The organism is Streptomyces sp. NPDC029169, from assembly GCF_055563935.1.
On sequence record NZ_JBVHXA010000007.1, the window covers coordinates 113710 to 169763 of the forward strand.

The 56054-nt window shown below is 69.1% G+C and carries 55 protein-coding genes and 2 pseudogenes (2 of these 57 only partly in view); 28 read left to right on the top strand and 29 right to left on the bottom strand.

Annotated features, from left to right (window positions below):
* On the bottom strand, positions 1-1117 hold the 5' portion of the coding sequence (gene dnaA, locus ACZ4VI_RS15560; RefSeq protein ID WP_467999741.1) for a chromosomal replication initiator protein DnaA. Its footprint begins 677 nt before the window's first position; the window shows 1117 of its 1794 coding nt (coding positions 1-1117); it begins with the start codon at positions 1115-1117; the stop codon falls past the left edge of the window.
* Positions 1118-1498: 381 nt separating this feature from the next.
* Here dnaA and rpmH point away from each other — a divergent pair, with 381 nt between their 5' ends.
* From rpmH to ACZ4VI_RS15605, 9 genes are all read left to right on the top strand, one after another.
* On the top strand, positions 1499-1636 hold the full coding sequence (rpmH, locus tag ACZ4VI_RS15565) for a 50S ribosomal protein L34 (RefSeq protein ID WP_060891143.1): 138 nt from the start codon (positions 1499-1501) through the stop codon (positions 1634-1636).
* Positions 1637-1657: 21 nt separating this feature from the next.
* Positions 1658-2029 (top strand): ribonuclease P protein component, encoded by a 372-nt coding sequence (rnpA, locus tag ACZ4VI_RS15570; RefSeq protein ID WP_467999742.1) that lies wholly within the window; start codon positions 1658-1660, stop codon positions 2027-2029.
* Positions 2026-2352: a membrane protein insertion efficiency factor YidD gene (gene yidD / locus ACZ4VI_RS15575; protein ID WP_352187225.1), complete on the top strand. Its 327-nt coding sequence runs from the start codon at positions 2026-2028 to the stop codon at positions 2350-2352. The genes rnpA and yidD overlap by 4 nt, the downstream gene beginning before the upstream one ends.
* 3 nt (positions 2353-2355) lie before the next feature.
* Positions 2356-3654 carry a membrane protein insertase YidC gene (yidC, locus tag ACZ4VI_RS15580; protein WP_467999743.1) on the top strand — a complete coding sequence of 433 codons (1299 nt, stop codon included), beginning with the start codon at positions 2356-2358 and terminating at the stop codon, positions 3652-3654.
* A 13-nt stretch (positions 3655-3667) separates the two neighbouring features.
* Positions 3668-4180: a Jag family protein gene (locus ACZ4VI_RS15585; RefSeq protein ID WP_467999744.1), complete on the top strand. Its 513-nt coding sequence runs from the start codon at positions 3668-3670 to the stop codon at positions 4178-4180.
* A 115-nt stretch (positions 4181-4295) separates the two neighbouring features.
* Entirely contained in the window at positions 4296-5012 is a 717-nt protein-coding gene (rsmG, locus tag ACZ4VI_RS15590; protein ID WP_467999745.1) for a 16S rRNA (guanine(527)-N(7))-methyltransferase RsmG, read from the top strand.
* Between the two features lie 289 nt (positions 5013-5301).
* Positions 5302-6378, top strand: a complete 1077-nt coding sequence (locus tag ACZ4VI_RS15595; protein ID WP_467999978.1) for a ParA family protein — start codon at positions 5302-5304, stop codon at positions 6376-6378.
* On the top strand, positions 6375-7481 hold the full coding sequence (locus ACZ4VI_RS15600) for a ParB/RepB/Spo0J family partition protein (RefSeq protein WP_467999746.1): 1107 nt from the start codon (positions 6375-6377) through the stop codon (positions 7479-7481). The genes ACZ4VI_RS15595 and ACZ4VI_RS15600 overlap by 4 nt, the downstream gene beginning before the upstream one ends.
* Before the next feature lie 165 nt (positions 7482-7646).
* A complete protein-coding gene (locus tag ACZ4VI_RS15605; protein WP_467999747.1) occupies positions 7647-8264 on the top strand; it encodes a GNAT family N-acetyltransferase in 618 nt (205 codons plus the stop codon).
* A 93-nt stretch (positions 8265-8357) separates the two neighbouring features.
* Here ACZ4VI_RS15605 and trxA read toward each other — a convergent pair whose 3' ends face one another.
* The 7 genes from trxA to ACZ4VI_RS15640 all read right to left on the bottom strand — a co-directional run bounded on the left by trxA (position 8358) and on the right by ACZ4VI_RS15640 (position 17840).
* Positions 8358-8693, bottom strand: a complete 336-nt coding sequence (gene trxA / locus ACZ4VI_RS15610; RefSeq protein ID WP_352187218.1) for a thioredoxin — start codon at positions 8691-8693, stop codon at positions 8358-8360.
* 47 nt (positions 8694-8740) lie between these two features.
* Positions 8741-9706, bottom strand: coding sequence for a thioredoxin-disulfide reductase (trxB, locus tag ACZ4VI_RS15615; protein WP_467999748.1), 966 nt, complete (start codon positions 9704-9706; stop codon positions 8741-8743).
* 126 nt (positions 9707-9832) lie between these two features.
* Positions 9833-10747, bottom strand: coding sequence for a hypothetical protein (locus ACZ4VI_RS15620; RefSeq protein WP_467999749.1), 915 nt, complete (start codon positions 10745-10747; stop codon positions 9833-9835).
* Positions 10744-11448 carry an RNA polymerase sigma factor SigM gene (gene sigM, locus ACZ4VI_RS15625; RefSeq protein ID WP_467999750.1) on the bottom strand — a complete coding sequence of 235 codons (705 nt, stop codon included), beginning with the start codon at positions 11446-11448 and terminating at the stop codon, positions 10744-10746. Before sigM ends, ACZ4VI_RS15620 begins: the two co-directional genes overlap by 4 nt.
* A gap of 26 nt (positions 11449-11474) precedes the next feature.
* Positions 11475-13184 (bottom strand): protein kinase family protein, encoded by a 1710-nt coding sequence (locus tag ACZ4VI_RS15630; protein WP_467999751.1) that lies wholly within the window; start codon positions 13182-13184, stop codon positions 11475-11477.
* Positions 13185-13301: 117 nt separating this feature from the next.
* Complete coding sequence (gene murJ / locus ACZ4VI_RS15635; protein WP_467999752.1) at positions 13302-15506, bottom strand: murein biosynthesis integral membrane protein MurJ; 2205 nt, start codon at positions 15504-15506, stop codon at positions 13302-13304.
* A 45-nt stretch (positions 15507-15551) separates the two neighbouring features.
* On the bottom strand, positions 15552-17840 hold the full coding sequence (locus ACZ4VI_RS15640; RefSeq protein ID WP_467999753.1) for a DUF6049 family protein: 2289 nt from the start codon (positions 17838-17840) through the stop codon (positions 15552-15554).
* 182 nt (positions 17841-18022) lie between these two features.
* Between ACZ4VI_RS15640 and ACZ4VI_RS15645 the strand changes: the two genes are divergently transcribed.
* The gene (locus tag ACZ4VI_RS15645) at positions 18023-19465 is read left to right on the top strand and encodes a CCA tRNA nucleotidyltransferase (protein WP_467999754.1); all 1443 of its coding nucleotides are present in this window, start codon (positions 18023-18025) and stop codon (positions 19463-19465) included.
* A gap of 74 nt (positions 19466-19539) precedes the next feature.
* Here the strand turns inward: ACZ4VI_RS15645 and ACZ4VI_RS15650 are convergent, their stop codons facing one another.
* The 3 genes from ACZ4VI_RS15650 to ACZ4VI_RS15660 all read right to left on the bottom strand — a co-directional run bounded on the left by ACZ4VI_RS15650 (position 19540) and on the right by ACZ4VI_RS15660 (position 22698).
* Complete coding sequence (locus ACZ4VI_RS15650) at positions 19540-20799, bottom strand: MFS transporter (RefSeq protein WP_467999755.1); 1260 nt, start codon at positions 20797-20799, stop codon at positions 19540-19542.
* A gap of 78 nt (positions 20800-20877) precedes the next feature.
* Positions 20878-21960, bottom strand: a complete 1083-nt coding sequence (locus ACZ4VI_RS15655; RefSeq protein WP_137994552.1) for an inositol-3-phosphate synthase — start codon at positions 21958-21960, stop codon at positions 20878-20880.
* Positions 21961-22008: 48 nt separating this feature from the next.
* Positions 22009-22698, bottom strand: a complete 690-nt coding sequence (locus ACZ4VI_RS15660; RefSeq protein WP_467999756.1) for a PadR family transcriptional regulator — start codon at positions 22696-22698, stop codon at positions 22009-22011.
* Positions 22699-23228: 530 nt separating this feature from the next.
* Between ACZ4VI_RS15660 and ACZ4VI_RS15665 the strand changes: the two genes are divergently transcribed.
* From ACZ4VI_RS15665 to ACZ4VI_RS15675, 3 genes are all read left to right on the top strand, one after another.
* Positions 23229-23408, top strand: a complete 180-nt coding sequence (locus tag ACZ4VI_RS15665) for a hypothetical protein (protein WP_467999993.1) — start codon at positions 23229-23231, stop codon at positions 23406-23408.
* A complete protein-coding gene (locus ACZ4VI_RS15670; protein ID WP_467999979.1) occupies positions 23405-25765 on the top strand; it encodes a transglycosylase domain-containing protein in 2361 nt (786 codons plus the stop codon). Before ACZ4VI_RS15665 ends, ACZ4VI_RS15670 begins: the two co-directional genes overlap by 4 nt.
* 126 nt (positions 25766-25891) lie before the next feature.
* Positions 25892-27412: a glycosyltransferase family 87 protein gene (locus ACZ4VI_RS15675; protein ID WP_467999757.1), complete on the top strand. Its 1521-nt coding sequence runs from the start codon at positions 25892-25894 to the stop codon at positions 27410-27412.
* Between the two features lie 6 nt (positions 27413-27418).
* On the opposite strand, the gene ACZ4VI_RS15680 is transcribed toward ACZ4VI_RS15675, so the two are convergent.
* The 3 genes from ACZ4VI_RS15680 to ACZ4VI_RS15690 all read right to left on the bottom strand — a co-directional run bounded on the left by ACZ4VI_RS15680 (position 27419) and on the right by ACZ4VI_RS15690 (position 30096).
* On the bottom strand, positions 27419-28450 hold the full coding sequence (locus tag ACZ4VI_RS15680) for an alanine racemase (RefSeq protein WP_467999758.1): 1032 nt from the start codon (positions 28448-28450) through the stop codon (positions 27419-27421).
* A gap of 97 nt (positions 28451-28547) precedes the next feature.
* A complete protein-coding gene (locus tag ACZ4VI_RS15685; protein ID WP_467999759.1) occupies positions 28548-29666 on the bottom strand; it encodes a lipid II:glycine glycyltransferase FemX in 1119 nt (372 codons plus the stop codon).
* Between the two features lie 130 nt (positions 29667-29796).
* Entirely contained in the window at positions 29797-30096 is a 300-nt protein-coding gene (locus ACZ4VI_RS15690) for a hypothetical protein (RefSeq protein ID WP_467999760.1), read from the bottom strand.
* Positions 30097-30380: 284 nt separating this feature from the next.
* Here ACZ4VI_RS15690 and rpsF point away from each other — a divergent pair, with 284 nt between their 5' ends.
* The 4 genes from rpsF (at position 30381) to rplI (ending at position 32090) form a co-directional block, all read left to right on the top strand.
* Positions 30381-30671 (top strand): 30S ribosomal protein S6, encoded by a 291-nt coding sequence (rpsF, locus tag ACZ4VI_RS15695; protein ID WP_004950685.1) that lies wholly within the window; start codon positions 30381-30383, stop codon positions 30669-30671.
* 74 nt (positions 30672-30745) lie between these two features.
* Complete coding sequence (locus tag ACZ4VI_RS15700; RefSeq protein ID WP_467999761.1) at positions 30746-31330, top strand: single-stranded DNA-binding protein; 585 nt, start codon at positions 30746-30748, stop codon at positions 31328-31330.
* Between the two features lie 58 nt (positions 31331-31388).
* Positions 31389-31625: a 30S ribosomal protein S18 gene (rpsR, locus tag ACZ4VI_RS15705; protein ID WP_005315025.1), complete on the top strand. Its 237-nt coding sequence runs from the start codon at positions 31389-31391 to the stop codon at positions 31623-31625.
* An 18-nt stretch (positions 31626-31643) separates the two neighbouring features.
* Positions 31644-32090 carry a 50S ribosomal protein L9 gene (gene rplI, locus ACZ4VI_RS15710; protein ID WP_315894947.1) on the top strand — a complete coding sequence of 149 codons (447 nt, stop codon included), beginning with the start codon at positions 31644-31646 and terminating at the stop codon, positions 32088-32090.
* 106 nt (positions 32091-32196) lie between these two features.
* On the opposite strand, the gene ACZ4VI_RS15715 is transcribed toward rplI, so the two are convergent.
* Positions 32197-33534, bottom strand: a complete 1338-nt coding sequence (locus ACZ4VI_RS15715; protein WP_467999762.1) for an MATE family efflux transporter — start codon at positions 33532-33534, stop codon at positions 32197-32199.
* Positions 33535-33959: 425 nt separating this feature from the next.
* Between ACZ4VI_RS15715 and dnaB the strand changes: the two genes are divergently transcribed.
* On the top strand, positions 33960-35444 hold the full coding sequence (dnaB, locus tag ACZ4VI_RS15720; RefSeq protein WP_467999763.1) for a replicative DNA helicase: 1485 nt from the start codon (positions 33960-33962) through the stop codon (positions 35442-35444).
* A gap of 15 nt (positions 35445-35459) precedes the next feature.
* Here the strand turns inward: dnaB and ACZ4VI_RS15725 are convergent.
* Together ACZ4VI_RS15725 and ACZ4VI_RS15730 are read right to left on the bottom strand one after the other, a co-directional pair.
* Positions 35460-35546, bottom strand: a pseudogene (locus ACZ4VI_RS15725) (AraC family transcriptional regulator); the annotation flags it as partial.
* Between the two features lie 50 nt (positions 35547-35596).
* Positions 35597-36160 carry a dihydrofolate reductase family protein gene (locus ACZ4VI_RS15730; RefSeq protein ID WP_266358395.1) on the bottom strand — a complete coding sequence of 188 codons (564 nt, stop codon included), beginning with the start codon at positions 36158-36160 and terminating at the stop codon, positions 35597-35599.
* 236 nt (positions 36161-36396) lie between these two features.
* On the opposite strand from ACZ4VI_RS15730, the gene ACZ4VI_RS15735 reads away from it, so the two are divergent.
* The 3 genes from ACZ4VI_RS15735 (at position 36397) to ACZ4VI_RS15745 (ending at position 40052) form a co-directional block, all read left to right on the top strand.
* Complete coding sequence (locus ACZ4VI_RS15735; RefSeq protein ID WP_467999764.1) at positions 36397-37602, top strand: NAD(P)/FAD-dependent oxidoreductase; 1206 nt, start codon at positions 36397-36399, stop codon at positions 37600-37602.
* A 71-nt stretch (positions 37603-37673) separates the two neighbouring features.
* Entirely contained in the window at positions 37674-38570 is an 897-nt protein-coding gene (locus tag ACZ4VI_RS15740) for an RNA polymerase sigma-70 factor (RefSeq protein ID WP_467999765.1), read from the top strand.
* 99 nt (positions 38571-38669) lie between these two features.
* Positions 38670-40052, top strand: a complete 1383-nt coding sequence (locus ACZ4VI_RS15745; RefSeq protein ID WP_467999766.1) for a serine hydrolase domain-containing protein — start codon at positions 38670-38672, stop codon at positions 40050-40052.
* Positions 40053-40121: 69 nt separating this feature from the next.
* On the opposite strand, the pseudogene ACZ4VI_RS15750 reads toward ACZ4VI_RS15745, so the two are convergent.
* From ACZ4VI_RS15750 to ACZ4VI_RS15760, 3 genes and pseudogenes are all read right to left on the bottom strand, one after another.
* A pseudogene (locus tag ACZ4VI_RS15750) lies at positions 40122-40217 on the bottom strand (MarR family transcriptional regulator); the annotation flags it as partial.
* A gap of 76 nt (positions 40218-40293) precedes the next feature.
* Positions 40294-41157, bottom strand: coding sequence for a GNAT family N-acetyltransferase (locus tag ACZ4VI_RS15755; protein WP_467999767.1), 864 nt, complete (start codon positions 41155-41157; stop codon positions 40294-40296).
* Positions 41158-41162: 5 nt separating this feature from the next.
* Positions 41163-41690 carry a DUF2269 domain-containing protein gene (locus ACZ4VI_RS15760; RefSeq protein WP_467999768.1) on the bottom strand — a complete coding sequence of 176 codons (528 nt, stop codon included), beginning with the start codon at positions 41688-41690 and terminating at the stop codon, positions 41163-41165.
* Positions 41691-41766: 76 nt separating this feature from the next.
* Between ACZ4VI_RS15760 and ACZ4VI_RS15765 the strand changes: the two genes are divergently transcribed.
* Positions 41767-42420 carry an HAD family hydrolase gene (locus ACZ4VI_RS15765; RefSeq protein WP_467999769.1) on the top strand — a complete coding sequence of 218 codons (654 nt, stop codon included), beginning with the start codon at positions 41767-41769 and terminating at the stop codon, positions 42418-42420.
* Between the two features lie 107 nt (positions 42421-42527).
* Positions 42528-43682 (top strand): globin domain-containing protein, encoded by a 1155-nt coding sequence (locus ACZ4VI_RS15770; RefSeq protein ID WP_467999770.1) that lies wholly within the window; start codon positions 42528-42530, stop codon positions 43680-43682.
* A gap of 26 nt (positions 43683-43708) precedes the next feature.
* Here the strand turns inward: ACZ4VI_RS15770 and ACZ4VI_RS15775 are convergent, their stop codons facing one another.
* The 5 genes from ACZ4VI_RS15775 to ACZ4VI_RS15795 form a co-directional block, all read right to left on the bottom strand.
* Positions 43709-44188, bottom strand: coding sequence for an NUDIX domain-containing protein (locus ACZ4VI_RS15775; RefSeq protein WP_467999771.1), 480 nt, complete (start codon positions 44186-44188; stop codon positions 43709-43711).
* Positions 44189-44223: 35 nt separating this feature from the next.
* On the bottom strand, positions 44224-45120 hold the full coding sequence (locus ACZ4VI_RS15780) for a LysR family transcriptional regulator (protein WP_467999772.1): 897 nt from the start codon (positions 45118-45120) through the stop codon (positions 44224-44226).
* A gap of 225 nt (positions 45121-45345) precedes the next feature.
* A complete protein-coding gene (locus tag ACZ4VI_RS15785; RefSeq protein WP_467999773.1) occupies positions 45346-46536 on the bottom strand; it encodes a cystathionine gamma-lyase in 1191 nt (396 codons plus the stop codon).
* A complete protein-coding gene (locus ACZ4VI_RS15790; RefSeq protein WP_467999774.1) occupies positions 46533-46697 on the bottom strand; it encodes a hypothetical protein in 165 nt (54 codons plus the stop codon). The genes ACZ4VI_RS15785 and ACZ4VI_RS15790 overlap by 4 nt, the downstream gene beginning before the upstream one ends.
* A gap of 9 nt (positions 46698-46706) precedes the next feature.
* The gene (locus ACZ4VI_RS15795) at positions 46707-47084 is read right to left on the bottom strand and encodes a phage holin family protein (RefSeq protein WP_467999775.1); all 378 of its coding nucleotides are present in this window, start codon (positions 47082-47084) and stop codon (positions 46707-46709) included.
* 51 nt (positions 47085-47135) lie between these two features.
* Here ACZ4VI_RS15795 and ACZ4VI_RS15800 point away from each other — a divergent pair, with 51 nt between their 5' ends.
* From ACZ4VI_RS15800 to ACZ4VI_RS15815, 4 genes are all read left to right on the top strand, one after another.
* Positions 47136-47453 (top strand): cupin domain-containing protein, encoded by a 318-nt coding sequence (locus ACZ4VI_RS15800; protein ID WP_467999776.1) that lies wholly within the window; start codon positions 47136-47138, stop codon positions 47451-47453.
* Between the two features lie 132 nt (positions 47454-47585).
* Complete coding sequence (locus ACZ4VI_RS15805; protein ID WP_467999777.1) at positions 47586-47804, top strand: DUF5326 family protein; 219 nt, start codon at positions 47586-47588, stop codon at positions 47802-47804.
* A 322-nt stretch (positions 47805-48126) separates the two neighbouring features.
* A complete protein-coding gene (locus tag ACZ4VI_RS15810; protein ID WP_467999980.1) occupies positions 48127-48864 on the top strand; it encodes an IclR family transcriptional regulator in 738 nt (245 codons plus the stop codon).
* 137 nt (positions 48865-49001) lie between these two features.
* Positions 49002-49436 (top strand): SsgA family sporulation/cell division regulator, encoded by a 435-nt coding sequence (locus ACZ4VI_RS15815; RefSeq protein ID WP_467999778.1) that lies wholly within the window; start codon positions 49002-49004, stop codon positions 49434-49436.
* Between the two features lie 33 nt (positions 49437-49469).
* Here the strand turns inward: ACZ4VI_RS15815 and ACZ4VI_RS15820 are convergent, their stop codons facing one another.
* Positions 49470-50837, bottom strand: a complete 1368-nt coding sequence (locus ACZ4VI_RS15820) for a YibE/F family protein (RefSeq protein WP_467999779.1) — start codon at positions 50835-50837, stop codon at positions 49470-49472.
* A 211-nt stretch (positions 50838-51048) separates the two neighbouring features.
* Between ACZ4VI_RS15820 and thiC the strand changes: the two genes are divergently transcribed.
* Positions 51049-52830: a phosphomethylpyrimidine synthase ThiC gene (gene thiC / locus ACZ4VI_RS15825; protein ID WP_467999780.1), complete on the top strand. Its 1782-nt coding sequence runs from the start codon at positions 51049-51051 to the stop codon at positions 52828-52830.
* Positions 52831-52935: 105 nt separating this feature from the next.
* On the opposite strand, the gene ACZ4VI_RS15830 is transcribed toward thiC, so the two are convergent.
* The 3 genes from ACZ4VI_RS15830 to ACZ4VI_RS15840 form a co-directional block, all read right to left on the bottom strand.
* Positions 52936-53766 carry a hypothetical protein gene (locus ACZ4VI_RS15830; protein ID WP_467999781.1) on the bottom strand — a complete coding sequence of 277 codons (831 nt, stop codon included), beginning with the start codon at positions 53764-53766 and terminating at the stop codon, positions 52936-52938.
* A gap of 159 nt (positions 53767-53925) precedes the next feature.
* Entirely contained in the window at positions 53926-55260 is a 1335-nt protein-coding gene (locus ACZ4VI_RS15835; RefSeq protein ID WP_467999782.1) for a metallophosphoesterase, read from the bottom strand.
* A 238-nt stretch (positions 55261-55498) separates the two neighbouring features.
* A protein-coding gene (locus ACZ4VI_RS15840; RefSeq protein WP_361600124.1) for a LacI family DNA-binding transcriptional regulator crosses the window boundary here: on the bottom strand, positions 55499-56054 show its 3' portion. 551 nt of this gene lie beyond the right edge of the window; only the last 556 of its 1107 coding nucleotides appear in the window; its start codon lies off the right edge, out of view; the stop codon is at positions 55499-55501.

Consider the following 56054-nt stretch of genomic DNA (forward strand, 5'->3'; position numbering starts at 1 on the left):
GCGTCGACTCCTTGCTCGCGAGGAACTGGATGTCGTCGACGAGGAGGATGTCCACGTCGCGGTAGCGCTTGCGGAAGGTGTCGCCCTTGCCGTCGCGGATCGAGTTGATGAACTCGTTGGTGAACTCCTCCGAGCTCACGTACCGCACGCGCGTGCCGGGGTAGAGGCTGCGCGCGTAGTGCCCGATGGCGTGGAGCAGGTGGGTCTTGCCGAGGCCCGACTCGCCGTAGATGAAGAGCGGGTTGTAGGCCTTCGCCGGTGCTTCGGCGACCGCGACGGCGGCGGCGTGGGCGAACCGGTTCGAGGAGCCGATGACGAAGGTGTCGAAGAGGTACTTGGGGTTCAGGCGTGCGTGCTGCTCGCCGGGTGCTCCGGAGCCGGACCCCTGTCCGGAGACCGCGCCGGTGTGTCCTCCCCCGGGACCCTGCACCGGACCGCCGTGCCCACCGGGACCGCCGGGGCGCGGGCCGTGGCCGGCGCCGGGCCGTGGCACGTCGGGCAGCTCGGCCCGCTCAGGCCGCTGCGGCTGGTCGTAGGCGGACGGCCTCTCGTCGTACCGCGGCTGCTGGGGCTGCTGCTGCCGCGGACCCGTGTACGGATCGCGTTCCTGGAACGAACCGAGCCGGGGCTGCTGCCAGGAGAGGTCTTCCTGGGTGCGCGGCCAGGAGCCCGGGTCGGGGCGCTGCTGCTGGTATTCCGGGTAGGCGGGGCGTGCGGTGGGCAGGCCGTCGTCCGGCAGGGGCCGGTGGCCGTAGCCGTCGTACTTCTCGTACGTGTCCGCCGGCGGCCGCTCGTCGTAGCGGGGCGGCTGCTGGGCGGAGGGTGCGAGGGGGGTGGGCTCGCCGACGGAGTCGTCGACGGTGATCGCGATCCGGATGGGGCGGCCGCACTCGCGGCTGAGGGTCTCGCTGATGAGCGGGGCGAGGCGTCCTTCGAGGACGCGCTTGCCCCATTCGTTGGGGACGGCGAGGAGCGCGGTGTCGGCGACGAGTGCGAGAGGCTGGCAGCGTTCGATCCACTGCTTGTCCTTGGGCTCGATGCCCTGTTGGCCTTCGCCGAGGAGTTGCTCGAGCACGCGTGGCCACACTGCGGCAAGATCGGCAGGTACGTCAGCCACAGGGCACGCTTCCTCGCAGGTCCCACGAATGTGTGGTTCTCGGGACGGTGGGTCGATGTCCGTCAGGACAGGTAAGGACAGAACGGAAAAAGATTGCGGAGTCCAGCCACGGTAGTCGCGGCGGCTGACCAGGTTCAAGTTGTTGTCCACAGCCTGTGCACAATGGACCCCGGTGATCGGTCGGTTTGACCGGATGGCGTAGCCGCGCGTACCGTAACCAGGTCGAGTTGTCGATGGCTGCTGCCGCCTGCCTCCGATGGGCAAAGATCACGGTCTGTGATCGTGAAGCGGTGCACTCGGGCGTATTGCGAGCTACTCGTGGGCGCACGGTGACAGCCAGGCGATGTCCCGCCATCTACGAATCATTTCTGGAGCCCCCGAGTGAGCAAGCGCACCTTCCAGCCGAACAACCGTCGTCGCGCCAAGACCCACGGCTTCCGCCTGCGGATGCGTACGCGTGCCGGCCGCGCCATCCTGGCGAACCGCCGTTCCAAGGGTCGCTCGAGCCTGTCCGCCTGATCCGCCTAAACAGGTCATGACGTGCTGCCTACCGAAAATCGGCTGAGGCGGCGCGAGGACTTCGCAACCGCGGTACGCCGAGGGCGCCGGGCCGGTCGCCCGCTCCTCGTCGTCCACCTACGCAGCGGTGCAACGGACCCGCACGCGCCTGGGGAGAGCGCTTCCCCGACGCGTGCGGGTTTCGTCGTGAGCAAGGCCGTGGGCGGCGCCGTTGTGCGCAACCTGGTGAAGCGACGCCTGCGCCATCTCGTCCGCGAACGGCTGTCCGAGCTGCCCCCCGGTAGCCTGGTGGTCGTACGGGCGTTGCCCGGAGCCGGCGACGCCGATCACGCACAGCTGGCCCGAGACCTCGACGCCGCTCTTCAGCGGCTCCTGGGAGGGGGCGCGCGATGAAGTACCCGCTGCTGGCTCTCATCAAGCTGTACCAGTGGACGATCAGCCCGCTTCTCGGGCCCGTCTGCCGGTACTACCCGTCGTGTTCCCACTATGGATTCACGGCCATCGACCGGCATGGCGCGATCAAGGGCACTGCCCTGACCGCCTGGCGCATTCTGCGGTGCAATCCGTGGTCGCCCGGCGGCGTGGACCACGTACCTCCGCGCAAGCGTCCTCGCTGGCACGAACTGTTGCGGAACGCCCTGCGTGGCGACAAGGGCGGGTCCCCCGCCGAGACGAGCCCGGCCGCAGAGACCTCGCCCAATGCTCAAGGAGCCTGATTAGTGGACACGATTGCCAGTCTGTTCAGCTTCATCACCACACCCGTCTCATGGGTGATCGTCCAGTTCCACTCGCTGTACGGGGCGATCTTCGGTCCTGACACCGGCTGGGCCTGGGGCCTGTCGATCGTGTCTCTGGTGGTGCTGATCCGGATCTGTCTGATCCCGCTGTTCGTCAAGCAGATCAAGTCGACCCGGAACATGCAGGCGCTCCAGCCGAAGATGAAGGCGATCCAGGAGCGCTACAAGAGCGACAAGCAGCGTCAGTCCGAAGAGATGATGAAGCTGTACAAGGAGACGGGCACCAACCCGCTCTCCTCGTGCCTTCCCATCCTGGCGCAGTCGCCGTTCTTCTTCGCTCTGTACCACGTACTGAGCAAGATCGCCGATGGCAAGGAGATCGGTGTCCTCAACCAGGACCTGGTCAACAGCGCCCGCGAAGCCCATATCTTCGGTGCTCCGATCGCCGCGAAGTTCATGGACACCCCCGCGATGGTCGAGGCGCTCAACGCCTCCCTGACCGATGTCCGCATCGTGACCGCGATCATGATCATCCTGATGTCGGCCTCGCAGTTCTTCACCCAGCGCCAGCTGATGATGAAGAACGTCGACCTCTCGGTGAAGACGCCGTACATGCAGCAGCAGAAGATGCTCATGTACATCTTCCCGGTGATCTTCGCCGTCATGGGTATCAACTTCCCCGTCGGTGTCCTCGTCTACTGGCTGACCACGAACGTGTGGACCATGGGCCAGCAGATGTACGTGATCAACCAGAACCCCACCCCGGGCAGCAAGGCCCAGGACGCCTACCTCCAGCGCCTGCTGAAGAGCGTCGGGGCGCATGGTGAGGTCCGTGGGCGTCGCCGGAAGAACGTGGTCAAGGCGATCGTCGCCAAGGGAGCCGACCGCAACGAGAACGAGCGCCGCTTCTTCGCGGGTCTGTCGAAGGCCGGCTTCGTCGCCCAGGCCGACGGCACCGTGATCAAGGGCGAGACCGTCGCCGCGGAGGCCGAGGGCGGTGCCGCGGTCAGGCGTCAGCAGCCCAAGCGCCAGACCAAGGCGAAGCGCCAGGCCGCTGCCCACCACTCCACGGCCAAGGGTGCCGAGGAGGCCGCCGGCTCCGGTGACGCCGTCGAGGAGCCCAAGACCTCGCTGGAGAAGCCGCAGGACGCGGCCAAGGACTCGGCCCAGGGTGAGAAGCCCGGGCGGCCGAGCCGCGCCAACTCCGGGGGTTCCCGGCAGGCCAAGTCCGGTCAGCGCAAGGGCCAGCAGCGCCCGAAGCACCCGTCGTCCAAGAAGTAGAAGGAGTCCATCCGTGACGGAAGGCACCACCTCCGCCGCCGCAGAGGGTGGCGACACCCTGACCCGCCTGGAGCAGGAGGGTGAGATCGCGGCCGACTACCTCGAGGGTCTGCTCGACATCGCCGACCTGGACGGCGACATCGACATGGACGTCGAGGCGGACCGGGCCGCGGTCTCCATCGTCAGTGACTCGAGCAGTCGTGACCTGCAGAAGCTTGTGGGCCGCGACGGCGAGGTGCTGGAGGCGCTCCAGGAGCTGACTCGCCTGGCGGTGCACCGGGAAACCGGTGACCGCAGCCGGCTCATGCTCGACATCGCCGGGTTCCGCGCCAAGAAGCGTGCCGAGCTCGCCGAGATCGGTGCGAAGGCCGCGTCCGAGGTGAAGTCGACCGGTGCGCCGGTCAAGCTGGACCCGATGACGCCGTTCGAGCGCAAGGTCGTGCACGACGCGGTCGCCGCCGCCGGTCTGCGCAGCGAGTCCGAGGGCGAGGAGCCGCAGCGCTTCGTCGTCGTGCTCCCTGCCTGACCCCTCTCGCAGTGTCGGCCCCGTCTGCTCGCAGGCGGGGCCGATCTTGTCAGCCTGATAGTCAGCCACCACAGTGCGCTCGCACCTATGTGTGCGGTGCGGAAGGACGGTTCCCGTGACGGAGGCAGCGGAGCTCCCCCCTGCGCCCGAACAGGCGCGGACGGTATTCGGCGAGTACTTCCCGGAGGCTGTCCGGTACGCGGAGCTCCTCGCGGACGCGGGTGTCAAGCGCGGGCTGATCGGCCCGCGGGAGGTTCCCCGTCTGTGGGAGCGGCACCTGCTGAACTGTGCGGTGCTCTCCGAGGTGGTGCCCGAGGGCGTCACCGTGTGCGATGTCGGCTCGGGGGCCGGGCTGCCGGGTATCCCGCTGGCTCTGGTGCGCCCGGACCTGAAGATCACGCTCCTTGAGCCGCTGCTCCGGCGTACGAACTTCCTTCAGGAGGTCGTGGAGCTGCTGGGTCTGGATCATGTGACCGTGGTGCGCGGCCGCGCGGAGGAGATGCTCGGCAAGCTGCCTCCGGTGCATGTCGTGACCGCGCGTGCCGTGGCGCCGCTGGACCGGCTGGCCGGCTGGGGTGTGCCGCTGCTGCGTCCGTACGGAGAGATGCTGGCGCTCAAGGGCGACACCGCGGAGGAGGAGATCGACGGCGCTCGTGCCGCGCTCTCCAAGCTCGGTGTGGTGGCGACCTCGGTGCTCCAGGTCGGCGAGGGCATTGTGGACCCGCTGTCGACCGTCGTACGGGTGGAGGTTGGTGAGAGTCCGGGTGGTGTGAGGTTCGCCGCGAAGCGGGCCAAGGCCGCTCGCCCCAGCAGGGCCCATCGTCGCCGCTGAGGCGTCAATGCGGCGCTTCTGAGCCGTCAACCCTGCGTAACTGATCCGTACAAGTTGCTATACGTACGTATTTCGGAGTGTCGAGCGGTCTTGTGTCGGCGGCGAGTGCATCGTGTTTCACGTGAAACGTCGCTCACTGCTGCAGGGGATCATCAGCCGCGGCCGCGCGGCTGCCACGCCCCGGGACCGCAAACCCCTCGCGAAACCACTCGCGAGGGGTATGGGATTGTCCACAGAGGTGGATTCATCCACAGAACCACGGGCCTCGCTGGTTCACGACCCCGAAAGCATGGCAGGCTCTGTTCATCGCGAGCCTGAAGCCGAGGAGAGTGAATCCTTGCGGTCCGACGCCAACATCGCGGGACCGATGACCGATCCGGTCCCCGGTCCCCGAACCGAATCGGCGGGGGAGGATGTTTCACGTGAAACACTGCCCCCGATGGACGACACCCCCATTGGTCGTGCTGCCCAACTGGCAGTAGAGGCGCTGGGGCGTGCCGGCGAGGGTCTTCCCCGGCCTGCCCAGACACGCGTCATGGTGGTGGCGAACCAGAAGGGTGGAGTGGGCAAGACGACCACGACGGTCAACCTTGCTGCTTCCCTGGCCCTGCATGGTGCCCGGGTTCTGGTCATCGACCTCGACCCGCAGGGCAACGCTTCGACGGCCCTGGGTATCGACCACCACGCCGAGGTTCCCTCGATCTATGACGTCCTCGTGGAGAGCAAGCCGCTCTCCGACGTGGTGCAGCCAGTCCGGGACGTCGAAGGTCTCTTCTGTGCCCCGGCCACCATCGATCTCGCCGGTGCGGAGATCGAGCTGGTGTCTCTGGTGGCGCGGGAGAGCCGGCTTCAGCGGGCGATCCAGGCGTATGAGCAGCCGCTGGACTACATCCTGATCGACTGCCCGCCCTCGCTCGGGCTGCTGACGGTCAACGCCCTGGTGGCGGGGGCCGAGGTGCTGATCCCGATCCAGTGCGAGTACTACGCGCTGGAGGGCCTGGGCCAGCTCCTGCGGAACGTCGACCTGGTGCGCGGGCATCTCAACCCGACGCTGCATGTCTCGACGATCCTCCTGACCATGTACGACGGCCGGACGAGGCTTGCCTCGCAGGTCGCCGACGAGGTGCGCAGCCACTTCGGCGAGGAGGTGCTGCGGACCAGCATCCCGAGGTCCGTGCGTATCTCCGAGGCGCCGAGCTACGGACAGACCGTCCTTACGTACGACCCGGGCTCCAGTGGTTCGCTGTCGTACCTTGAGGCGGCCCGTGAGATCGCGCTGCGGGGTGTCGGTATCCACTACGACCCGCAGCACACCCCCATGGGCCAGCAGAACAGCCAGCACAGCATGTCGGAGGGGATCCAGTGAGTGAGCGACGTAGAGGGTTGGGGCGTGGGCTCGGTGCCCTGATCCCCGCTGCTCCCCAGGAGCGACAGGTACCTGCGGTCGGTGTGGGGGCGGGGTCCGCCTCTCCCGGTGCCGTGCCGGCGCTGTCGTCGGACCGTGGGGTGGCTGCCGCGAAGGTGGCGACTCTTCCACAGAGCCCGCAGTCCCCGGACTCCGTGGTGCCGGTGGCCGAGGCCGATGTCGTGGTGGAAGCGGAGTCTCCGGCCGGTGCGCACTTCGCCGAGCTGCCGCTGGACTTCATCACGCCCAACCCGAAGCAGCCGCGTGAGGTCTTCGACGAGGACGCCCTGGCCGAGCTGGTCACCTCCATCAAGGAGGTCGGTCTGCTTCAGCCCGTCGTCGTACGGCAGCTGGGTGCCGAGCGCTACGAACTCATCATGGGTGAGCGCCGCTGGAGGGCGTGCCGAGAGGCCGGCCTGGAGCGCATCCCTGCGATCGTCCGGGCGACGGAGGACGAGAAGCTTCTCCTGGACGCGCTTCTGGAGAACCTCCACAGGGCGCAGTTGAACCCGCTGGAGGAGGCAGCCGCCTACGACCAGTTGCTCAAGGACTTCAACTGCACCCACGACCAGCTGGCCGACCGGATCGGGCGCTCGCGCCCGCAGGTCTCCAACACGCTGCGTCTGCTGCGTCTGTCTCCTCCGGTCCAGCGTCGCGTCGCCGCGGGTGTGCTCTCCGCCGGTCACGCGCGCGCTCTGCTCTCCGTGGAGGACCCGGAGACGCAGGACAAGCTGGCGTACCGGATCGTGGCCGAGGGGCTGTCGGTGCGTGCGGTCGAGGAGATCGTGACGCTGATGGGCTCCGAGCCCACCGCCACGACCAAGCCCAAGGGTCCGCGGGCTGGGGCTCGTCTCTCCCCGGCGCTGACGGATCTGGCCTCGCGGCTCTCGGACCGCTTCGAGACGCGGGTGAAGGTCGACCTGGGGCAGAAGAAGGGCAAGATCGTCGTCGAGTTCGCCTCGATAGAGGATCTGGACCGGATCCTCTCGACCCTGGCGCCCGGTGAGGGGCGTGTCATGGATCAGGGGAACTCCGAGCAGAGCGAGGAAGACGCCGAGGGCTGACCTCGGCTGGTACCTCAACGTCCCCAGGGCGGGCCGTGATCCGGTGAGAGCCGGAACACGGCCCGCCCTTTGCCTGCGTGCGGTATCGCCCTGATCGCCCCATGGATACGATTCTGGGAGGGCGTATTTCGTGCTGCGTTGGCCGTGGGAAGCGAGGGAACAGCCGTGGGGCGTCGGCTCGTACCGCTCACTCTGGACAATCTTCCGGATCTCCCGAAGCGATGTCGCTCCTGTGTGTTCTGGGAGCTCGACCCTGTGAGCGGCGAGGCCGCGGTGAAGGCGGGCCGGCCGGAGCTGGAGAAGGAGGCCTGGATCTCCGCGGTCCTGCTGGAGTGGGGATCCTGTGGCCGCGTGGTCTATGTCGACGAGGTGCCCGTGGGCTTCGTTCTGTACGCGCCGCCCGCTTATGTGCCGCGTTCCATGGCCTTCCCCACGAGTCCGGTCTCGGCGGACGCGGTCCAGTTGATGACGGCCTGGATCATGCCGGGGTATCAGGGGCAGGGGCTCGGCCGGATGATGGTGCAGACCGTCGCCAAGGATCTGCTGCGGCGCGGTTTCAAGGCGATCGAGGCCTTCGGGGATGCGCGGTGGAAGGAGCCGGCCTGTGTGCTGCCGGCCGACCATCTCACGGCGGTGGGGTTCAAGACCGTACGGCCGCACCCTACGTATCCACGGCTGAGGCTGGAGCTCCGGACGACGCTGTCGTGGAAGGAAGACGTGGAGCTGGCGCTGGACCGGCTGTTGGGCGCCGTCCAGAAGGAGCCGGCGCTGCGGCCGCTCTGAGCTGCTCTGAAGATCTGAGCCGCTCTGAAGAGACGACAACGGCCCCCCTCCATCCGGAGGGGGGCCGTTGGTGTTTCACGTGAAACAAGGTCGTCAGGCAGTGGCCTCGACGAAGCCCTCGAGGTCGCGGAGGAGCGCGGCCTTCGGCTTGGCACCGACGATGGTCTTCACGACCTCGCCGCCCTGGTAGACGTTGAGCGTCGGGATGGACATGACGCCGTACTTGGCGGCCGTGGCCGGGTTCTGGTCGATGTTGAGCTTCACGATCTCGATCTCGCCGTGCTCGGCAGCGATGGCCTCCAGCGACGGGGCGATCTGGCGGCACGGGCCGCACCACTCGGCCCAGAAGTCCACCAGGACGGGCTTGTCGCTCTTGAGGACGACCTCGTCGAAGTCGGCGTCGGTCACGTTCTTCAGGGTGCCGGCCACGGCAACCTCCCTTTAACTATGCGGGGTGTGAGTGGTGAGGATGGGGGTCAGACCGCAGGGGTCTCGGCGAGCTTCTCGCTGTCGGCGAGGGCGGCCAGGAAGCGCTCGGCGTCGAGCGCGGCGGAGCAGCCGGTGCCGGCGGCGGTGATCGCCTGGCGGTAGGTGTGGTCGACGACGTCACCGGCTGCGAAGACGCCGGGGAGGTTCGTGCGCGTCGACGGGGCGTCGACCTTGAGGTAGCCCTCTTCGTCCAGCTCCAGCTGGCCCTTGAAGAGCTCGGTGCGCGGGTCGTGGCCCACGGCGATGAAGAGACCGGTCACCGCCAGCTCGCTGGTCTCGCCCGTCTTGGTGTTGCGCAGGGTCAGGCTGGAGAGCTTCTGGTCTCCGTGGATCTCGGCGACCTCGCTGTCCCAGGCGAACTTGATCTTCGGGTCGGCGAAGGCACGGTCCTGCATCGCCTTCGAGGCGCGCAGGGAGTCCCGGCGGTGGACGATCGTGACGGACTTGGCGAAGCGCGAGAGGAAGGTGGCCTCCTCCATCGCGGTGTCGCCGCCGCCGACGACGGCGATGTCCTGGTCCTTGAAGAAGAACCCGTCGCAGGTGGCGCACCAGGAGACACCGCGACCAGAGAGCTCGTCCTCCTTGGGGAGGCCGAGCTTGCGGTGCTGGGAGCCGGTCGTGACGATGACGGCCTTCGCGCGGTGCACGGTGCCGGCGGTGTCCGTGACGGTCTTGATCTCGCCGTTGAGGTCCACGGCCACGATGTCGTCGGGCACCAGCTCGGCGCCGAAGCGCTCGGCCTGGGCGCGCATGTTGTCCATCAGGTCGGGGCCCATGATGCCGTCACGGAAGCCGGGGAAGTTCTCCACGTCGGTCGTGTTCATCAGCGCGCCACCAGCGGTGACGGCACCCTCGAAGACCAGCGGCTTCAGCGACGCTCGCGCCGTGTAGAGCGCAGCGGTGTAACCCGCGGGCCCGGAGCCGATGATGATCACGTTACGGACGTCGCTCACGGGTTTCTTCCTCGTCTCTGCAGACTGCCTACTGCCTACGGGGCGGTCATGTCGGTGACTCTCACCCCACCCAACGGATCCTACGGGGCGAGCATTCCCGAGACCGCCTCGCGGCACGGCGTGGAGTCAGGAGCGAGGGTAGGCGTGCGTGAGAAGAACCTCGGCCCTGTCCTGTCCCGCGTTGTCGGCGCAGGCGGCATCCAGGACATAGGCCTGGACATGGGTGCCCTCGGCGCCCTTGGGCAGGAGGACGAGATAGGCGGGCGTTCCCTGGTAGTCGCCCTTCTGGAAGGCGAGCACCGCGTCGGTGCGGCCGGTGCCTGCCTTGACGCATTCCGGCAGGGTCTCGGTCGCCCCCCGCCTTGTGGTGTCGCCCCCCTCGGCGGAGAACGATTCGGGCTGGGGCTCCTTGGGGGCCTTGAGGCTGTCTCCCTGGAGCATCTCCTGGACCTGGGCTTCCACCGGCCGGCCGTCGAACTGGCCGGGGGCGACACGGCTCGCGGCGGTGTCGGCCTTCTTGTCGGCAGAGTTGCTGCCCGTGAGCGTCTGCATGCCGCCCTGGGTGAGGAACAGACTCATGCCGAGCGCGGCGGCGCCAAAGGCGGCGCCGAGAGCCGCCATTCGGCGACGCCGGGTCCTGGGGCGACCGGGTCCCGTGGTGGCGCGAGGGTGGCCGGCGGGACGGTCCGCGGCCGGTGCGGGCACCGGGGCCGGAGACGCCTCGATGTGGCCACTCGTTGTTTCACGTGAAACATCGATGCCGAGGTCGGGGGTGGTGGCATTCAGCAGTGCTTCGGCGGCCAGGGCGGCATCGATGCGGCCGGCGATGTCGGCGGGGATGCGGGGCGGGCCGGGGAGGGTGCCGAGCAGCCCCCGGATCTCCTCCAGGGAGGTCCGTACGTCCGCGCAGAGGGAGCAGCCCTCGATGTGCCGCCGTACGGCTGCCGTACGGGACGGTGAGAGCAGCCCCTCGGTCAGGTCGGAGATCTCCGAGACGTCCGGGTGCTGTGCTGTGTCGGCCCTGCCGGTCGTGGAAGTCACGCGCGCCCACCTCCGCCCTTCACAGCAGCCGGCCCGTTCGGTCCGGTATCCGATGGCCCCGACACCGGTGGGACGGATGTCCCCGGCGTCCGGTTCCTTCCCCGGTCGGGGCCTTCGTTACCCACGGTGTCGGCGCGCAGATGGCTGAGCATCGGCAGCAGCCGGGCGCGCCCGCGCGAGCAGCGGCTCTTCACCGTTCCGGTGGGCACATCCAGGATCCGGGCTGCCTCCGCGACCGGGTAGCCCTGCATGTCCACGAGGACGAGGGCGGCCCGCTGGTCCGCGGGGAGCGTGGCGAGGGCCGCCAGCAGCTCACGGTGGAGGTCCTGGCGCTCGGCGGGGGCTTCGGCCGACTCGGCGGGTTCGAGGAGCTGCTCGAAGCGCGCGGTGTCGTCCATGGGCGAGGTCTTGCGCGAGGCAGCCTTGCGAGCGCGGTCGAGACAGGCGTTCACCGTGATGCGGTGGAGCCAGGTGGTGACGGCCGACTGGCCACGGAAGGTGTGCGCGGCCCGGAAGGCGGACACCAGGGCGTCCTGGAGGGCGTCTGCGGCCTCCTCACGGTCCCCCAGCGTCCGCAGCGCCACAGCCCACAGTCGATCGCGGTGGCGCCGCACGAGCTCACCGAAGGCGTCGGGATCGCCGGCGACATGGCGCGCCAGGAGTTCCTGGTCGCTGATCCCGCTGCCTATGGCTTCGTCCAACGGTGAGTCCCCTCCCCCGGATGCCGTCAGCTGGTGATCCTGATGTCCGTGATCTTGCCGCGGAAGTTGCCCTCGTCGCTGGCCGGCAGGTTCGTCAGCCAGACCAGAACGTAGCGCGTCGTCACCGGCTTCGTGGGCTTCAGCGTCACCTTCTCGCCGGAGCCCGAGGCCGCGACGGTGAAGCCGCCCGGTGTGTTCGGTGCGGACGCGGCGTCGGCCGGGGCGGTGCGCAGTTGCACGGAGGTGTGTCCCAGGAACGAGACATCGACCGAACCGACCTGCTGGGCCGTGCCCAGGTCGAGAACAAGGCCCACGCCTTCCTTCAGGCGACCGAAGTCGGCGCTGAAGTAACCGTCGGTGTTCCAGAAGCTGCTGGGATCGCCGTCGTAGGCGTTCTTTATCCCTTGGGGCTTCTCCGAGCCGTCGGCGCCGAGCGGATCGAAGTCCTGCGCGCCCACGATCGCGACCGGCTTGCCCGTCTCGGGTGCCTTCTCGTCCTCGGTGCTCTCCGGCTGAGTCGTCTGCGGGGTCTCGGTGGTGTTCTTCTGGTCGAGCAGCCGGTCCGCGATCTGCCAGCTGCCCAGGCCGAGCGCGGCGATGAGGAGCGCCGAGACGGCCCACTTCAGGGCCCTGCCGGTGCGGCTCTCCAGCGGCGCCGGGGGCGCGACCACGGGCTGGGTGGCCGCGACGCCCGGGCGGGGCTGGGGGCGGCCGTAGGTGCCCTGTTGGTAGGTCGTGCGCTGGTAGTCGGGCGGGGTGGGGAACTCGGGCTCCGGCGGGCGGATGCGGGGCATCGCCGCCACGGCCTTGGCGAGTTCGTCCGGGGTCGTGCAGGGCGGCTCCTGGCGGGAGGCGGTGGCGCCGTCGTTGGCGAGGGCGCGCATGGCGATCTCGGAAAGACCGCGGTGCACCCCGGCCCGTACCTGGTCGGGGGCGAGCAGGCCGACGCCCTTGGGGAGCCCGGAGAGGCCGTAGGCGTCGCTGTCGTACGGCCAGCGCTGGGTCAGGGCGGCGTAGAGCAGCGCGCCGATCGCCTCGGTGTCGGTGCGCTGGGGGCGCTCGGCGCTGATGCCGCGCAGTGCGGCGTTCACGGCCAGGCCACGGATCCGGTACTGGCCCGTGGAGCTGCGCAGTACGGCGCTGGGGGTGAGACGGAGGTGCGCCAGGCCTTCGCGGTGCGCGGCGGCCATGGCCTGGGAGACCTGGCTGACGAGCTGATAGGCGTCGTGCGGCTCCAGCGGTCCGGCGGCGAGCAGTGCCGTCAGCTCGGTGGAGTCCGGGAGCCACTCGTGCACGACGTACACGAGGTCGTTCTCCTCGACGGCGTCGAGGACCTGGACGAAGCGGGGGTCTCCGAGGAGCGCGGCGGAACGGGCCGCCGCGAGGACCGACCGGGCCCGTGGATGGTCGGCCGGCAGCAGATGGACGCCGACGGCACGCCGAAGTTTCTCGTCGACGGCACGCCAACTGCTGAAACCGTCCAGACGGGTGACGCACTCCTCCAGGCGGTAGCGTCTGGCCAGTTTGTGGCCGCTGTGCAGCTCGGGAGTCTCGATGGAGGGCTGCTCGCCGTTCTGCCGCTTACCGGCCTTGTCCTCTGCGACATCGGCAGACTTCTCCGCCGTGTCCTGCGCTTCCGCCACCCCGTCGGTCGCGGCCTTCTCCGCCTTGGCGGTCAGCGGGTCGTCACCGCTGTTGTCGGCCACGTCGACGGCAGCCGTGCTACGTTCCGCCACCGTCGTTCCTGCCTCCCCATCCGTTGCGCCACATCCAACAGCCATGCCAATTGTGCCCACAGTCGGCCGCTATGCACGACACGCGGCGGCCGACGATGGTTGTGCGGGAGCCGTTTTCTACCGTCCCAGGCGCCCACGGACCATACCGACCATGGAGTTCAGCTCCTCGATCCGCATGCGCTTGGCCGCCACGAAGAAGACACCGAGCAGTACCGCGCCGCCGACGAGCAGCGCCACGAGAGAGCCGAGAGCGTCCTCGCCGAGGGCCTTGAGCAGGCCGAAGCCGACGGCGCCGGCGACGATCGCGGCGGGCAGGGAGGCGAGGCAGAGGCGGGCATAGGTCCGCATGACGTGGGCGCCGTCCAGGTCGCCGCCGAGGCGGTTGCGCAGGCGCCGCCAGGCGACGCCGACGCCGACGGCGTAGGCCAGGCCGTAGGAGGCGGCCATGCCGACGACGGCCCACTGGGCGGGGAGTACGAAGTAACAGGCCGCCGAGGCAGCCGCGTTGACGGCGGCGACGATGACCGTGTTGTAGAACGGCGTCCGGGTGTCCTCGTAGGCGTAGAAGCCGCGCAGGACGACGTACTGGACCGAGTACGGGATGAGGCCGAGGCCGAAGGCCATCAGGATGAAGCCCATGCTCTGGGCGGCCTGGACGCCGCTGGAGGCGTAGAGCAGGGTGCACATCGGGACGCCGAGGGCCAGGAAGGCGAAGGCGACCGGGACGATCGCGACGGCGGAGTTCCGCAGGCCCTGCGAGATGTCGTCGCGGACGGCGCCGGGGTCGTCGTCGTGTGCGGCGCGGGAGATGCGGGGCAGCAGGGCGGCCATGACCGAGACGGTGATGATGGCCTGCGGCATGCCCCAGATCAGCTGGGCGTTGGAGTACGCGAGGAATCCGGCGCCGTTCTTGCCGGACGCCTCACCGGCCGCGGTGGCGAGCTGGGTCACGACCAGCACGCCCGCCTGGTTGGCGAGGACGAACAGCACGGTCCACTTGGCGAGTTTGACCGTCTTGCCGAGGCCGTGGCCCTTCCAGTCGAAGCGGGGTCGGAAGCGGAAGCCCGTCTCGCGGAGGTAGGGGATCATCGCCAGCGCCTGGACGACCAGGCCGAGCAGGGTGCCGATGCCGAGCAGGCGGATGCCGTCGTCGGGGATCGTCTGGACACCCATCTGGGATTCGGCGGAGGTGCCGTAGACCCAGATGAACAGGCCGAACGTGACGATCATGACAATGTTGTTGAGGACCGGGGTCCACATCATCGCGCCGAACTTGCCCCGGGCGTTGAGGATCTGACCCATCACCACATGCACGCCCATGAAGAAGATCGTGGGCAGGCAGTAGCGGGCGAAGGTCACGGCGACGCTGTTGGCCGCGGCGTCGTCGGCGATGGTGTTCGACATCAGCCGAATCAGCAGCGGCGCCGCGAAGACCGCGACGACCACGATCGCGCCGAGCGCCACCATGACCAGGGTCAGCAGCCGGTTGGCATAGGCCTCGCCGCCGTCCTCGTCGTTCTTCATCGAGCGGACGAGCTGCGGCACGAAGACCGAGTTGAGGCCGCCGCCGACGGTGAGGATGTAGATCATCGTCGGCAGGGTGTACGCGACGGTGAACGTGTCACCGAGGAGGGCGGCGCCGAGCGCGCCGGTGATCACGAGGCTGCGGACGAAGCCGGTGAGACGGGAGACCAGGGTGCCGGCCGCCATCACCGCGCTGGACTTGAGCAGCCCGGAGGCGCGGCCGGACTTCTTCGGTGCGGGAGCGGGCATCGGGTTCGGCTCCGGAGCGGGCGGGGGCACCTGGCCGGGGGTCTGCTGGTCCCGGTAGAGGTGGGCGAAGGCGTCCGGTTCGGGCTCCTCGTCGCCGGCCCGGGTCACGAGATCGTCCACGCCGGTGAACTGGACCGTGCGGGCGTCGTCGCCGTAGGGCAGATGGCGCGAGGGGCCGTCCGGTTCGGGCGCCGGGGTCTGTGCCCACACCCGCGGGTCCGGGGCGTGCTGGGGCGCCGCGGGTTGCTGGTAGAGCGGCTGCGGCTCCTGGTAGGTGCCCGGAGGCGGCGGGGGGTGCGCGGCGCGGTCGTAGAGCGCCTCGGTCACCGGGTCCTGCGCGGACAGGTCCCGCGCCTGGTAGGGGTCGTAGGCGTAGGCGTCCTGGACGTAGGGGTCCTGGGCGTACTGGTTCTGGGCGTACGGGTCTGGCGCGGGCTGCGGCGGCGGAGCCGGTGTCTGGCCGGAGCCCGGGGTCGCCGCGGGCGTTCCACCGGACGGCTCGGTGCCGCCCAGGCCCTGGCCGCGGTCACCGTCGTACGGCGCGTTCATGGTTACCCCACCTCATCGTCCCCGGCCGACCGGCCACGACATCGCTCAACGGTCCACCTTCTCACCCGGGCTGGACGGGTCGCCGCTTTCGGGACCGGTGTCCGGTGTCGGGTCACTCGGCTGCTCGGGATCGTCGCCCTCCGCGGCCTCCGCCTCGGCGTTTCGGGCCGCCGCGCGCTTGCGCTGGGTGTACATCCGGGCCCCGGCGAGGACGAGGAGCAGCACGCCGCCGGCGATGACGAGCATCACGGTCGGGGTGATCTCGGAGACCTTCACCGTGAAGGTCATCGGCTTCCCGTACGGTGTGCCGTCCTTGGTGAACAGCTGGGCCGTCATCGGCACCGGACCGTTGGCGTTGGCCGAGGCGGTGAACTTCACGGACTGGCTGTGGCCAGCGGCGATCTTGACCGGGAGTTCGGCGACGGGGTCGCCGCCGTTGAGCTTCAGGCGGGTCTTATTGCCGGAGGTCAGTCGCAGTACGAGGTGGTCCACGCCCTGCAGCAGCTTGTTCTGGACGGTCACCGGGATGGTGGCGCTGCGGCCGGAGAGCGTGAGGTCCGACTTCTCGACCAGCTGGACCTCTCGGGTGAGGCCCTTGAGGTACTGGTGCACCGTGATCCGGTACAGCGAGGAGGCGGGGGCCTGGCCGCGCCAGGAGGTGGACATCTCGCGGCTGATGGCGTTGCCGAACGGGGCCACCACGCGGTCGGGCAGGGTGAGGACGACCTTGAAGTCGTCCAGGTCCGCGCGCGTGTCCTTCATGTCACGGAAGGCCTCGACCGGAAGCTCCTGCTTGCGCAGCTGCTGCGGATAGCGGGAGGCTCCGGGCACCTTGGTGGTGGCGTCCGGGTCCGGCTTCACCGCGGCGGCCGCGATCAGATCGAGGGGCTCGGTCCAGCGACCGGCCGACAGTCCGCGCAGCGCGGTCGCCATGGTCTGCGCCTGCGTCGCGGTCGGCATCCGCTGCGGGGCGACCACGATGCTGCGCTGCTGGTCGGGCTGCTCCAGGGTGACCGCGAGCGACTGGGCCAGGAACTCCTGGACGGCGAGAGTCGAGTTTCCGGCGGGGAGCATGTCGCCCTCGAAGGCCGTCGAGAGGTAGGCGTCGCTGACGACGGCGGTGGTGCCGCCTCCGATGGGGCGCGCCGCCGTCGGGGTGTACGGGAGGTCGTCCTGGAAGCTGTCGCTGCGGGCGATCACCTTGCGGGCGCCGGCCGAGGTCGCGACATCCATGATCGCGGGGTCGACGGCCCCCGCCACGGGCCAGGAGAAGTCGGTGGACGGCTTCACATGGAGGATGGTCTCCACGGTCGTCCCGGCCAGCTCCGTCGCCGGCTGGAGGTGACTCAGCGAGCCGGGCACGTCCTTGCCGCGGTGAGCCAGCGACGCGATGTCCGGGTCGGCGAACGGCAGGGCGACGACCTTTCGCCCCACGACGGCCTTCTGCAGCTCGTTCAGCCACCGCTCGGCGACGGCCTGATTCCTGCCGGGCACCGTGCTCGTGCCGTCCTTGACCTGGTAGCTCTTCGTCATGGCGTCGACGGTGGCCAGCAGGTCCGGGTCGATGACCCACGTCACGGGGAGTTCCTTGCCCAGGGTGACCATGTGGTCCAGGCGTCCGCCGGGGGCGAGCTCGGCGGCGAGATCGTCGTTCTCGAAGACCGGCGTCTGCTGGTCGTCCGTGCCGGTCTCGGCCGAGACGTGGGCCGAGGAGATCAGCGGCCAGAGGTAGGTGAGCTGGGTCTTCTTCTCCGTCGCCTCGGGCTGGTACGGCAGGAAGGTCCGCTCGATCCCGAGTACGTGCGTCCCGGGCTGGGACGAGGTCTGGCCCGAGAGGGAGACGCCGAGCTGGTAGACGCCCTCCTCGTCGAGCCCGAGCTTGTCGACCGGGACCGAGAGCTTGAACTCCTGGCTGAGTCCGGCTGCCAGCTGCGGGATCTTGACCATGTAGCGGCCGCCGAGCGGGGACGGATCGCCGGCCGGCCGGAATCCGGTACGGCCCGAGACCTGCTCGATCTCGCTCCGGCTCGTCATCCGGGGGCCGACCCTGACGTCCACCGTGGCATCGGTGACCGTCTGCTTGCCCTGGTTGGTCACCGTCCCGGAGACGGTGATCGTGTCGCCCTCCACGGGGGCGCTCGGCGTGAGCGTGTCGAGAGACACATCGACGGTGCGCGAGCCGGTGCCGTTCCCGGCGGCCACGGCCGGTGGGGCCACCGCGCCCTGCAGGAGCCCGGCAAGAAGTGGCGCCCCGGCGAGGAGGGACGCCGTGCGTCGCAGCCATCGACGGGCAGGTGAGGGCAGGGTCCCCTGGATGTCTGCCGCCTCGGCCACGCGTTCGCCCATCCTCGTCGTCATCAGTGGTGCCGGTGGTTCCCCGTTGCTGTGTCCACGCATGGTAACGAGGCACGCTGGGAGCAAGTGCCGGGGACTGCTCCAGCCGATGGGGACGGGAAGCCGGCCCCGCGTCAAAACGGGGACGCTGCGGCTGGTCGGGGCACGTACCCTTTTCTGTTGTGCCGAACGCCAACGAAGACACCCCGACTGCACTGAGCCAGGTGCAACGCCGCGCGGTCAGTGAACTACTGCGTGTATCCCCTGTCGCCGACGACCTCGCCGTCCGTTTCCAGGAGGCAGGGTTCAGCCTCGCGCTGGTCGGTGGCTCGGTACGGGACGCGTTGCTCGGTCGGCTCGGCAATGACCTCGACTTCACGACCGACGCCCGGCCCGAGGACGTGCTGAAGATCGTCCGCCCGTGGGCCGACGCCGTCTGGGAGGTCGGGATCGCCTTCGGCACGGTCGGCTGCCAGAAGAGCGGCTACCAGATCGAGGTGACGACGTACCGCTCCGAGGCGTACGACCGCACCTCGCGCAAGCCCGAGGTCTCCTACGGCGACTCCATCGAGCAGGACCTCGTCCGGCGTGACTTCACCGTCAACGCCATGGCCGTCGCTCTGCCGGAGAAGGAGTTCATCGACCCGCACGGCGGCCTCGACGACCTTGCCGCGCAGATGCTGCGCACCCCTGGGACGCCGGAGGAGTCGTTCTCCGACGACCCGCTGCGCATGATGCGCGCCGCGCGCTTCGCGGCCCAGCTCGACTTCGAGGTGGCCCCTGAGGTCATCACGGCGATGACGGAGATGGCGGGCCGTCTGGAGATCGTCTCCGCCGAGCGGGTCCGTGACGAACTCAACAAGCTGCTGCTCTCCGCCCACCCCCGCAAGGGACTCGGTCTGCTCGTCGACACGGGGCTGGCCGCCCATGTCCTGCCGGAACTGCCGGCGCTGCGGCTCGAGAGCGACGAGCACCACCGGCACAAGGATGTCTACGAGCACTCCCTGACCGTCCTCGAGCAGGCGATCGACCTGGAGGAGGACGGGCCGGACCTCGTGCTGCGTCTCGCCGCGCTGCTGCACGACATCGGCAAGCCTCGTACGCGCCGCTTCGAGAAGGACGGCCGGGTCTCGTTCCACCACCACGAGGTGGTCGGCGCGAAGATGACGAAGAAGCGCATGACGGCGCTGAAGTACTCGAACGAGATGATCAAGGACGTTTCGCGTCTGGTGGAGCTGCATCTTCGCTTCCACGGATACGGGACCGGAGAATGGACCGACTCGGCCGTCCGCCGCTATGTGCGCGACGCGGGCCCTCTGCTCTCGCGACTGCACAAGCTGACCCGCTCGGACTGCACGACGCGGAACAAGCGCAAGGCCGGTGCTCTCTCCCGCGCCTATGACGGACTGGAAGACCGGATCGCTCAGCTCCAGGAGCAGGAGGAGCTGGACTCGATCCGGCCCGACCTGGACGGCAACCAGATCCAGGAGATCCTCGGTATCCGTCCCGGCCCGGCTGTCGGCCAGGCGTACAAGTTCCTGCTGGAGCTGCGTCTGGAGAACGGGCCGATGGAGCATGAGGCGGCTGTCGCGGCGCTCAAGGAGTGGTGGGCGAACCAGAGCTGAGCCGTGGCGGTCGATGTTTCACGTGAAACATCGACGAGTGGTGTGGAGGGAGGGGTGATGTTTCACGTGAAACATCACCCCTCCTGCCGTCGGCGCCCGAGCATGAACGCGGTCGCGGCGTAGAGGGCGGAGACCATCAGGACGACGGGGACGGACCGGCCGTCGGGCGGCAGCATCACCGCCGCGACCGCGGCCGCGCCCACGAAGGCGACGTTGAAGAGCATGTCGTACAGCGCGAAGACCCGGCCGCGGTAGGCGTCATCCACGGACGTCTGGACGACCGTGTCCGTCGCGATCTTGGCGCCCTGGGTGACGAGCCCGAGAAGGAAGGCTGCGATCAACAGAGGGATCTGCGCGAAGGGCAGCCCCAGGGCGGGTTCGAGCACGGCCGCCGAACCCGCGCACGCGGTCATCCAGCCGAAGGATCCGAGTCGCCCGATCCCCCAGGGCGAGACAAGGGCGGCCACGAAGAAGCCGGCCCCGGAGAAGGCGACGGCGAGCCCCAGCAGCGCGAGCCCTTCCGACTCCGTGGAGCTCCAGGCGTAGCGGCAGAGCATCAGCACGGTCACCGTGAGCGCGCCGTAGCAGAAGCGCATCAGCGTCACCGCTGCCAGAGCGCGGGCCGCGGGCCGCCGCTCGGCCAGATGGCGCAACCCCGCCAAGAGGCCACGGGCCGTCGAGGCGATGGCGGCGCCCAGCCGGGGCTGGACCACCTCAGGGTCGGGGCCGAGGAGTTCCCGGGACATCCGCAGGGTGGCGAGGGCGGAGCAGAGATAGAGGAGAGCGCCGAGCGCTACGACGGCGGCGTCGGAGTTCTCGGACAGGAGCCGCACCCCGAAGGCCAGCCCGCCTCCCACCGTTGCGGCCACCGTGCCGGCGGTCGGGGACAGGGAGTTGGCGACGACCAGCCGCTCGGCGTCCACGACGCGCGGCAGTGCTGCCGAGAGACCCGCGAGGACGAAGCGGTTGACGGCCGTCACCGACAGGGCGGAGGCGTAGAAGAGCCAGACGGGTGCGGAGGTCAGCATCAGCACGGCCGTGCCGGAGGCGAGGAGGGTCCGCAGCAGGTTGCCGTAGAGGAAGACCTGGCGGCGCTGCCAGCGGTCCAGGAGTACGCCGGCGAAGGGGCCGACGAGGGAGTACGGGAGGAGCAGCACGGCCATGGCGGAGGCGATGGCCTCGGGGGAGGCCTCCTTCTCGGGGGAGAACACGACGTACGTGGCCAGCGCCACCTGGTAGACGCCGTCGGCGCACTGGGAGAGCAGACGGACGGCGAGGAGACGGCGGAAGTTCGTCAGGCGCAGGAGTACGCGCAGATCACGTACGACGGGCATGGCAGCAAGACTCACATACGAAGAGGGCCCCCGGGCGAAAGACCGGGGACCCTCGATCGACGAAACTGGATCAGCGGATCAGCGCTCGACCTCGCCCTTGATGAACTTCTCGACGTTGGCGAAGGCCTCGTCGTCGAAGTACTGCACCGGCGGGCTCTTCATGAAGTACGAGGACGCGGAGAGGATCGGGCCACCGATACCCCGGTCCTTGGCGATCTTCGCGGCGCGCAGGGCGTCGATGATGACACCGGCCGAGTTCGGGGAGTCCCACACCTCGAGCTTGTACTCCAGGTTCAGCGGAACGTCACCGAAGGCGCGACCCTCGAGGCGGACGTAGGCCCACTTGCGGTCGTCCAGCCAGGCCACGTAGTCCGACGGGCCGATGTGGACGTTCTTCTCGCCCAGCTCGCGGTCGGGGATCTGCGAGGTGACGGCCTGGGTCTTCGAGATCTTCTTCGACTCGAGGCGGTCGCGCTCGAGCATGTTCTTGAAGTCCATGTTGCCGCCGACGTTGAGCTGCATGGTGCGCTCAAGACGGACACCGCGGTCCTCGAACAGCTTCGCCATCACACGGTGCGTGATGGTGGCGCCGACCTGGGACTTGATGTCGTCACCGACGATCGGGACACCGGCCTCGGTGAACTTGTCCGCCCACTCCTTGGTGCCGGCGATGAAGACCGGGAGGGCGTTGACGAAGGCGACCTTGGCGTCGATGGCGCACTGGGCGTAGAACTTCGCGGCGTCCTCGGAGCCCACGGGCAGGTAGCAGACGAGGACGTCGACCTGCTTGTCCTTGAGGACCTGCACGACGTCGACGGGAGCCTCGGCGGACTCCTCGATCGTCATGCGGTAGTACTTGCCGAGGCCGTCGAGGGTGTGACCACGCTGGACCGTGACGCCCGTGTTCGGGACGTCGCAGATCTTGATGGTGTTGTTCTCGCTGGCGCCGATGGCGTCGGAGAGGTCGAGGCCGACCTTCTTCGCGTCGACGTCGAACGCGGCGACGAACTCGACGTCACCGACGTGGTAGTCGCCGAACTGGACGTGCATCAGGCCGGGCACCTTGGTCGCCGGGTCGGCGTCCTTGTAGTACTCGACGCCCTGAACCAGCGAGGCGGCGCAGTTGCCCACGCCGACGATGGCTACGCGAACCGAACCCATTCCGGTTGCTCCCTGTGTGATCGTGGAAGCCCTGCGGGATGCAGGGATTCACTTGGCGGTGTCGTCGGACGGATCCGGCCGGGTACTGCCCCCGTGCCGGGGCAGGCCGCCCGTTTCTCCAGAATCGTTGTCGTGCTGAGCGGCGCCCTCGGGGGCGTCGGGGCCGGATCTCTGATCCCGTCCCGCCCGCTCGCTCTCGATGAGCTCGTTCAGCCAGCGCACTTCGCGCTCCACGGACTCCATTCCGTGGCGCTGCAGCTCAAGTGTGTAGTCGTCGAGGCGCTCGCGCGTGCGGGCCAGAGAGGCGCGCATCTTCTCCAGGCGCTCCTCCAGCCGGCTGCGGCGGCCTTCCAGGACCCGCATCCGCACATCGCGCTCGGTCTGACCGAAGAAGGCGAAGCGGGCGGCGAAGTGCTCGTCCTCCCAGGTGTCCGGGCCGGTGTGGGAGAGGAGCTCCTCGAAGTGCTCCTTACCTTCCGCCGTCAACCGGTAGACGATCTTGGCGCGGCGTCCCGCGAGGGAAGCGGCGAGCGCGTCCTCGGGGGCGCTGCCCGGCTCCTCGATCAACCAGCCGCTCGCGACCAGCGTCTTGAGGCAGGGATAGAGGGTCCCGTAGCTGAAGGCCCGGAAGATGCCCAGCGAGGTGTTGAGCCGCTTCCGCAGCTCGTATCCGTGCATCGGCGCTTCGCGGAGCAGACCGAGGACGGCGAACTCGAGGATTCCCGAGCGTCTGCTCATCCGTCCCCTCCTCCGCTCTCGGTCTCTTATGCCGCGCTGATGTATCGACTCGATACATCACGACGATAGAACGGACGCCCTGATGCGACAAGTGGGCCCACGGTGACCGGCGTCACATCGTCAATTCACAGCAAGCGACTTGCCTGATTTGGGGTGAAGTTCGGCCCTAGGTGGGTTTTGGCCGTGCGTAGTCTGTGCGGCATGCAGACCACCGGGAACCGAGCGACGCCGCAGGACGTCAGTGCTCCTGGTGATCGGCTGCGGTACGGAGGGGCTTCTGGTGAGGCCCGGCCGTACGCATTTCGGGGGGACCGGAACTCAACTGCCGCTTCCAGGCGTACGCGCCTGCCCGAGGAGTAGTCGTTCGATGAGCGAGCATCGTCGCAAAATGCCGCAGTCGCAGCCGCCGAGTGGCGGCCGCGCGGCGGCCCGGCGCGCTGCCCAGCAGCCCATGGGCCGCCGGTCCGCCCAGGGACGGGATGTCAGTACCGGCTCCCCTTCGTCTGGGTACGGAGAGGAGCGCCCCTACGGTGGACGGGCCGAGGCTCGTCGTGCAGCCCAGCGCGGAGGCCGTCGGCGTGCACCCGACGGCGGCGCGGGCGGCCACGGCGGTCACGGTGGCGGCCGCCGCGGTGGCGGGGGCGGCGGACAGGGCGGCGGCCCGGGTCGTGGTCGTGGGGGCGGCCGCCCGCCGGGCAGGAAGCGCCTGATCGACTACCCGCGGTACGACAAGTACGGCTGGCGTCGCTGGGTGCCCTCGTGGAAGTTCGTCTCGGGGCTCTGCCTGGCGTTCTTCGGCCTCCTGATGGGCGCGGCGACGATCGCGTACTCCCAGGTGGTGATCCCCAAGGAGGATCAGGCCGCCAAGGCGCAGAACAACGTGTACTACTGGTCCGACAATACGCAGATGGCCGCCACCGGTGGTGAGGTCAACCGGCAGATCATCGGCATCGACAAGATTCCGATGGCCATGCAGGAAGCGGTGATCTCGGCGGAGAACAAGACGTTCCGCACAGACTCCGGCATCGACCCCATGGGCATCGGTCGTGCCGTGTGGAACATGGCCAAGGGCGGCGAGACGCAGGGCGGCTCGACCATCACCCAGCAGTACGTGAAGAACAGCTTGCTCAACGACCAGCGGCAGACCTTGTCCCGCAAGGTCAAGGAGCTCTTCATCTCCATCAAGGTCGGTGCCGAGATGGATAAGCCCGCGATCATGCAGGGCTACCTGAACACGGCGTACTACGGGCGCGGCGCCTACGGCATCCAGGCAGCGGCCCGGACGTACTTCGGTAAGGACGCCCAGTACCTCAACCCGAGTGAGTGTGCCTTCCTCGCCTCGCTCCTCAAGGGCGCGACGTACTACGACCCTGCCGGCTCCACCGAGATCGACCCCAAGGCGACGCCGAAGGCGAACCTGGACCGCGCCACGGAGCGCTGGGAGTGGATCCTCAACGAGATGGTCAAGGACGGCCACCTCGAGCCGGCGGAGCGGGCGAAGTACCCGACCTTCCCCAAGGTGCAGCCGCCGAAGAAGAACGCCCAGCTGACCGGCCAGATCGGCTACCTGGTGAGCACGGCCAAGGCCAACTTCATCAACAAGAGCGACGTGACCGCGGACGACCTTGCCCTCGGCGGCTACGAGATCCACACGACCTTCGACAAGAAGAAGGTCAAGGCCCTCGAGGACTCCATCAAGAAGATCTACGACGGGTACATCGACCCCAAGAAGCGCCCCAAGACCGACACCCACGTCCAGTTCGGTGGTGCCTCGGTGAACCCGGAGACCGGGGCGATCGTCGCGATCTACGGTGGCACGGACGCGACGAAGCACTTCACGAACAACGCGGACGAGACCGGCGCCAAGGTCGGATCGACCTTCAAGCCCTTCGTCCTTGCGGCGGCCATGACCGACGGTGTGCGCGACCCCAAGAAGGACAGGGTGCAGGACGCCTCCACCCGGACCGTCATCGACCCCGACAAGACCTTCTACAGCGGCGTGGACGATTACAAGGTCAGGAACTTCGACGGCTCGGTGTGGCGGGACGAGAAGGGCAAGGAGTGGCTCCAGAACAACGATGAGAACGCGAGCTTCAAGAAGGTCGATCTCCGGCTGGCGATGATCAAGTCCCTCAACTCGCCCTATGTGCAGCTCGGCATGGACGTCGGCATCGACAAGGTCCGCGATGCAGCCCAGAAGGCGGGTCTCCTGGAGAACTCGCTGGTGAAGGGTGAGGTGCCGTCCTTCTCTCTCGGTATCTCCTCGCCGAGTGCGATCCGGATGGCCGGTTCCTACGCGACCTTCGCGAACAACGGAGAGCAGAACGACCCGTTCTCCGTCACCAAGGTCCTGCGGAACGGCAACCCCGTCTACGAGCACGAGGCCAAGCCGAAGCGCGCCTTCTCCACCGCCGTGGCCAGCAACATCACCGATGTCCTCAAGGACGTCGTGGTCAAGGGAACCGGTAAGAAGGCCAAGCTGGACGACCGTGAGGCGGCCGGCAAGACCGGTACGACCGACGGCAACGAGTCGGCCTGGTTCGTGGGCTACACCCCGCAGCTGTCGACGGCGATCGACATGTACCGCTTCGACGACGACGAGACCAAGAAGAACCGTAAGTTCGAGGAGATGTACGGCACGGGTGACCAGGAGAGGATCCACGGTTCCTCGTTCCCGTCCCAGATCTGGCACGACTACATGACCGAGGTGCACAAGGGCGTGACGCCCACGTCCTTCCCGGAGCCTGAGGAACTGGACCTCGACCCGGTCTTCGGTGGCGGTGTCCCCAGTCCCACCCCGACCCCGACGGAGACCCCGTCGCAGACCCCGTCGGCGACCGTGACCCCCTCGCAGACGCCTTCGTCGACGCCCACCAAGAAGCCGGACCCGGACAAGTCCTGTGACGTGTGGGACTGGTCGTGCAACAGCAACGGCGGCCAGGACGGTGGCCAGAACGGCGGCCCGACCGGGACACCGACGGCACCGACGACACCCACATCGCCGACACCGACGAACACCGACGACGGCGGAGGGAAACCCAACGGCGGAACCGGCTGGCTGGGCTAGCAACTGACCCGGCGGCCCCGCACGGCAAGGCCCTGAGGGCCGCCGTATCCGACACGTACCCACACGTACGGCGCCGGGTGCGGCGGCCCTCACCGTTTCTCAGGGACGTACGGCAGGATGTCCCCCATGCCGAGCCTCCACAAGACGAGTCCGCCGCAGGACCGGCCGCAGACCCAGGGGCTGGTGTGCCCCACCCATCGGGACGAGGTCGCCGCGGCGGGCAGCGAACTGATCGGCGGGCCCGTCGGCCGCCGGGCCCTGCTCGGCAGCGGGGCGCTCACCCCCGTGCGCGTGATCGCCTTGGTGGCCATCGGGATGTTTGCGCTCGGCATGGTGCAGAAGATCCCGTGTTACGACTGGGCCTGGTTCCGGGGGAGCACCTCGCAGTACACCCACGCCTGTTACTCCGACATCCCCCACCTTTTCGTCGGACGCGGGTTCGCCGAGGGTCTGGTGCCGTACTTCGACCGGCTGAGTGGCGACATAGAGTTCCTGGAGTACCCGGTCCTCACCGGTCTGTTCATGGAGGCCGCGGCCTGGCTCACGCCCGGTGGCAGTGATCTGGTGCACCGCGAGCAGATCTACTGGATGGTCAACGCGGGCATGCTGATGGTCTGCGCCGCCGTCATGGTCGTCTGCGTGGCCCGTACGCACCGCCGCCGCCCCTGGGACGGGCTCCTGGTCGCCCTGGCCCCCGCGTTCGCGCTCACCGCCACCATCAACTGGGATCTGCTGGCCGTGGCGCTGACCTCGGCCGCCGTGCTGATGTGGTCGCGCGGCCGTCCGCTCGCGTTCGGCATCCTGCTGGGCCTCGCGATCGCCGCCAAGTTCTATCCGTTCCTGCTCCTCTGGCCGCTGCTCCTGCTGTGCTGGCGGGCATGGCGCTGGCGGGAGTTCGGCGCGGCGCTGCTCGGTGGGGCCGGAGCGTGGCTCGTGGTGAACCTGCCGGTGATGCTGCTCGCGCCCGAGGGGTGGAAGCAGTTCTACACGTTCAACCAGGAGCGGAACGTCGACTTCGGCTCGCTGTGGCTGCTGATCAGCCAGCGCAGTGGTGAGCAGATCTCGCCCGACAGCGCCAACACGTACACGGCGGTGTTGATGCTGATCGTCGGCGCGGGCCTCGGTGTCCTGGCCCTGACGGCGCCCCGCCGGCCACGGTTCGTGCAGCTCGCTTTCCTGGTCGTGGCGGCGTTCGTGCTGACCAACAAGGTGTACTCGCCGCAGTACGTGCTGTGGCTCATCCCCCTCGCCGCCCTGGCCCGGCCGCGCTGGCGGGATTTCCTGATCTGGCAGGCGTGCGAGGTCATGTACTTCCTGGGCATCTGGATGTACCTGGCCTTCACCACCAGCGGCAACAAGCAGGGCCTGCCGACGGACGGCTACCACTTCGTGATCGTCCTGCACCTGCTCGGCACGCTGTACCTGTGCGCCGTGATCGTGCGCGACATCCTGGCGCCCGAACGGGACGTGGTCCGGCAGGACGGCTCGGACGATCCCTCCGGGGGCGTCCTGGACGGCGCTGAGGACGTTTTCGTACGGGGCAGGGCCGCCCACCCGGCCCGGCACGCGGCCCCGGCCGTGGAGGGGCCGCGCGTGGAGTGGGGAGTCCCCCGGGACGGAGCACCGCGGGACCCGCTGGGGCGCTAGTGGTGGCTAGCGCTCGACGAGCCGGTCGAACTGGGTCGTGGTGTGCCGCAGATGGGCGACCAGCTCGTCGCCGACCTTCGGCTCCTGGGCGTCGGCCGGCACGAACAGGATCGACACCTGCATGTGCGGCGGCTCGGCGAACCAGCGCTGCTTGCCGGCCCAGACGAACGGCGAGAGGTTCCGGTTGACGGTCGCCAGACCGGCTCGGGCCACGCCCTTCGCCCGCGGCATCACGCCGTGCATCGCCTTGGGGGCCTCCAGGCCCACCCCGTGCGAGGTACCGCCGGCCACGACCACCAGCCAGCCGTCGGAGGCGGCCTTCTGCTGGCGGTAGCCGAAGCGGTCGCCCTTGGCCACGCGGGTGACGTCCAGGACGGCGCCTCGGTATTCGGTGGCCTCGTGGTCGCCCAGCCAGAGCCGGGTGCCGATCCGGGCGCGGAACCGGGTCTGCGGGAACTGCTGCTGGAGCCGGGCCTGCTCCTCCGCCCGCAGATGGCTGACGAACATGGTGTGCAGCGGCAGGCGGGCGGCCCGCAGCCGGTCCATCCAGCCGATGACCTCCTCGACCGCGTCGGTGCCGTCCGTGCGGTCCAGGGGCAGGTGAAGGGCGAAGCCCTCCAGGCGGACGTCCTCGATGGCCGCGTGCAGCCGTCCCAGGTCCTCCTCGCCGATGCCGTGGCGCTTCATCGAGCTCATGCACTCGATGACCACCCGGGCGCCCACGAGGGCGTGCACGCCGTCCACGGACGACACGGAGCGGATCACGCGGTCCGGCAGCGGCACCGGCTCCTCGCCCCGCCGGAACGGGGTGAGGACGAGCAGGTCGCCGCCGAACCAGTCCTTGATCTTCGCGGCCTCGTACGTGGTGCCCACGGCCAGCATGTCCGAGCCGAACCGGGCGGCCTCATCGGCCAGCCGCTCATGGCCGAACCCGTAGCCATTGCCCTTGCAGACCGGGATCAGTCCGGGGAACTGGTCGATCACGGACTTCTGGTGCGCCCGCCAGCGCGCGGTGTCGACGTAGAGGGAGAGCGCCATGGCCGGCCCGGAACCTTTCTGGTGGCTGCGGTGTATCAAAGGTATGTACGAGACCTACGAGATTACGTACGAGATTACGGGCGGAACGCCCGGGCCGTCAGCGACGCGACATGTAGATGTCGAGCGCCTTGTGCAGGAGCTTGTTGAGCGGGAAGTCCCACTCGCCGACGTACTCCACGGCCTCGCCGCCCGTTCCCACCTTGAACTGGATGAGGCCGAAGAGGTGGTCGGTCTCGTCCAGCGAGTCCGAGATGCCCCGCAGGTCGTAGACGGTCGCGCCCATCGCATAGGCGTCGCGCAGCATCCGCCACTGCATCGCGTTCGAGGGCCGGACCTCGCGGCCGATGTTGTCGGAGGCTCCGTACGAGTACCAGACGTGGCCGCCGACGACGAGCATGGTGGCCGCCGACAGGTTCACACCGTCGTGGCGGGCGAAGTACAGCCGCATGCGGTTGGGGTCCTCGCTGTTGAGGACGGTCCACATGCGCTGGAAGTACGAGAGCGGGCGCGGGCGGAAGTGGTCGCGGACGGCCGTGATCTCGTACAGGCGCTGCCACTCGGCGAGGTCCTCGTAGCCGCCCTGGACGACCTCGACACCGGCCTTGTCGGCCTTCTTGATGTTGCGGCGCCACAGCTGGTTGAAGCCCTTGAGGACATCGTCGAGCGAGCGGTTCGCGAGCGGCACCTGGAAGACATAGCGGGGCTGGACGTCACCGAAGCCGGCGCCGCCGTCCTCGCCCTGCTGCCAGCCCATCTTCCGCAGCCGGTCGGCGACTTCGAAGGCACGCGGCTCGATGTGCGTGGCCTCGATGTCCTTCAGGCGCTTCACGTCCGGGTCCTGGATGCCGGACTTGATGGCGGCGGAATCCCAGCGCCGGATGACCACCGGCGGGCCCATCTTCACGGAGAAGGCACCCTGCTGCTTGAGATGCGCGAGCATCGGCTGCAGCCAGTCGTCGAGGTTCGGGGCGTACCAGTTGATGACCGGGCCCTCGGGCAGATAGGCCAGGTAGCGCTTGATCTTCGGCAGCTGGCGGTAGAGCACGAGGCCCGTGCCGACGAGCTCGCCGGACTTGTCGAACCAACCCAGGTTCTCCGAGCGCCACTCGGTCTTCACATCAGCCCACGCCGGGACCTGGCAGTGGCTCGCCGCGGGCTGGCTCTGGATGAATGCCAGATGCTGCTCACGGCTGATGGTCCTCAGGGTCAGGCTCATGCGGGGCGCTCCTCGGCAGGTGTGTCCCCATCGGTTCAGGGGCTCCGGCTCTCGCGCCGAAGCCTACTGTGACCGGGGAGCGCCCCGATGGGACGTGTGTCCGTCGGCCGGCGGCCGACCCCGAACGGCCTCAGGCGAGGCCCCCGTAGGCCATGCCGAGATAGAAGCCCACAGCCGAGGCGCCGAGTCCGACGATCAAGGCGAAGCGTTCCCTGGTCGTCACGGAGATGAACTGTCCGAACGCGCCCGTCATGATGCCGATCAGTCCGGTCCAGGACGCCAGCACATGCAGGTCGTGGAACTGCGCGGTGATGAAGGACAGCACTCCGAGGACGAGCGTCACGCCCACCAGGGTGTCCTGGAGCGGGTGAGGCTTGCCGTCGGTGGCGAGTAGGGAGTGTCCGGGGTCGGGTCGCATTGCCTGTGCCATGGGGCACCTCCTGGCGTGCCTGCCGGACGGCGGCGCATCGTAGCGCCGCCGACATCCGTTGTGTACAGATTGCGTCCCCCCGCCACCGGATTTCAACCGGAAGCCGGTGTGCGGGTACTCTGTACGGTCTGCACCGGTGTCTGCCCAGGTCCACCCTGGACCCCGACGCTCTCCTCGCTCGTCGAGGGTGATTGTCAGTGGCGGCCGATACCGTTGTTTACGCATCACGACCCTCCTGCCACGGAACGACCGTGGCCGCTGAGTCCAAAGGAGGTGGGTTCCACATGCGTCACTACGAGGTGATGGTCATCCTCGACCCCGATCTCGAGGAGCGCGCTGTCTCCCCGCTGATCGAGAACTTCCTCTCCGTCGTCCGTGAGGGCAACGGAAAGGTCGAGAAGGTCGACACCTGGGGCCGTCGTCGTCTCGCCTACGAGATCAAGAAGAAGCCCGAGGGCATCTACTCGGTCATCGACCTGCAGGCCGAGCCTGCGGTCGTCAAGGAGCTCGACCGCCAGATGAACCTGAACGAGTCGGTCCTCCGGACCAAGGTCCTCCGTCCCGAGACTCACTGAGCACCTAGCTCAGAGGTCATCGGGTTCGAGTAGCAGCAAGCAGCCAGAAGCAATCCCGCCGAGAGGTTCATCCAATGGCAGGCGAGACCGTCATCACGGTCGTCGGCAATCTTGTCGACGACCCCGAGCTGCGCTTCACCCCGTCCGGTGCGGCAGTCGCGAAGTTCCGTATCGCGTCCACCCCCCGCACCTTCGACCGTCAGACCAATGAGTGGAAGGACGGCGAGAGCCTGTTCCTGACCTGCTCGGTCTGGCGTCAGGCGGCGGAGAACGTCGCCGAGTCGCTCCAGCGAGGCATGCGCGTCGTCGTGCAGGGCCGGCTGAAGCAGCGGTCGTACGAGGACCGCGAGGGCGTCAAGCGCACGGTCTACGAGCTGGACGTCGACGAAGTCGGCCCCAGCCTCAAGAACGCCACGGCCAAGGTCACCAAGACCACCGGTCGCGGTGGCCAGGGTGGCTACGGCGGCGGTGGCGGCCAGCAGGGCGGCGGCAGCTGGGGCGGAAGCTCCGGCGGTGCCCAGCAGGGTGGCGGCGGTGCTCCCGCCGACGACCCGTGGGCGACCAGCGCGCCGGCCGGCGGCGGCCAGCAGCAGGGCGGCGGAGGCGGCTGGGGTGGAAACTCCAGCGGCGGCGGCTACTCGGACGAGCCCCCCTTCTAGGGCACTCCCCTCGAAGGCAGCTCGTACCCCCACTTCTTGATCACACAGGAGAAACACCATGGCGAAGCCGCCTGTGCGCAAGCCTAAGAAGAAGGTCTGCGCGTTCTGCAAGGACAAGACCGCGTACGTGGACTACAAGGACACGAACATGCTGCGGAAGTTCATTTCCGACCGCGGCAAGATCCGTGCCCGCCGCGTGACCGGCAACTGCACGCAGCACCAGCGTGACGTCGCCACGGCCGTGAAGAACAGCCGTGAGATGGCGCTGCTGCCCTACACGTCCACCGCGCGATAAGGGAAGGGTGACCGAAAAATGAAGATCATCCTGACCCACGAGGTCTCTGGCCTCGGTGCCGCCGGCGATGTCGTCGACGTCAAGGACGGTTACGCTCGCAACTACCTGGTCCCGCGTGGTTTCGCGATCCGCTGGACCAAGGGTGGCGAGAAGGACGTGGCGCAGATCCGCCGCGCCCGCAAGATCCACGAGATCGCGACCATCGAGCAGGCCAACGAGATCAAGGCCCAGCTCGAGGGCGTGAAGGTGCGTCTGGCCGTTCGCTCCGGCGACGCCGGCCGCCTCTTCGGCTCCGTGACCCCGGCCGACATCGCCACGGCGATCAAGTCCGCGGGTGGCCCCGACGTCGACAAGCGTCGCGTCGAGCTCGGTTCGCCGATCAAGACCCTGGGCTCGCACCAGGTGTCCGTGCGTCTGCACCCCGAGGTTGCCGCGAAGCTCGGCGTCGAGGTCGTCGCCGCGTAACGCTGCTCTCAGCAGTACGGAAGGGCCGCACCCCTCGGGGTGCGGCCCTTCCGCCGTTCCGCCCTTCCGCCGTTTCACGTGAAACACGGCGTTTCACGTGAAACATTCACCGCGTGGCGCCGGTGACGATCCAGCGGCCGGAGCGCGAGCGCAGCCAGAGCGTCAGCATGCGGACGGTCATCATCAGCGTCATCGCCCACCACAGCGCGGTGAGCCCGCCGCCGAGAACGGGCACCAGGAGCGCGACCGGGGCGAAGACGGCCAGGGTGAGCAGCATGGCCCAGGCCAGATAGGGGCCGTCGCCCGCACCCATCAGGACGCCGTCCAGGACGAAGACCACGCCGGCGATCGGCTGGGAGACCGCGACGACCAGCAAGGCCGGGAGAAGGGTGTCCTGGACTGTGGCGTCGCCGGTGAAGAGCGGGATGAAGAGCGGGCGGGCAACGATGAGGAGTGCGCCCAGGACGACTCCGGAGACCACACCCCACTGGACCATGCGGCGGCAGACCTGTCTGGCCCCGTCGGCGTCGTCGGCGCCGAGAAACCGGCCGATGATGGCCTGTCCGGCGATGGCGATCGCGTCCAGTGCGAAGGCCATGAGGCTCCACAGGGACAGGATGATCTGGTGGGCGGCGACCTCGGCGTCGCCCATGCGGGCCGCGACGGCGGTGGCGATCATCAGGACCGCGCGCAGGGAGAGCGTACGGACCAGGAGAGGGACGCCCGCCTGGGCGCTGGCGCGTATGCCGGCCGCGTCCGGGCGCAGGGAGGCGCCGTGGCGTCTCGCGCCACGCACGACGACGACGAGATACACGGCGGCCATGGCGCACTGCGCGACGACCGTGCCCCAGGCGGAGCCGGCGATGCCCATCCCGGCGCCGTAGACGAGGCCCACGTTGAGGAGTCCATTGGCCGTGAAGCCGCCGATGGCCACGTACAGCGGCGTACGGGTGTCCTGGAGGCCGCGCAGGACACCCGTGGCGGCCAGGACCACGAGCATGGCGGGGATGCCCAGGCTGGAGATGCGCAGATAGGTGGTGGCGTACGGAGCGGCGGTGTCGGAAGCGCCGAAGAGGTCGATCAGCCAGGGGGCGGCGGGCAGCGTGAGGGCGACGACGGCTCCGCCCAGGAGGAGCGCGAGCCAGATGCCGTCCATGCCCTGGCGGATGGCGGCCTTGAGGTCGCCGGCCCCTACGCGGCGGGCGACGGCGGCCGTGGTGGCGTAGGCGAGGAAGACGAAGACGCTGACGGCAGTGGCGAGGAGGGCTGCCGCGATGGCGAGACCGGCGAGCTGCGGGGTCCCGAGGTGGCCGACAATGGCGCTGTCGACCATCAGGAAGAGCGGCTCGGCGACGAGCGCGCCGAAGGCCGGGACGGCGAGCGAGATGATCTCTCGGTCGTGCTGCCGACGGGCCGCCTTGGGGGCCGGGGGAGCCTGGGTCATGGGTCTCAATCTAATCTTCCACAGGTAAGAGATGCAATGTGCCAGGGGTCCTTACAAGTGCCATGCTCCGGCCTTCGGGTGTGGGCCGTTTGTTCTGATCTTGGTCCGGAGCGAGAAGTTTTTCTCCCCCACAGCCCGTGGATGGAAAAGGTGCAGGTCAGGGCCGTGTCACGGGGATGGCTATGACTTTGTCCACATGGCTGTCCCCCGGTCCGTGCACAGGTTGGACCGAGTTCTCCACAGCATCCGCTCCTTAACCCACAGCCCCTGTGGATAACCAGATTGGCTGACGGTGCCCACGGGCCTACCGTGGTCCGGCGCCCGACGCGCCAGAAGCGGAGTCAAAGCCTCTTGTTTGTCCGAGCCGTGGCGTAAGAAAGAGTGGCACGGAGAGGTCCGCGGAGCGGACGGGAGGAGGTGGCTTGGTGAGCATTCCCGAGCCCTTGGACGACCCCTGGGCCGACAGCGGACCGAGCGACCGGCTGCCCGTCGCCCGGCCTCGCGGCGAGGGCCGTGGGCGTGGACGGGGCCGGGAGGATCAGCACGACCGCGGCAGCGAGGGCGGCCCGTGGGACAGCGGCCTGTCGGGCTTCGAACGGGTGCCCCCGCAGGACCTCGACGCCGAGCAGTCCGTCCTCGGCGGCATGCTCCTCTCCAAGGACGCCATCGCGGACGTCGTGGAGATCATCAAGGGCCACGACTTCTACAAGCCCGCCCACGAGACGGTCTACGGGGCCATCCTCGACCTCTATGCCAAGGGCGAGCCGGCCGACCCGATCACGGTCGGTGCGGAGCTCACCAAGCGCGGTGAGATCACCAGGGTCGGCGGCGCCTCGTATCTGCACACGCTCGTCCAGTCGGTACCGACCGCGGCCAACGCGGCGTACTACGCGGAGATCGTCCATGAGCGCGCCGTGCTGCGCCGTCTCGTGGAGGCCGGCACCAAGATCACGCAGATGGGATACGCGGCCGACGGCGACGTCGACGAGATCGTGAACTCGGCCCAGGCCGAGATCTACGCGGTCACCGAGCAGCGCACGACCGAGGACTATCTGCCGCTCGGCGACATCATGGAGGGCGCGCTCGACGAGATCGAGGCGATCGGGTCCCGCAGCGGCGAGATGACCGGTGTTCCGACCGGCTTCACCGATCTCGACCAGCTCACCAACGGTCTCCACCCCGGCCAGATGATCATCATCGCGGCCCGTCCCGCCATGGGTAAGTCGACGCTCGCCCTGGACTTCGCGCGGGCCTGCTCCATCAAGCACAACCTGCCCAGCGTCATCTTCTCCCTCGAAATGGGCCGTAACGAGATCGCGATGCGACTGCTCTCGGCCGAGGCCCGGGTCGCGCTGCACCACATGCGTTCGGGCACCATGACCGACGAGGACTGGACCCGGCTCGCCCGGCGGATGCCGGATGTGTCGCAGGCTCCGCTGTACATCGACGACTCGCCGAACCTGTCGATGATGGAGATCCGTGCCAAGTGCCGTCGGCTCAAGCAGCGCGCCGGGCTCAAGCTCGTGGTCATCGACTATCTCCAGCTGATGCAGTCCGGCTCGAAGCGGGCCGAGAGCCGGCAGCAGGAGGTCTCGGACATGTCGCGAAACCTGAAGCTGCTGGCCAAGGAGCTCGAACTGCCGGTGATCGCGCTTTCCCAGCTGAACCGTGGCCCCGAGCAGCGCACGGACAAGAAGCCGATGGTCTCCGACCTGCGTGAGTCCGGCTCGATCGAGCAGGACGCGGACATGGTGATCCTTCTGCACCGTGAGGACGCCTACGAGAAGGAGTCACCGCGCGCGGGCGAGGCGGACATCATCGTGGGCAAGCACCGAAACGGCCCGACGGCGACGATCACGGTGGCGTTCCAGGGCCACTACTCACGCTTCGTGGACATGGCGCAGACCTGATCGGGCGGAGTGGCACCTCAGCAACGCCTTCGCCCGCTCGATGTGGCGGGTCATGAGGTAGCTGAAGGGCGTCTCACCGTACGCGGCGCAACCGAGCCGGCTCCTCCGGTGTCACCCGCGGAGCACATGGCCCGTGACTCCCGGATGGGCGCTCAGCGCCTCGTCTCGTACCTGGTCAGGATCACGCCGCAGGGAAGCGTCCGCGTCTCCACCAGGTTCAGGTTCACCCAGTTGTCCAGCGCGGTGAAGAACGGCGTGCCGCCGCCCACCAGGACCGGCGCGGTGGCCAGTACGTACTCGTCAATCAGCCCGGCCCGCATGGCCGCCCCGGCGAGCGTCGCGCCGCCGATGTCCATCGGGCCGCCGTCCTCGGCCTTGAGCCGGGTGATCTCGGCGACCGCGTCGCCGGTGACCAGGCGGGTGTTCCAGTCGACCTTGTCGATCGTCGAGGAGAACACCACCTTCGACATGTCCCGCCAGCGGCGCGCGAACTCGATCTCCGCCGGGGTGGCGTTGGGCTGCTGGTCGCCGGTCGGCCAGTAGGAGCTCATCGTCTGCCACAGCTTGCGCCCGTACAGCGACAGGTCGGTCGCCTGCAACTGATCGGACCAAAACTGGAACAGCTCGTCGCTCGGCACGCTCCAGCCGATGTCGTCGCCGGGCGCGGCGATGTAGCCGTCCAGGGTCAGGTTCATGCCGTAGATCAGTTTCCGCATGGCGCCAGCCTTCCGTGAGTCGGTCTCACGCGTACAGACCGGCGCGGCGCGCGAAACTCATCGGTGCGCGATCTGAGTCCACATGCAGCAGGTCACAGAAGATCGACATGTCATCGGCGGCGAGACCCTACAGGAGCGCCCGAGCCCGCCCGTGATGTGATCTGGGTCACAGGGTGTCACAGCGATCGGTCGTGCGGTGTCTTGAGGTCGAACCCCTTGAAGCGGAGGAGAGACCGATGACCGGTAACACCGATGTGGTCGTGATCGGCGGCGGGTACGCGGGTGTCATGGCGGCCAACCGGCTGACGCAGCGCGCCGACGTGACCGTGACGCTGATCAACCCGCGCCCGGACTTCGTCCATCGGATCCGCCTGCACCAGCTGGTGGCAGGGTCCGACGAGGCGGTCGTCGCGTACAGCGACGTCCTGCGTGAGGGCGTCGGTCTGGTGGTCGACACCGTGAGCCGGATCGACGCGGCCGACCGCAGTGTGACGTTGGCGAGCGGCGACACGGTCGGCTACGACTACCTGATCTACGCGGTGGGCAGTGGCAGCGCCGACCCGCGCGTGCCCGGAGCGGCCGAGTTCGCCTACCCGATTGCGAGCCTGGAGGAGGCGCAGCGGCTGCGCCCGGCCCTCGGCGCCGCGCCCGCGTCGGCCGCCGTGACCGTTGTCGGAGCCGGTCCGACCGGCATCGAGACCGCCGCCGAGCTGGCGGAAGAGGGCCGCATCGTGACCCTGGTGTGCGGCGAGGTGCTTGGCCCGTACCTGCACCCTCGGGGTCGGCGCTCGGTCGCGAAGCGGCTGGCCGAGCTGGGGGTGACTGTGCTCCAGGGGCCCGGCGCGAAGGTGACGGCGGTGACGCGCGACGCCGTGCGGCTCGCTGACGGCCGTGAGCTGCCGAGCCTGGTGACCATCTGGACCGCCGGCTTCGGCGTGCCGGACCTGGCGGCGCGCAGCGGGCTGAGCACCGATGCCCTGGGACGGCTGCTCACGGACGAGACGCTGACGAGTGTGGACGACGAGCGGATCGTTGCGGCCGGGGACTCGGCGGCGCCGTCGGGCCTGCCGCTGCGGATGAGCTGCCAGGCCGCGATGCCTCTGGGCGCGCGGGCCGCCGACACGGTGCTCAGCAGGATCGCGGGTGCGCAACCCGCGCCTCTCAACCAGGTGTTCGCCGGACAGTGCATCAGCCTGGGCCGACACGCCGGTATCTTCCAGTTCGCTCACCGGTACGACGTCGCGCTGGGGTTCCACATCGACGGTCGACCGGGCGCGAAGCTCAAGGAGTTCGTGTGCAAGGGCGTCGTCAAGCACCTGGCGGACGAGGCACGCAAGCCCGGTTCGTACAGCTTGCACCGCGTCTCAGGGGGTGCCAAGCGCCGGCAGCTGCTGGAGGCCAGGGACGGAGAGGTGCCGGCCGTCGCTGAGCAGCCTGCCTGAGGGCCCTGCTGTGGGTGCATGATCGACTGGGGTCGGCGACCAGGGCCGGCCGCGAAGGAGAGGGCCGAGAGATGAGTGACCGCGCCACCGACCCGGCGACCGAGACGTTCGTCGCCCACCGCAACCTGCTCTTCACCGTCGCGTACGAGATGCTCGGATCGGCCGCGGACGCCGAGGACGTTCTTCAGGAGTCCTGGCTGCGGTGGGTCAAGGTCGACCTGGCGGAGGTGCGCGACCACCGTGCCTACCTGGTCCGGATCACGACCCGGCAGGCGCTCAACCGGCTGCGCGCCATGTCGCGCCGCAAGGAGGCGTACGTCGGTCAGTGGCTGCCTGAGCCGCTGCTCACGGCGCCGGACGTGGCCGAGGACGTCGAGCTCGCCGAGAGTGTGTCGATGGCGATCATGCTTGTGCTGGAAACGCTGTCGCCGACGGAGCGTGCCGTGTTCGTGCTGCGTGAGGCCTTCGACGTCAGCTACGACGAGATCGCGGCCGCGGTCGACAAGAGCCCCGAGGCCGTTCGTCAGATCGCCCACCGCGCCCGCCGTCACGTCGATGCCCGGCGCCCTCGCCAGGTGGCCTCACCGAGTCAGGTCCGGGCGGCTCTGGACTCGTTCCAGCGCGCGCTCGAGACCGGGGACCCGCAGGGACTTCTCGATGTGCTCGCCCCGGAGGTCGTCCTTGTGAGCGATGGCGGGGGCATCAAGCAGGCCGCCCTGCGGCCGATCGCCGGCGCCGGGAAGGTGACCCGCTTCATGATCGGCGGCCTCGGCAAGCACAAGCTGCCGATCAGCGTCGCTCCCACCGTGGTCAACGGCAGCCCGGCGCTGCTCGTGCACGTGGACGGGGAGATGGATGGTGTCATGGCGTTCCGGGTCGAGGACGGCCGCATCTCCGGCCTGTACTACGTCCGCAACCCCGAGAAGCTGAACCACGTGGAATCCGAGACGCCGCTCACGCTGCGATGAAGGCGTGGCTCACCCGGCGATGAATACAGGTGGCTGAACAGCCGCCTGTATTCAGGAAATGTGGTCGACTACGGAGCGGTCGGGGCGTTGGATCGTTCCATGACCTCTCCCTTCGAAGCTCTGCTTCCCAGTACCGAACGGGCCCTGCTGCACCGTGTCGCGGTCGCCCAGTCCGAGGGGCGCTCGCCCTCCTTCGTCGGGGCCGTGGCCCGCGAGGGGAGGAAGGTGTGGAGCGGATCGCGCAGTTGTGTCGACGGGCATGCCCCGGACGCCGACACGCAGTACCGGATCGGCTCTCTCACCAAGGTGTTCACCGCCGTGCTGGTGATGCGGCTCCGTGACGAGGGGCTCCTGGATCTGAGCGACCCCTTGGAGAAGCATCTGCCGGGCACGGGCGTCGGCGAGGTGACCATCGCTCAGCTCCTCGGGCACAGTGCGGGCCTCGCGGCGGAGAGCCCGGGGCCGTGGTGGGAGCGGACGCCGGGGACGGTACGGCCGAAGCTGGCTGATGTGCTCGGTGAGGAGCCGCTCCTGCACCCTGTGGGGCGCCGCCACCACTACTCCAACCCCGGGTACACGCTGCTCGGTTCGCTGGTCGAGGCGGCGCGCGGGGTCTCCTGGGAGGAGGCGCTGCGCGGCGAGATCCTGGAGCCGCTGGGTCTGACGCGGACGAGCGTGCGGCCCGTCGCTCCCCACGCCGGCGGCTGGGCCGTGCATCCGTGGGCCGATGTGATGCTTCCCGAACCCGCCGAGGACCTGGGGCTGATGGCGCCGGCCGGACAGCTGTGGTCGACCGCCGACGACCTCTGCCGCTTCGCCGGGTTCCTCGCCCTGGGTGACGACCGGGTGCTCGGGGCCGCCTCGGTCGAGGAGATGCGTACGCCGGCGGTGGCGCCCGGCGCCGGTGACTGGGATGGCGGTTACGGTCTGGGCGTTCAGCTGCTGCGCAAGGACGGCCGGACGCTGATCGGCCACACCGGGTCGCTGCCGGGCTTCGTCGCCTGTCTCTGGGTGAGTGTCGAGGACGGGGTGGCGGCGGTCGCTCTCGCCAATGCCACCTCCGGGCCGCTGATGGCCGCGGTGGCCGCCGATCTCGTACGGATCGTGGCGGAGGCCGAACCCCGGTTCCCCGAGCCGTGGAGGCCGCTGCCCGAGGCCGAGGTGGACCAAGAGCTGCTGGAGCTGACCGGGCCCTGGTATTGGGGAACGTATGCGTTCGGACTCCGCCTCGGTCAGGATCGGCGCGTGACCCTCGAACCGCTGAGTGGTGTCGGACGGCGGGCGACCTTCAGGGCGCTGCCGGAGGGTGGCTGGGTCGGCCTGAACGGCTACTACCTGGGGGAGACGCTCCGCGCGGTGCGGCGGGCGGATGGCTCGGTGAGCCATCTCGATCTGGGGTCCTTCGTCTTCACCCGGGAGCCGTACGAGAGGGGCGACGCCGTTCCGGGCGGCGTGGACGAGGCGGGCTGGCGCGGCCTCTGAACCACTGTTTCACGTGAAACAGGACGCCGAGGGGCGCGGCCCCGGGGCGTCCTGGCGGGCCGGGTCGGGTCAGGCGGGAACGTGCAAGCCCTCGACGGCGCGGACCAGGGGAGCCAGCTCCGGGTTCTTCGCCGCCTCGTCGAGGGCCTCGCGGAGCGCCCCGTCGAGCAGGGAGTACTCGCGCACGCTCAGGCCGTGCCGGGACTCCAGCGCGGTGCCCGCGCGTGCAATTACACGGGCGTTATCCCGCCGCGACGGTCAGGGGCGCGAACCGACGGCTCCAGTCGCCCGGCAGGTCGGGCAGCGAGCGCACCATCACCGCGTTGAACGCGATCGGGGCGAGGCCGTTCGCCTTGAGCCAGCTCAGCAGCGCCTCGTGGCGTACATCGATGTCCGTACGCAGGGGGCGGTTCGTGGCGGCAGCGAGGGAGGCGACGAGGGCCTGCGCGGTGGCCGTGTCGCGGGCGATCAGGGGTCCGACGACATGGGTGTCCATGTTCGGCCAGGCTGCGGCGAAGCCGGTGATGCGGCCGTCCTCCTCGGCGACGCGGAGCTGGTCCGCGAAGGCCGGGAGGCGGGTGATCATATGGGTGCGGTCCAGACCGAAGATCTCGGTGTCCAGGCGGAGGATCGTCTGGATGTCCTCGGCGGTGGCGGGGCGGGTCGGGATGTACGGGACCGGCTGCGTCGGGGTGAAGTGGCCGCGGAGCATCTCGGCGCGCCCCGTCTGGACGAAGCCCAGCTGCTCGTAGAGCGGCTGCCCGTTCGGGGTCGCGTGGAGCGTGAGCGGGGTGTCTCCGGCCTCCGCCACTACATGGCGCATCAGTCGGCGCCCCACGCCCTGGCGGGCGTACCGCTCGGCGACGAGGACCATGCCGATCGCGGCGAGCCCGGGCCCGTACGAGGTGACCACGCCGGCCGCGATCAGCCCCTTGCCTGCGGGGTCGTCGATGCCGTACCCGGTGCCCGCGGTCAGCAGGAGGTTCCATTTGTGTTCCTCACGCGGCCAGCCCCGGTCCTCGGAGAGATCGGCGCAGGCGGTGAGGTCCTCGGCGGTGAGGAGCCGGATGGGCAGCTGGTCGAGCAGGGCGAGCGACGTCGGCATGATGCTCAGGCTGTCTGACGCGATGATCGTCCGTCCACCGCTTTAGAAGAAATGGCTCGTGCCCGCAGGCGGCGTCCCCGGCGAGTGATCCCCCAGGGCTTCAGCACCGAGATCGCTGTCATGAAGAGGTAGGCCGCCGTCGAGATCGTCGGGGCCGCCACGAGACTGGGATCGGGCACTCCGGCCGTCGCCGCGTGCTCGATCTCCGGGCGCAGCGCGAAGATCGTCGCGGCGGCGGTGACCAGGGTGATCCAGAACTTGATCCAGACCCAGTGGTGCCGGGCCAGACCCCAGGGCGTGCCCAGGGAGAGCACCAGGCCGCTCACCAGGGTCACCGCGGCGACCGGAGCGAGCAGCCAGTCCGCGAACACCTTCATCGCGCGGTAGGAGGCTTCGGTGAGGGAGGGATCGCCGGTCGTATAGGCCGTGATGCCGAGCGTCAGCAGTCCCACGCTGAGCCCGAGCCACGCCACGGAGACGGCGACATGGACGACGAGGAGTGCCCGCCGAGCGGGACGCTGGAGATGTTTCACGTGAAACACCGTGCCGTGCCGCCTCTCGTCCCGCGTCTGACGGAGGGAGTAAGCGCACGTACTAGTCTCGGCGTACATGACGAGTTCTCCGGGGGGCGGCAGGCTCCATCTCTTCGATCTGGACGGCACGTTGATCCGGGGGTCGGCGGCCGCGGTGGAGATCTCGCGGCAGCTCGGCCTCACCGAGGAGATCGCCGCGCTGGAGCGGGGATTCCTGCTGGACGGGCTGACGCCCGACGAGTTCGCGGTCCAGGCCCACGCGCTCTGGTCCGCCCTGACGCCGGAGCAGGTCACGGCCGCCTTCGAAGGGGCTCCCTGGCTGGTCGGCATCCGCGAGGTCTGGGCTGACATCCACGCCCAGGGCGGACGCTGCGCCGTCATCTCCCTCTCGCCGGACTTCTTCGTCGAGCGTCTTCTCGACTGGGGAGCCGATGCCGCCCATGGCTCCCGCTGGCCGTCCGTCCCGTTCACCGAGCCCATCCACCGTCCGGGCATCCTCAACGCCGCGGCGAAGGTGAGCATCGCGCGTCGGCTCTGCGCGGAGTACGGGCTGGGCCTGGAGGACTGCGTGGCCTACGGCGACTCGATGTCCGACGCCGAGCTCTTCGCCGCCGTGCCGCTCACCGTGGCCGTGAACGCCGACCACCATCTGGCCGGGCTCTCCCGGCACGCCTACGCCGGGCCCGATCTACGCGAGGCCTACGACCTGGTCCGAAAGAGCGCAGCCTAGCCGCAGTCACGGGGTTAATGCCCGAGAATTCCACTTTCTGTCCGAACCGTTGGTCGAACCTGTCAAGCTGCGGCGACACGAGCCGAAGGCGCGAGGCGAGGCACACGATGAAAGAGGCCGGGCACGACGACGGCGAGGCACCGCCCCGGATAGCTCCGGGACCGTCCCCCGACGCGATCCTCATACGCCGCACCCTGGCCGAGATCGCCCCTGTCGCCGACAAGGTGACGTCGTACTTCTACGCACTGCTCTTCATCCGCCACCCCGAGCTGCGCGCGATGTTCCCCGCGGCCATGGACACCCAGCGCGACCGCCTCCTCAAGGCGCTGCTGACGGCGGCCGAGCACATGGACAACGCCCCCGTACTCACCGCGTACCTCCAGAACCTGGGCCGTGGACACCGCAAGTACGGGACACAGGCGACGCACTACCCGGCCGTCGGCGAGGCGCTGATCGGCGCCCTCATCCGGTACGCCACCCTGACCTGGAACGAGGAGACCGAGGCCGCCTGGGTGCGGACGTACACCACGATCTCGCAGATCATGATCGACGCGGCGGCGGAGAACGAGCAGCGCGCGCCCGCCTGGTGGCAGGCCGAGGTCGTCTCGCACGATCTGCGGACCCCGGACATCGCGGTGATCACGCTCCGCCCCGGCCAGCCGTACTCCTTCCTCGCCGGCCAGTACACGACGCTGGAGACCCCCTGGTGGCCGCGCGTCTGGCGGCAGTACTCCTTCGCCTCGGCGCCCCGGCCCGACGGACTGCTCTCCCTGCACGTCAAGGCGGTCCCGGCCGGCTGGGTCTCCAACGCCCTCGTGCACCACGCGCGACCCGGCGACGTGCTGCGGCTCGGTCCGCCCGCGGGGTCGATGACGGTCGACCACACCACGGACAACGGACTGCTGTGTCTGGGCGGCGGCACCGGGATCGCGCCCATCAAGGCGCTGGTCGAGGATGTCGCCGAGCACGGGGACCGGCGGCCCGTGGAGGTGTTCTACGGGGCGCGCAGCGGCCATGACCTGTACGACATCGACACGATGATGCGGCTCCAGAAGACGTTCCCCTGGCTGTCGGTGCGGCCGGTCACCGAGGACCAGGCCCAGCTGCCCGACGCCGTGCGCCAGTACGGCCCGTGGAACGAGTACGAGGCCTATCTGTCGGGCCCGCCCGGCATGATCCGGCGCGGGGTCGCCACCCTGCGGGGGATCGGCATCCCCGAAGAGCGGATCCGCCACGACTTCCTCGCGGAACTCGCGTCCTGACCCAGGAACCCCCAGAATCCCGCGTCCTAGCCCAGGTCGGGGGCGTGCATCGCGCGCACGCCCTCGATGTTGCCGTCCAGGTAGTGGCGCAGCGACAGCGGCACAAGGTGGACGGCGGCGATGCCCACCCGGGTGAACGGCACCCGGACGATCTCGTACTCGCCCACCGGTTCCTCGATCTCGGGGCCGTGCCGCAGCGTGGGGTCCATCGACTCGAGCCGGCAGACGAAGAAGTGCTGGACCTTCACCCCCGAGACACCGCCGTCGACGATGTGCTCGACGGTGTCCACGAAGCAGGGGACCACATCGGTGATCTTGGCGCCGAGCTCCTCGTGCACCTCGCGGTGGAGGGCCTCGACGACGGTGGTGTCCGAGGGCTCGACCCCGCCGCCGGGCGTCAGCCAGTAGGGATCCATCCCCGGCTTCGTGCGCTTGATCAGGATGAGGTCGTTTCCATCGAGCAGAATGGCGCGTGCGGTGCGCTTGACCACAGGACGTTCGGTCATGGGAAGAAAATGGCCCGCCACAGGTGTCCTGAAACTCACCAGTCCCCGGAGGCCCGCAGGAGCCACTCGTGCGCCCGCGCGATGTGCGGCAGGGCGAGCGTCCCGGTCCGGACGACCAGGAAGTACGTCCGCAGCGGGGGCACCGGCGGATCGAGCAGCGCCACGAGGCGGCCCTGCTCCAGAGCCTCCTCGCACAGATAGCGGGGCAGGACGGCGAGGCCCGCCCCGGCGGCCGTGGATTCCAGGACGGCCCGCAGGTCGGGCGCCACGATCGTGGCCGTCGCGGCCGGCTTGGTCTCGAAGACGGCCGCCCAGTAGCGGGAGACGAACGGCAGCGACTCGTGCACCTCGACGACCGGCAGCTGCTCCAGGACCACGGCGCCCTTGCGGAGCAGCATGTCGGGGGCCAGCCGGGCGGCCCAGCGCGGGGCGGCGACCAGCACGTGCTCCTCGTCGCAGAGCGGTGTGGAGCTGAACAGCCCGCCGCGCGGGCGGGCGGTGGCGATGGCCAGATCGTGGTGGCCCGCGGCGAGCCCGTCGAGGATCTCCTCGGCCGTGCCGGGGAACGCGGCCCGTACCGCGAGTCCCTGGGAGACCAACGGGGTGAGGGCGGGCAGGGCGCGCGCCGAGGTGAACTCGGAAGGCCCGGCGAGATGGAGGGTGCGGACGCCGCTCTCCTCGTCCAGACCCGTCTCGGCGATCTCCACGAGGGCGTCCAGATGCGGGGCGGCACGGTGGGCGAGCTCGTCCCCGATGGTGGTGGGGGTGACCCCACGGGCCTGTCTGAGGAAGAGCGGCCGTCCGAGCTGCCGCTCCAGGGTCCGGATCTGGCTGGTGACCGCGGGCTGGGAGAGTCCGAGCAGCGCCGCGGCGCGGGTGAAGGAGCCGGCCCGGTGCACCGCGACGAAGGTGCGCAGCAGGGCGAGGTCCATGTCCGCCCCCTCCCGGCCGTGTGGCCGTTCGACTCAGGCGGTCGGCTGACGGCGCCTCAGGACCGTCCAACTATAAATAAGTCGATAGGTCTCTGTCGCTACCGTGATTGGACACTGACGCAGAGTCAACTAGCCTTGTTCAGGCGGTTCTCCGCGCGTGGAACCGGGGGCGTTCCGAGCCATGAGGGGGGAGGCTCGGAGCGCCCCGGTTCCGTGCGCGTTCGCTCAACCGGCAGGGGCCGCCTCGGCCGCGTCGAGGGCGCGCAGCACGTCCGCGATCAGGTCCTCGGGGTCCTCGGCCCCGACGGAGAAACGGACGAAACCCTCCGGCACGGCGTCGCCGCCCCACCGCCCGCGCCGCTCGGCCGTCGAGCGCACACCGCCGAAGCTGGTGGCGTCGTCCACGAGCCGCAGCCCGTCGAGGAACCGCTCGGCCCATGCCCGGTCGGGAAGCACGAACGACACGACGGGGCCGAAGCGCCGCATCTGCGTGGCCGCCACCGCGTGCGAGGGGTCGTCAGGCAGCCCGGGGTACCGCAGCCCGGTGACCTCACCCCGCTTGGCCAGGGTCTCCGCGAGGGCGAGCGCCGAGGTGCACTGCCGGTCGATGCGGAGCTGGAGGGTGGCCAGGGAACGGTGGGCGAGCCAGGCCTCCATGGGGCCCGGGATCGCCCCGACGATCTTGCGCCAGCGCCGTACCTCCGCGGCGCGCTGCGGGTCGAGGCAGCTGACATGGCCGAGGAGGATGTCGCCGTGCCCGGTCATGCCCTTGGTGTCGCTGGCGACGGAGAAGTCCGCGCCCAGCTCCAGGGGCCGCTGGCCGAGCGGGGTGGCCAGGGTGTTGTCGACGGCGACCAGCGCTCCGGCCCCGTGGGCCGCGCGCACCAGACGGCGGATGTCGCAGACGTCGAGACCGGGGTTGGAGGGCGTCTCGATCCACAGCAGCCGCGCCCCGTCCAGTACGGACAGCTGGGCGTCGCCGCCGGTGGGCGCGGTGCGGACCTCGATGCCGTACGCCCTGAGCTGCTCGTGGACCAGGGGCAGCGCCTGGTAGCCGTCGTCCGGTACGACGACCACGTCGCCGGCCCTCAACTGGGAGAAGAGGACGGCGGAGATGGCGGCCATGCCCGAGGCGAAGACGAGCGTCTCGACCCCCGGCGCCCCCGGCGCCTCCAGCTCGCCGATGGCGCGTTCCAGGTGGGTCCAGGTGGGGTTCTCGTCCCGCCCGTACGTATAGGGGCCGGTGGGGTCGCCCGGCAGATGGAAGTGGGCGGCGAAGACCGGCCCCGGCAGGGTCGGTTCGTACTTCACCGGCTCGGGGAGCCCCGCCCGTACCGCCCGTGTCCCCTCGCCGAGGGCGCCTGGGGAGCCGGGGGCGCTGAACTCCCCGGCGCCCCCGGACGTGTCCGTGCTCATACCGCCCGTTCCTCCAGACTCTCGCGCACGGCGGCGAGCGGTCCTTCGCTCGCCGCCTCCACCATCTCCAGGCGCTCCCCGAAGCCGCCTTTGGCTGCCCCGGTGCCCGCGCTGTCCACCTCGACCGCGCCCGTGCAGACGAGACGGGCGCGGTACGTCATCGTGCGCACTCAGTCCCCGTCGGGGAGCACGACGTTGAGCGCCCAGGAGACGACGGAGATGATCAGGCCGCCGAGGACCGCGGTCCAGAAGCCCTCGACATGGAAGCTGAGGTCGAGCTGGTCGGCCAGCCAGGAGGTGAGCAGCAGCATCAGGGCGTTGATCACCAGCGTGATCAGGCCAAGGGTGAGGATGAACAGCGGAAGCGAGATCAGCTTGACGATCGGCTTCACCAAGAAGTTCACCAGCCCGAAAACCAGGGCGACGAGGATGAGCGTCCAGGCCTTCTTGGCGGTGCTGTCACCGGTCAGGGTGATGTCCTGGAGCAGCCAGATGGCCACTCCCAGTGCGCCCGCGTTGGCGAGCGTCTTGACTACGAAATTCTTCATGTGTCTGATCGTGGCAGACATGATCGGGCCAAGGGCAGGGGCGAACGCACGATGAAAGCATTCCGACTCGATGAACTGGAGGCGGAGCGCGCCGCCAACGACGGTGCGTACCTCCAGTTCCTGCGGGAGCGGAACATGTCCGTCGGTCTGTACGCCCTCGACACCGGCTCGCTCGACCCGCAGCAGCCGCACGGTCAGGACGAGGTGTACTTCGTCGTCAGTGGGCGGGCCGCGATCACGGTCGGGATGGAGACGACGCAGGTGGCGCGCGGCAGCGTGGTGTACGTGCCGGCCGGAGTGGCCCACAAGTTCCACCACATCACCGAGGACCTGCGGGTCATGGTGGTCTTCTCGCCGCCGGAGGCCTGAACTCCCCTAGGGGGTGGATCAGGGGAGAGCAAGGGCTCCGAGGCCCCCGCGGGCACCGGTGCCACCTCTAGCATCGAAGGTGTCCGGCGCAGAGCGCGCGGGACGGAGTCTTCGGGAGATGAGGTAGGCGCGATGGCGGTACGAGAGATTCTCGCGGGGATGCCCTGGTGGGTGAAGTGGGTCGCCATACCCGTCATCGCCCTGTTGGTCTTCGGCGGTCTGATCACCAGCATCGCGACGTTCGTGATCGGTCTGCTCTTCAAGGTGCTGGTCTTCGTCGCCCTGGTCGGCGGACTGATCTACGTCGTACGGAAGTTCATATCCTCGTCGACCTCGCGCGAGGACTGGTAGCGAGGGGTAGCACACGCTACCCGTCGGTAGGTCCGGGACGTCGGGCGTTAGCCCGGCCGAGGGACGCAGCTGGTGAAACCTCGGTCAGGCCTGGGAGCTGCCTTTAGAGTGGAATTCCTCTGCCGCCCCGGGGAAAGCCGGCGTAGTCCTCCGCACTGATCTGCGGTTGTCCACCTGTTCCGGGCGGGTCCGCCCACCGGACCCACCGGTTCCCAGGCCGCGGCGGGCGCGCGGGGGCGGCCCCCGCGGGCGGGTGTACGACACCCGTCGTCACGCCTGGGGGTGACCTTTGGCCACGGCTACGCAGTCCGCCGTTCCTACCCTGATCGGCTCGGTGCAGCGGGCGCTGAGACTACTGGAGGCCGTGGGCTCCCACGAGGACGGAGCTCCCGCCAAACAACTCGCGCGCGAGGCCGGACTCCCGCTGCCCACCGCGTACCACCTGCTCCGCACTCTGACGCACGAGGGCTATCTGCGCCGTGAGAAGGGTGTGTTCGTCTTCGGCGACGCTGCCGGTCGACTGGCCGGCGGCGGAGTTCTGCAGAATCGTCGCACCAAGGTCGAAGACTCCCTCGCGCACTGGCGCGACGAGATCGGAGTCCCGGTCTACTTCGCGATCTACCGCGAGGGCGAGATCGAGCTCGTCGCCGTCGCCGACACGCCCTCCGCCCCCGCGGTGGACGAGTGGGCCGACTTCCGTGAGACGGGTCACGCGCATGCGATCGGTCAGTGCCTGCTCAGTCAACTGGATCTGAAGAGTCGTCAAGACCACCTCGACCGCCATCCGGTGGAGGCCATCACTCCGTACACGGTGCGTAACCGGCGGACGCTTTTGGATCGTTTGGGCGCTATGGGGCGAATGGAACCCCTGGTGGAGCGTCAGGAATATGCGCTCGGCACGGTCTGTGCCGCGATCCCCATCACAGCGGGGTCCACCGCGGCCGCCATGGCGATTTCCCTCCCCCTTCACCAGGAAGAACGGCTGCTTCCCGCAGTCGACCGGCTACGGAACGAGATCGGAAGGCTCTTCAGCTCCCTCGCGTTCTCTATCAGTATCTGAAAAATCACTCCTTGTGATCCGCTAGCGCTTCCAGCACGATTGCGGCAAGAGGGCCATGGGGGATCATTCCTGGCCGTTTGATCACAGCTTTCAGCAGCTGTGTTTACACAACTGCTTCATCTACTGCGGGGTACATGATGCGAGAGTCGGTTCAGGCCGAGGTCCTGATGAGCTTCCTCGTCTCCGAGGAGCTCTCCTTCAGGATCCCGGTGGAACTGCGTTACGAGACCCGGGATCCCTACGCGGTGCGGATGACGTTCCACCTTCCCGGAGACGCGCCCGTGACCTGGGCGTTCGGCCGAGAGCTGCTGCTCGACGGGATCAACCGGCCGAGCGGGGACGGCGATGTGCACATCGCGCCGACCGACCCCGAGGACCTCTCGGACGTCGCCATCCGGCTCCAGGTCGGCACCGACCGGGCCCTGTTCCGCGCCAGCGCTCCGCCGCTCGTCGCCTTCCTCGACCGTACGGACAAGCTGGTTCCGCTCGGTCAGGAACGGACACTGGGCGACTTCGATGACAACCTGGAGGCGGCACTCGGCCGGATCCTCGCCGAGGAGAACGCCGGGTGAGTCGCCGGCCGCGCCACTAGGTCCGACGGGCCGTCACTTGGCCCGGCGGCGGCGCCCACCCCTGGATGAACGCTTCTCCAGCGTTCCAGGCGCGCCCGGCGCTCCCGGCGTTCCCGGCCGGTCCGCCGAGACGACCAGGGCCGCGAGAGCGGTCGTGACCGGTACCGAGGCGACGAGACCGATCGACCCCACCAGCGTGCGGACGATCTCCTCGGCCACCAGTTCGCTGTTGGCCACTGTCCCGACACTGCTCTGCGCGATGGAGAAGAGCAGCAACAGGGGCAGGGCCGCACCGGCGTACGCGAGCACCAGCGTGTTCACCACCGACGCGATGTGGTCACGGCCGATCCGGATCCCGGCCCGGTACAGCCCGCGGGGCCCCAACCGGGGATCGGCCTGGTGCAGCTCCCACACCGCCGAGGTCTGCGTCACCGTCACATCGTCGAGGACACCGAGCGAACCGATGATGATGCCGGCCAGCAGCAGACCCGACATGTCGATCTCCGGATAGAGACCGTGGATCAGACCGGTGTTGTCGTCGGTGTTCCCGGACAGCGACGCCCAGCTGATGAAGTACGAGCCGAGCAGTCCGATCAGCAGCAGCGAGATCAGCGTCCCGAGCACGGCGACCGACGTACGGGCCGACAGACCGTGGCACATGTAGAGCGCCACCAGCATGATCGCGCTCGACCCGACCACAGCCACCACCAGCGGGTTCGACCCCTGCAGAATCGCCGGCAGGATGAAGAAGGTCAGCACCAGGAAGCTCACGGCGAGCGCGATCAGCGCCATCACCCCTCGCATCCGGCCGACCAGCACGACCGCGAGCGCGAAGATCCCGGCCAGCACAGCCAGCGGAATCTTCCGGTTCACATCCGTCACCGAGTACTGCAGATCGCGCGGGGCGTCCGGCGCGTACGCCACCACCACGCCCTGCCCCTCGTCCAGTTGACGCGGCGCGTCCGGCTGCACGATCTCGGTGAAGGTACGGCCCTTGTCCGGACCGTCCGTGACCTCGATCGTCGCCTTCTCGCAGTCGCCCTGCTGGGCCTTGACCGCCTCGCGGCCCTGAGGCGTGGACGTGTCCCCGGTCGGCGGGACCTGAGCAGCGTTCACGTCCCTGCAGTCGATCCGCTCGACCGAGACCACCTTGCCCTGGTACGTCTGCCGGTCGAAGCCCACGCCGGTGCGCTCGTGCTCCGGGGCGCCACCGGGCCACAGGACGACGAGCCCGACCACCACGGCCGTGGCGAACGGGATCAGGACCGCGGCGATGACCCTGCGCAGATGCCGGGAGACGGGTGCGGCCGGCCCATGGCTGTGGGCGTGGCCGTGCCCGTGCCCGGCGTCGCCATGTCCGCCGTGGCCGTCGGGTTCTGGGGTCTGCTGCGAGGAAGTCACCGACCGATCATCGCAAGAACGGTGGGGGCCCACTGTTCAGCACGGCCGGATTGACGCTAGCGTGGTGGCACCTTTGCACACGCGGGAGCTCGGAGCACCGGGCTGAGAGGGCGCTGATCACCGTACGAGCGTACTGACGTACGTACGGGAGGAGGCTGCGCCGACCGCCGAACCTGTTACCGGGTAATGCCGGCGTAGGGAGATCGGTCTCATGACCATTCAGGATGCACGCACGCCTGCCACCAGCGAGAACGGCCAGGACGAACGCAAGCCGGGCTGGCACAAGGGGTACGTCGAGGGCTCGCGCCCCGACCTCCGGGTCCCCGTCCGTCAGGTGCACCTCACCAACGGCAAGGACGTGACGCTGTACGACACGTCCGGTCCGTACACCGACCCCACCATCGACACCGACGTACGGCGGGGCCTTCCTCCGCTGCGCGAGAACTGGATCATCGGGCGGGGCGACACCGAGGAGTACGCGGGCCGCCCGGTCCGCCCCGAGGACGACGGGATCAAGCACACCTCGCCGCGCGGGGGCCTGAAGAACCTCGACGCCGTCTTCCCGGGCCGTCCGCGCCAGCCCCGCCGGGGCCGCGGCGGCCGGGCGGTGACCCAGCTCGCGTACGCCCGCGGGGGCGAGATCACCCCGGAGATGGAGTACGTCGCGATCCGCGAGAACGTCTCCCCCGAGGTCGTGCGGGAGGAGATCGCCGCAGGTCGCGCCGTCCTTCCGGCGAACGTCAACCACCCGGAGATCGAGCCGATGATCATCGGCAAGCGGTTCCTGGTGAAGGTCAACGCCAACATCGGCAACTCCGCTGTCACCTCCTCCATCGAGGAGGAGGTGGAGAAGATGACCTGGGCGACCAAGTGGGGCGCCGACACGGTCATGGACCTGTCCACCGGCCGGAACATCCACACCACCCGCGAGTGGGTGCTGCGCAACTCCCCCGTGCCGATCGGCACCGTGCCGCTCTACCAGGCGCTAGAGAAGGTCGACGGCAAGGCCGAGGAGCTGACCTGGGAGATCTACAAGGACACGGTCATCGAGCAGGCCGAGCAGGGCGTCGACTACATGACGGTCCACGCCGGCGTGCTGCTGCCGTACGTGCCGCTGACCGCCCGCCGCAAGACCGGCATCGTCTCGCGCGGCGGCTCGATCATGGCCGCCTGGTGCCTCGCGCACCACAAGGAGAACTTCCTCTACACGAACTTCGAGGAGCTCTGCGAGATCCTGGCGGCGTACGACGTCACGTACTCGCTGGGCGACGGTCTGCGCCCCGGCTCGATCGCCGACGCCAACGACGAGGCGCAGTTCGCTGAGCTGCGCACGCTCGGCGAGCTGAACACGATCGCCAAGCGGCACAACGTGCAGACGATGATCGAGGGCCCCGGGCACGTCCCGATGCACAAGATCAAGGAGAACATCGACCTCCAGCAGGAGATCTGCGAGGAGGCGCCGTTCTACACCCTCGGCCCGCTGACCACGGACGTCGCCCCCGCGTACGACCACATCACCAGCGGGATCGGCGCCGCGATGATCGCCTGGTGGGGCACGGCGATGCTCTGCTACGTCACGCCCAAGGAGCACCTGGGCCTGCCCAACCGCGACGACGTGAAGACCGGCGTCATCACGTACAAGATCGCGGCGCACGCGGCCGACCTGGCCAAGGGGCACCCGGGGGCGCAGGAGTGGGACGACGCGCTGTCCGACGCGCGGTTCGAGTTCCGCTGGGAGGACCAGTTCAACCTCGCGCTCGACCCGGACACGGCCCGCGAGTTCCACGACGAGACGCTGCCGGCGGAGCCCGCGAAGACGGCGCACTTCTGCTCGATGTGCGGTCCGAAGTTCTGTTCGATGAAGATCTCGCAGGACATCCGGCGGGAGCACGGCGGCGACTTCAAGTCGGACGAGATCGCGGCCGGGATGGCGGAGAAGTCCAAGGAGTTCGCGGCCTCCGGCAACCGGGTGTACCTGCCGATGGCGGAGTAGGCGCGCCTGTCCGTACGTACGGGGGACCGGACGGACGACGGGTGGGGGCGGATCGCACGGCCACGGGGGGCGTGCGGTCCGTGCCCGCCTCGTTGTGTTCCGGGCCTACTCCGGGCGGTGTTCCGGAGGGCCGAAGTCCGGGCTCGTGAAGTCCGGGCTGGTGAATGTCGGGCGGGTGCCCGAGGAGCCCTCGTTCGGGCTGGAGAAGTCCGGGCCGCTGTAGCCGATCTTCGGCATGCGGTCGGTGCGCGGCGGCGGTGCCGCGGGCGAGGGCAGGCGGGGGCCGGGCGCGGCCAGCGCGTCGCGCAGGAACGGCAGGATGCCTCGTTCCAGCAGGGCGCGGCGCCAGGCCTCGCGGGCGCGGGACAGTTCGTCGTCCGCTTCCGGCCCGGGCGGATCGCTCGCGGCCACTTCCGTGGAGCGGTTGCGCAGCGCCGTGAGCAGCAGTCCGACGGCGGCGCAGAAGAGGCCGGCGGCGGCGACGGCACCGAAGAAACCGGCGGCGGTCAGCAGGGTCTCGGCGAATGCGAGCGTGGGAGCCAGCACCTTCAGTACGGCCCCGACCAGCAGGAAGATCACCGCGGCCGTGCCCGCGAGGACCGGCGCGAGGACCGTGACGATCGCGACGATGCCCGCACCCGGGCCGGCGCTCGCTCCCTCGCCGTCCGCCGCGAGGACGGCGTTCATGACACTCGTACCGCTCGGTGATCGGCCTTCTTCGCGGACTTTCACGAAGTGGTCGTACTCGACCGCTGCCGCGGCGGTGATGATCGCCGTCGCGTTCAGCGCCATCGTGCGCAGCTGTTCGGCCGTGAGCTGCTTCCCGATCTCGGCGAGATCCGGATGGTCGTGCGCGTTGCGCAGTGCGTCGTCGAGGAGGCGTACGTACTCGGCACGGTCCTCGGTCAGCAGGTGCGGAGCCACGTTCATGTGCATCCCCCGATGCTCCGTAGGGCCTTATTGACCGTGGGAAACGGCCAGTTGGGCGGAAACGGAGGAGAGCCTGCTACGGATGATCCGATGGTATTGCGGTTATGGCACAGGGTGACAGGGGGTTTCCCGAAATCGACTTCCCCGGATGCGCAGGGTTATGCGTCAGCCATGCAGGGGGAGTTGGACGACCAGAAGCTTTCCGGCCATGGTCACACCGCCGTCCATGGCGATCGCCAGACCGTCCGCGTACACGTGCGGACCGTCGACGACCGGACCCGATCCGTCCTCGCCGTCCTCGGTGCCGACCTGGCCCAGGAGGTACGGGATGGGGCTGTGACCGTGCACGATGCGGCCGCCGCCGTAGGTGGCGAGCAGCTCCTGGACGGCCTGGGGACCGGCGTCGTCGCGGAAGGCGAACCGCTTGGTGAACTTCCGGAACAGGTCCCAGACCTCATCCGCGTCGTTCCGGTTGATGATCTCGTGGACGGTCTCGTTGACGTCCTCGATGGTGGAGCCGTACTCGAGGTACGCGGTGGTGTCGGAGTGCATCAGCAGATGCCCGTCCTCCTCCACCACGGCGTCGAGCCGGGACATCCACTGCAGATGGACGTCCTGGAGGCGGTCCATGTCGTGCTTCTGGCCGCCGTTGAGCAGCCAGGCCGCCTGGAAGGTGGCGGTGCCGGCGCCGGAGTTGACGGGGGTGTCGCCGAAGCGCTTGGCGCCGATGAGCAGCAGCTCGTGATTGCCCATCAGGGCCTTGCAGTAGCCACCGGCGGCCGCGGCCTCGGCGGACAGGCGCATGACGAGGTCGATGACGCCGATGCCGTCGGGACCGCGGTCGGTGAAGTCGCCGAGGAACCAGAGGCGGGCGTTGCCCGCGGCCCAGGCGCCGTTGTCGTCGATGAGGCCCTGTTCGCGCAGGGCGGCGACGAGCTCGTCGAGGTAGCCGTGGACGTCGCCGACGACGTAGAGCGGACCGGGGCCCTCGCCGGCCGGGGTGGGCGCGGGGGTCGGGACCGGGTCCACGCGGACCTGGACCGTGTCGCCGCGGTTGATCACCGGGAGGTCGCGCTCGGTGGGGGTGTAGCCCTCGGGGAGGTCGTCCTCTAGGAAGGCGTTCCCGGGGTGGCCGGATCGGGCGGGTTGGTCGGCCTGGTCGGGCGCGACGGCGGAGAGCGGCGCGAAGGTGGTCAGGGAGGCGAGGGCGGAGACGCCGCGGCCGAAGTGGAGGGTGGGGTCGGTGACGGCGACGGCGGAGGGGGCGACGGGGGCCGGGGCGCCGGGCTCCAACGGGGCGAAGGGCTCCTCGGCGGCGAGCGGGGCGCTGGGCTCCACCGGAGCCTCCGGCTCCACAAGGGCCCCGGGCCCCACGGCGGAGTGCCCGGCGGGGGGCTCGGAGGCACGGCCCTGCACGGGCACCTGGGCGTACGGCGGTACGCGGAAGTCACGCAATGTCGCCGTGCGCACCACGGGTTCCTGCCCGGCCCCCTGAGTCATCGACCCCTCCACCACCGTCGCGATGCCCTGCACATCGCGGACCGGCCTGGTCGGGGTGGTCCGCGGTGTCGTGCGCCCATCATAGGAATGAGGGTCCTCCTGTGTGACGCACCAGGGGTGGTGAATCCGGGTCCACTCCGGGTTCACCGGTTGTTTCGCCCGAATTGAGAAGGTCCGGTCCAGGGTCGGAGCAGGGCCGGGCCGGGGTTTGTGTCCGGCACGGCCCCGGACCGGACCCTCAGTCCTTCGAGGGTGACCGGGGCGGGCTGACCGTCGTGCGCGGCGAACGCCTCTGGGAGGACGTGCGCACGATGAGTTCGGTCGGTATCACCTGCTCGACCGGTCCGTCGGTGTCGACCCCCTCGATGGCGTCGATGAGGAGCTGGACGACGGCCGTGCCGATCCGGCGCGGTTTGAGCGAGAGGGTCGTGATGGGCGGTTCGGTGTTGGCGTAGACGGTCGATTCGCTGCAGCAGACCAGCAGTAGATCGTCCGGTACGCGCAGTCCGTAGCGGCGGGCGGCCGCCAGCAGATCGGTTCCGTTGGGGTCGAAGAGACCGTAGACGGCGTCGGGTCGGTCGGGGCGGGCGAGCAGCCGGTCGGCCGCGACGGCGCCCGCGCACGGATCGTGCGCCGGGTAGGCCTCGTAGACGGGGTCCTGCCCGACCCGTTCGCACCAGTTGAGGTACGCGGTGGTGGACAGGCGGGTGTAGGTGTCGGTGGTGGTGCCGGTGAGAAGGCCGATCCGGCGGGCGCCGGCGGCGGCGAGGTGGTCGAGGAGGTCGAGTACGGCG

Bases quoted from the DNA above. Each gene is read 5' to 3' on its own strand.
- yidD (WP_352187225.1), top strand. From the start codon at position 2,026: ATGAAGTACCCGCTGCTGGCTCTCATCAAGCTGTACCAGTGGACGATC.
- ACZ4VI_RS15595 (WP_467999978.1), top strand. From the start codon at position 5,302: ATGGCAGGCTCTGTTCATCGCGAGCCTGAAGCCGAGGAGAGTGAATCC.
- murJ (WP_467999752.1), bottom strand. From the start codon at position 15,506: ATGAACGCGCCGTACGACGGTGACCGCGGCCAGGGCCTGGGCGGCACC.
- ACZ4VI_RS15650 (WP_467999755.1), bottom strand. From the start codon at position 20,799: ATGCCCGTCGTACGTGATCTGCGCGTACTCCTGCGCCTGACGAACTTC.
- ACZ4VI_RS15655 (WP_137994552.1), bottom strand. From the start codon at position 21,960: ATGGGTTCGGTTCGCGTAGCCATCGTCGGCGTGGGCAACTGCGCCGCC.
- ACZ4VI_RS15660 (WP_467999756.1), bottom strand. From the start codon at position 22,698: ATGAGCAGACGCTCGGGAATCCTCGAGTTCGCCGTCCTCGGTCTGCTC.
- ACZ4VI_RS15675 (WP_467999757.1), top strand. From the start codon at position 25,892: ATGCCGAGCCTCCACAAGACGAGTCCGCCGCAGGACCGGCCGCAGACC.
- ACZ4VI_RS15680 (WP_467999758.1), bottom strand. From the start codon at position 28,450: ATGGCGCTCTCCCTCTACGTCGACACCGCGCGCTGGCGGGCGCACCAG.
- ACZ4VI_RS15685 (WP_467999759.1), bottom strand. From the start codon at position 29,666: ATGAGCCTGACCCTGAGGACCATCAGCCGTGAGCAGCATCTGGCATTC.
- ACZ4VI_RS15690 (WP_467999760.1), bottom strand. From the start codon at position 30,096: ATGGCACAGGCAATGCGACCCGACCCCGGACACTCCCTACTCGCCACC.
- rpsF (WP_004950685.1), top strand. From the start codon at position 30,381: ATGCGTCACTACGAGGTGATGGTCATCCTCGACCCCGATCTCGAGGAG.
- ACZ4VI_RS15700 (WP_467999761.1), top strand. From the start codon at position 30,746: ATGGCAGGCGAGACCGTCATCACGGTCGTCGGCAATCTTGTCGACGAC.
- rpsR (WP_005315025.1), top strand. From the start codon at position 31,389: ATGGCGAAGCCGCCTGTGCGCAAGCCTAAGAAGAAGGTCTGCGCGTTC.
- rplI (WP_315894947.1), top strand. From the start codon at position 31,644: ATGAAGATCATCCTGACCCACGAGGTCTCTGGCCTCGGTGCCGCCGGC.
- ACZ4VI_RS15715 (WP_467999762.1), bottom strand. From the start codon at position 33,534: ATGACCCAGGCTCCCCCGGCCCCCAAGGCGGCCCGTCGGCAGCACGAC.
- ACZ4VI_RS15730 (WP_266358395.1), bottom strand. From the start codon at position 36,160: ATGCGGAAACTGATCTACGGCATGAACCTGACCCTGGACGGCTACATC.
- ACZ4VI_RS15735 (WP_467999764.1), top strand. From the start codon at position 36,397: ATGACCGGTAACACCGATGTGGTCGTGATCGGCGGCGGGTACGCGGGT.
- ACZ4VI_RS15740 (WP_467999765.1), top strand. From the start codon at position 37,674: ATGAGTGACCGCGCCACCGACCCGGCGACCGAGACGTTCGTCGCCCAC.
- ACZ4VI_RS15745 (WP_467999766.1), top strand. From the start codon at position 38,670: ATGACCTCTCCCTTCGAAGCTCTGCTTCCCAGTACCGAACGGGCCCTG.
- ACZ4VI_RS15755 (WP_467999767.1), bottom strand. From the start codon at position 41,157: ATGCCGACGTCGCTCGCCCTGCTCGACCAGCTGCCCATCCGGCTCCTC.
- ACZ4VI_RS15765 (WP_467999769.1), top strand. From the start codon at position 41,767: ATGACGAGTTCTCCGGGGGGCGGCAGGCTCCATCTCTTCGATCTGGAC.
- ACZ4VI_RS15770 (WP_467999770.1), top strand. From the start codon at position 42,528: ATGAAAGAGGCCGGGCACGACGACGGCGAGGCACCGCCCCGGATAGCT.
- ACZ4VI_RS15775 (WP_467999771.1), bottom strand. From the start codon at position 44,188: ATGACCGAACGTCCTGTGGTCAAGCGCACCGCACGCGCCATTCTGCTC.
- ACZ4VI_RS15780 (WP_467999772.1), bottom strand. From the start codon at position 45,120: ATGGACCTCGCCCTGCTGCGCACCTTCGTCGCGGTGCACCGGGCCGGC.
- ACZ4VI_RS15785 (WP_467999773.1), bottom strand. From the start codon at position 46,536: ATGAGCACGGACACGTCCGGGGGCGCCGGGGAGTTCAGCGCCCCCGGC.
- ACZ4VI_RS15790 (WP_467999774.1), bottom strand. From the start codon at position 46,697: ATGACGTACCGCGCCCGTCTCGTCTGCACGGGCGCGGTCGAGGTGGAC.
- ACZ4VI_RS15795 (WP_467999775.1), bottom strand. From the start codon at position 47,084: ATGAAGAATTTCGTAGTCAAGACGCTCGCCAACGCGGGCGCACTGGGA.
- ACZ4VI_RS15800 (WP_467999776.1), top strand. From the start codon at position 47,136: ATGAAAGCATTCCGACTCGATGAACTGGAGGCGGAGCGCGCCGCCAAC.
- ACZ4VI_RS15805 (WP_467999777.1), top strand. From the start codon at position 47,586: ATGGCGGTACGAGAGATTCTCGCGGGGATGCCCTGGTGGGTGAAGTGG.
- ACZ4VI_RS15815 (WP_467999778.1), top strand. From the start codon at position 49,002: ATGCGAGAGTCGGTTCAGGCCGAGGTCCTGATGAGCTTCCTCGTCTCC.
- thiC (WP_467999780.1), top strand. From the start codon at position 51,049: ATGACCATTCAGGATGCACGCACGCCTGCCACCAGCGAGAACGGCCAG.
- ACZ4VI_RS15830 (WP_467999781.1), bottom strand. From the start codon at position 53,766: ATGCACATGAACGTGGCTCCGCACCTGCTGACCGAGGACCGTGCCGAG.
- ACZ4VI_RS15835 (WP_467999782.1), bottom strand. From the start codon at position 55,260: ATGACTCAGGGGGCCGGGCAGGAACCCGTGGTGCGCACGGCGACATTG.